48 protein-coding genes (2 of these 48 cut by a window edge) are annotated in these 57,671 nt (G+C 45.6%); 20 read left to right on the top strand and 28 right to left on the bottom strand.

The window, feature by feature from the left end; all coding sequences use genetic code 11:
* The 4 genes from LZZ85_RS09730 to LZZ85_RS09715 form a co-directional block, all read left to right on the top strand.
* A protein-coding gene (locus tag LZZ85_RS09730) for a RecQ family ATP-dependent DNA helicase (protein WP_237871095.1) crosses the window boundary here: on the top strand, positions 1-506 show its final stretch. The gene continues 1,402 nt to the left of window position 1, outside the view; the window shows 506 of its 1,908 coding nt (coding positions 1,403-1,908); its start codon lies off the left edge, out of view; it ends in the stop codon at positions 504-506.
* A 190-nt stretch (positions 507-696) separates the two neighbouring features.
* Entirely contained in the window at positions 697-966 is a 270-nt protein-coding gene (locus LZZ85_RS09725) for a hypothetical protein (protein ID WP_237871093.1), read from the top strand.
* 521 nt (positions 967-1,487) lie between these two features.
* On the top strand, positions 1,488-2,297 hold the full coding sequence (locus LZZ85_RS09720) for a helix-turn-helix domain-containing protein (protein WP_237871091.1): 810 nt from the start codon (positions 1,488-1,490) through the stop codon (positions 2,295-2,297).
* A gap of 260 nt (positions 2,298-2,557) precedes the next feature.
* On the top strand, positions 2,558-4,213 hold the full coding sequence (locus tag LZZ85_RS09715) for a serine hydrolase domain-containing protein (RefSeq protein ID WP_237871089.1): 1,656 nt from the start codon (positions 2,558-2,560) through the stop codon (positions 4,211-4,213).
* 140 nt (positions 4,214-4,353) lie between these two features.
* Here the strand turns inward: LZZ85_RS09715 and LZZ85_RS09710 are convergent, their stop codons facing one another.
* Positions 4,354-5,907, bottom strand: coding sequence for a helicase HerA-like domain-containing protein (locus tag LZZ85_RS09710; RefSeq protein ID WP_237871087.1), 1,554 nt, complete (start codon positions 5,905-5,907; stop codon positions 4,354-4,356).
* A gap of 322 nt (positions 5,908-6,229) precedes the next feature.
* Here LZZ85_RS09710 and LZZ85_RS09705 point away from each other — a divergent pair, with 322 nt between their 5' ends.
* Genes LZZ85_RS09705 through LZZ85_RS09695 form a run of 3 tightly spaced genes read left to right on the top strand, consistent with a single transcriptional unit; the run spans position 6,230 to position 7,147 of the window.
* Positions 6,230-6,526, top strand: a complete 297-nt coding sequence (locus tag LZZ85_RS09705) for a hypothetical protein (RefSeq protein ID WP_237871085.1) — start codon at positions 6,230-6,232, stop codon at positions 6,524-6,526.
* Positions 6,527-6,561: 35 nt separating this feature from the next.
* Complete coding sequence (locus LZZ85_RS09700; protein WP_237871083.1) at positions 6,562-6,909, top strand: DUF2975 domain-containing protein; 348 nt, start codon at positions 6,562-6,564, stop codon at positions 6,907-6,909.
* A gap of 4 nt (positions 6,910-6,913) precedes the next feature.
* Entirely contained in the window at positions 6,914-7,147 is a 234-nt protein-coding gene (locus LZZ85_RS09695; protein WP_237871081.1) for a helix-turn-helix domain-containing protein, read from the top strand.
* A gap of 15 nt (positions 7,148-7,162) precedes the next feature.
* Here LZZ85_RS09695 and LZZ85_RS09690 read toward each other — a convergent pair whose 3' ends face one another.
* The gene (locus LZZ85_RS09690; protein WP_237871079.1) at positions 7,163-7,534 is read right to left on the bottom strand and encodes a co-chaperone GroES; all 372 of its coding nucleotides are present in this window, start codon (positions 7,532-7,534) and stop codon (positions 7,163-7,165) included.
* Positions 7,535-7,798: 264 nt separating this feature from the next.
* On the opposite strand from LZZ85_RS09690, the gene LZZ85_RS09685 reads away from it, so the two are divergent.
* Complete coding sequence (locus LZZ85_RS09685) at positions 7,799-8,494, top strand: response regulator transcription factor (RefSeq protein WP_237871077.1); 696 nt, start codon at positions 7,799-7,801, stop codon at positions 8,492-8,494.
* Between the two features lie 134 nt (positions 8,495-8,628).
* Here the strand turns inward: LZZ85_RS09685 and ruvB are convergent, their stop codons facing one another.
* The 3 genes from ruvB to LZZ85_RS09670 form a co-directional block, all read right to left on the bottom strand.
* Complete coding sequence (ruvB, locus tag LZZ85_RS09680) at positions 8,629-9,663, bottom strand: Holliday junction branch migration DNA helicase RuvB (RefSeq protein WP_237871075.1); 1,035 nt, start codon at positions 9,661-9,663, stop codon at positions 8,629-8,631.
* 206 nt (positions 9,664-9,869) lie between these two features.
* On the bottom strand, positions 9,870-10,568 hold the full coding sequence (locus LZZ85_RS09675; RefSeq protein WP_237871073.1) for a peptidoglycan DD-metalloendopeptidase family protein: 699 nt from the start codon (positions 10,566-10,568) through the stop codon (positions 9,870-9,872).
* Between the two features lie 86 nt (positions 10,569-10,654).
* Complete coding sequence (locus LZZ85_RS09670; RefSeq protein ID WP_237871071.1) at positions 10,655-15,178, bottom strand: GEVED domain-containing protein; 4,524 nt, start codon at positions 15,176-15,178, stop codon at positions 10,655-10,657.
* Between the two features lie 243 nt (positions 15,179-15,421).
* On the opposite strand from LZZ85_RS09670, the gene LZZ85_RS09665 reads away from it, so the two are divergent.
* On the top strand, positions 15,422-16,447 hold the full coding sequence (locus tag LZZ85_RS09665) for a hypothetical protein (RefSeq protein ID WP_237871069.1): 1,026 nt from the start codon (positions 15,422-15,424) through the stop codon (positions 16,445-16,447).
* Positions 16,448-16,605: 158 nt separating this feature from the next.
* On the opposite strand, the gene LZZ85_RS09660 is transcribed toward LZZ85_RS09665, so the two are convergent.
* Both LZZ85_RS09660 and leuS read right to left on the bottom strand, forming a co-directional pair.
* A complete protein-coding gene (locus LZZ85_RS09660) occupies positions 16,606-19,749 on the bottom strand; it encodes a S41 family peptidase (RefSeq protein WP_237871067.1) in 3,144 nt (1,047 codons plus the stop codon).
* A gap of 150 nt (positions 19,750-19,899) precedes the next feature.
* The gene (leuS, locus tag LZZ85_RS09655; protein ID WP_237871065.1) at positions 19,900-22,686 is read right to left on the bottom strand and encodes a leucine--tRNA ligase; all 2,787 of its coding nucleotides are present in this window, start codon (positions 22,684-22,686) and stop codon (positions 19,900-19,902) included.
* Between the two features lie 262 nt (positions 22,687-22,948).
* On the opposite strand from leuS, the gene LZZ85_RS09650 reads away from it, so the two are divergent.
* The 5 genes from LZZ85_RS09650 (at position 22,949) to LZZ85_RS09630 (ending at position 27,437) form a co-directional block, all read left to right on the top strand.
* Entirely contained in the window at positions 22,949-23,821 is an 873-nt protein-coding gene (locus tag LZZ85_RS09650; protein ID WP_237871063.1) for a cell division protein FtsX, read from the top strand.
* Positions 23,822-23,943: 122 nt separating this feature from the next.
* Positions 23,944-24,189, top strand: a complete 246-nt coding sequence (locus LZZ85_RS09645) for a DUF3098 domain-containing protein (RefSeq protein ID WP_237871061.1) — start codon at positions 23,944-23,946, stop codon at positions 24,187-24,189.
* A 163-nt stretch (positions 24,190-24,352) separates the two neighbouring features.
* Positions 24,353-25,150: an undecaprenyl-diphosphate phosphatase gene (locus LZZ85_RS09640; RefSeq protein ID WP_237871059.1), complete on the top strand. Its 798-nt coding sequence runs from the start codon at positions 24,353-24,355 to the stop codon at positions 25,148-25,150.
* A gap of 83 nt (positions 25,151-25,233) precedes the next feature.
* Positions 25,234-26,541 carry an MFS transporter gene (locus tag LZZ85_RS09635; RefSeq protein WP_237871057.1) on the top strand — a complete coding sequence of 436 codons (1,308 nt, stop codon included), beginning with the start codon at positions 25,234-25,236 and terminating at the stop codon, positions 26,539-26,541.
* 8 nt (positions 26,542-26,549) lie between these two features.
* Positions 26,550-27,437: an MBL fold metallo-hydrolase gene (locus LZZ85_RS09630; protein ID WP_237871055.1), complete on the top strand. Its 888-nt coding sequence runs from the start codon at positions 26,550-26,552 to the stop codon at positions 27,435-27,437.
* Positions 27,438-27,510: 73 nt separating this feature from the next.
* On the opposite strand, the gene LZZ85_RS09625 is transcribed toward LZZ85_RS09630, so the two are convergent.
* Positions 27,511-28,320, bottom strand: coding sequence for a DUF3108 domain-containing protein (locus LZZ85_RS09625; RefSeq protein ID WP_237871053.1), 810 nt, complete (start codon positions 28,318-28,320; stop codon positions 27,511-27,513).
* A gap of 78 nt (positions 28,321-28,398) precedes the next feature.
* Positions 28,399-29,430, bottom strand: coding sequence for a lysylphosphatidylglycerol synthase domain-containing protein (locus LZZ85_RS09620; RefSeq protein WP_237871051.1), 1,032 nt, complete (start codon positions 29,428-29,430; stop codon positions 28,399-28,401).
* A 157-nt stretch (positions 29,431-29,587) separates the two neighbouring features.
* On the opposite strand from LZZ85_RS09620, the gene ruvC reads away from it, so the two are divergent.
* The gene (gene ruvC / locus LZZ85_RS09615; protein ID WP_237871049.1) at positions 29,588-30,151 is read left to right on the top strand and encodes a crossover junction endodeoxyribonuclease RuvC; all 564 of its coding nucleotides are present in this window, start codon (positions 29,588-29,590) and stop codon (positions 30,149-30,151) included.
* A gap of 22 nt (positions 30,152-30,173) precedes the next feature.
* Here ruvC and LZZ85_RS09610 read toward each other — a convergent pair whose 3' ends face one another.
* The gene (locus tag LZZ85_RS09610) at positions 30,174-30,563 is read right to left on the bottom strand and encodes an HIT family protein (protein ID WP_237871047.1); all 390 of its coding nucleotides are present in this window, start codon (positions 30,561-30,563) and stop codon (positions 30,174-30,176) included.
* Positions 30,564-30,716: 153 nt separating this feature from the next.
* On the opposite strand from LZZ85_RS09610, the gene LZZ85_RS09605 reads away from it, so the two are divergent.
* Positions 30,717-32,771 carry a TonB-dependent receptor family protein gene (locus tag LZZ85_RS09605; RefSeq protein ID WP_237871045.1) on the top strand — a complete coding sequence of 685 codons (2,055 nt, stop codon included), beginning with the start codon at positions 30,717-30,719 and terminating at the stop codon, positions 32,769-32,771.
* A gap of 705 nt (positions 32,772-33,476) precedes the next feature.
* On the opposite strand, the gene greA is transcribed toward LZZ85_RS09605, so the two are convergent.
* The 3 genes from greA to rsmA form a co-directional block, all read right to left on the bottom strand.
* Positions 33,477-33,950 (bottom strand): transcription elongation factor GreA, encoded by a 474-nt coding sequence (gene greA, locus LZZ85_RS09600; RefSeq protein WP_255724044.1) that lies wholly within the window; start codon positions 33,948-33,950, stop codon positions 33,477-33,479.
* A gap of 110 nt (positions 33,951-34,060) precedes the next feature.
* The gene (locus LZZ85_RS09595; protein ID WP_237871042.1) at positions 34,061-34,984 is read right to left on the bottom strand and encodes an NAD(P)-dependent oxidoreductase; all 924 of its coding nucleotides are present in this window, start codon (positions 34,982-34,984) and stop codon (positions 34,061-34,063) included.
* 17 nt (positions 34,985-35,001) lie between these two features.
* A complete protein-coding gene (gene rsmA, locus LZZ85_RS09590) occupies positions 35,002-35,754 on the bottom strand; it encodes a 16S rRNA (adenine(1518)-N(6)/adenine(1519)-N(6))-dimethyltransferase RsmA (RefSeq protein ID WP_237871040.1) in 753 nt (250 codons plus the stop codon).
* A 182-nt stretch (positions 35,755-35,936) separates the two neighbouring features.
* On the opposite strand from rsmA, the gene LZZ85_RS09585 reads away from it, so the two are divergent.
* Positions 35,937-36,785: a hypothetical protein gene (locus LZZ85_RS09585; RefSeq protein ID WP_237871038.1), complete on the top strand. Its 849-nt coding sequence runs from the start codon at positions 35,937-35,939 to the stop codon at positions 36,783-36,785.
* Positions 36,786-36,842: 57 nt separating this feature from the next.
* Here the strand turns inward: LZZ85_RS09585 and LZZ85_RS09580 are convergent, their stop codons facing one another.
* The gene (locus LZZ85_RS09580; RefSeq protein ID WP_237871036.1) at positions 36,843-39,503 is read right to left on the bottom strand and encodes a PQQ-dependent sugar dehydrogenase; all 2,661 of its coding nucleotides are present in this window, start codon (positions 39,501-39,503) and stop codon (positions 36,843-36,845) included.
* Positions 39,504-39,721: 218 nt separating this feature from the next.
* Between LZZ85_RS09580 and pdxA the strand changes: the two genes are divergently transcribed.
* The 3 genes from pdxA (at position 39,722) to LZZ85_RS28415 (ending at position 41,749) form a co-directional block, all read left to right on the top strand.
* A complete protein-coding gene (pdxA, locus tag LZZ85_RS09575) occupies positions 39,722-40,810 on the top strand; it encodes a 4-hydroxythreonine-4-phosphate dehydrogenase PdxA (RefSeq protein WP_237871034.1) in 1,089 nt (362 codons plus the stop codon).
* Between the two features lie 370 nt (positions 40,811-41,180).
* On the top strand, positions 41,181-41,576 hold the full coding sequence (locus LZZ85_RS09570; RefSeq protein WP_237871032.1) for a hypothetical protein: 396 nt from the start codon (positions 41,181-41,183) through the stop codon (positions 41,574-41,576).
* A gap of 38 nt (positions 41,577-41,614) precedes the next feature.
* Positions 41,615-41,749, top strand: coding sequence for a hypothetical protein (locus tag LZZ85_RS28415; RefSeq protein ID WP_255724042.1), 135 nt, complete (start codon positions 41,615-41,617; stop codon positions 41,747-41,749).
* A gap of 125 nt (positions 41,750-41,874) precedes the next feature.
* On the opposite strand, the gene LZZ85_RS09565 is transcribed toward LZZ85_RS28415, so the two are convergent.
* From LZZ85_RS09565 to LZZ85_RS09500, 14 genes are all read right to left on the bottom strand, one after another.
* On the bottom strand, positions 41,875-42,165 hold the full coding sequence (locus LZZ85_RS09565; RefSeq protein ID WP_237871030.1) for a winged helix-turn-helix domain-containing protein: 291 nt from the start codon (positions 42,163-42,165) through the stop codon (positions 41,875-41,877).
* Positions 42,158-42,838, bottom strand: a complete 681-nt coding sequence (locus LZZ85_RS09560) for a hypothetical protein (RefSeq protein ID WP_237871028.1) — start codon at positions 42,836-42,838, stop codon at positions 42,158-42,160. The genes LZZ85_RS09565 and LZZ85_RS09560 overlap by 8 nt, the downstream gene beginning before the upstream one ends.
* A gap of 2 nt (positions 42,839-42,840) precedes the next feature.
* On the bottom strand, positions 42,841-43,428 hold the full coding sequence (locus LZZ85_RS09555) for a hypothetical protein (protein WP_237871025.1): 588 nt from the start codon (positions 43,426-43,428) through the stop codon (positions 42,841-42,843).
* A gap of 84 nt (positions 43,429-43,512) precedes the next feature.
* Complete coding sequence (locus tag LZZ85_RS09550) at positions 43,513-44,160, bottom strand: hypothetical protein (RefSeq protein ID WP_237871023.1); 648 nt, start codon at positions 44,158-44,160, stop codon at positions 43,513-43,515.
* Between the two features lie 33 nt (positions 44,161-44,193).
* A complete protein-coding gene (locus LZZ85_RS09545; RefSeq protein WP_237871021.1) occupies positions 44,194-46,452 on the bottom strand; it encodes a TonB-dependent receptor in 2,259 nt (752 codons plus the stop codon).
* 261 nt (positions 46,453-46,713) lie between these two features.
* Positions 46,714-48,291 carry a F0F1 ATP synthase subunit alpha gene (gene atpA / locus LZZ85_RS09540; RefSeq protein ID WP_237871019.1) on the bottom strand — a complete coding sequence of 526 codons (1,578 nt, stop codon included), beginning with the start codon at positions 48,289-48,291 and terminating at the stop codon, positions 46,714-46,716.
* A 62-nt stretch (positions 48,292-48,353) separates the two neighbouring features.
* Positions 48,354-48,917, bottom strand: coding sequence for an ATP synthase F1 subunit delta (atpH, locus tag LZZ85_RS09535; RefSeq protein WP_237871017.1), 564 nt, complete (start codon positions 48,915-48,917; stop codon positions 48,354-48,356).
* A 24-nt stretch (positions 48,918-48,941) separates the two neighbouring features.
* A complete protein-coding gene (atpF, locus tag LZZ85_RS09530; protein WP_237871015.1) occupies positions 48,942-49,436 on the bottom strand; it encodes a F0F1 ATP synthase subunit B in 495 nt (164 codons plus the stop codon).
* A 142-nt stretch (positions 49,437-49,578) separates the two neighbouring features.
* Positions 49,579-49,842, bottom strand: a complete 264-nt coding sequence (gene atpE, locus LZZ85_RS09525) for an ATP synthase F0 subunit C (protein WP_237871013.1) — start codon at positions 49,840-49,842, stop codon at positions 49,579-49,581.
* 56 nt (positions 49,843-49,898) lie between these two features.
* Complete coding sequence (gene atpB, locus LZZ85_RS09520; protein ID WP_237871011.1) at positions 49,899-50,969, bottom strand: F0F1 ATP synthase subunit A; 1,071 nt, start codon at positions 50,967-50,969, stop codon at positions 49,899-49,901.
* A 517-nt stretch (positions 50,970-51,486) separates the two neighbouring features.
* Positions 51,487-52,338, bottom strand: a complete 852-nt coding sequence (locus LZZ85_RS09515) for a GLPGLI family protein (protein ID WP_237871009.1) — start codon at positions 52,336-52,338, stop codon at positions 51,487-51,489.
* A gap of 117 nt (positions 52,339-52,455) precedes the next feature.
* A complete protein-coding gene (locus LZZ85_RS09510) occupies positions 52,456-54,243 on the bottom strand; it encodes an ABC transporter ATP-binding protein (RefSeq protein WP_237871007.1) in 1,788 nt (595 codons plus the stop codon).
* 123 nt (positions 54,244-54,366) lie between these two features.
* The gene (locus LZZ85_RS09505; protein ID WP_237871005.1) at positions 54,367-56,520 is read right to left on the bottom strand and encodes a hypothetical protein; all 2,154 of its coding nucleotides are present in this window, start codon (positions 56,518-56,520) and stop codon (positions 54,367-54,369) included.
* 120 nt (positions 56,521-56,640) lie between these two features.
* Positions 56,641-57,671 carry the end of a hypothetical protein gene (locus tag LZZ85_RS09500; RefSeq protein WP_237871003.1) on the bottom strand. The gene runs 1,183 nt beyond the window's last position, so 1,031 of the gene's 2,214 nt are visible here — the last part of the coding sequence; its start codon lies beyond the right edge, outside the window; it ends in the stop codon at positions 56,641-56,643.

Below are 57,671 nucleotides of genomic sequence, written 5' to 3'. Positions count from 1 at the left end.
TGGATCAGGAAGAAGTAAAACGGCAACTGAAACAGCTTGATGCCGCCGGGATTATCATTTACTCCGAAAGAAAAGATACTCCCCAGATCTATTTTCTGCGTAACAGGGTCAGAACAGAAACCGTCACGGTCAATCAACAGCAATACCAGGCGAGAAAAGAAACAATGGAGAAAAGGATCAGGAAGATGATGTCTTATGTGCAGGAAGAAAGTGAATGCAGAAGTAAGCTGATCGGGGTTTATTTTGGTGACAGGGAGATCAAAGAATGCGGCATCTGTGATAATTGTTTAAAGCGGAAAAGAGCCTCCCTTACCAGTGAAGAATTCTCCACCATCCATCAGCGCATTCTGAATTTTATACAGGAAGATCCTGTCGAAGTAAAAGCCCTCCTTGAACATCTGCAGGATTTCAGAAAAGAGAAAGCCTGGAAGGTGATCGAATTTATGCAGGCAGAAGACAAATTACAGATCGGGAAAGATGGCAGGGTCAGACTGTCACGCAGATAAGTTGCTTGCTGGGAGTGTTGGGGGTATAGGTTTCAGAGGTTTCTTAGGATTCTGAAGTTTCAGGGGTTCCAGAGGTTTCAGAGGTTTCAGAGGTTTCAGAGATTCCAGGGGTTCAGAGGTTGATATGCCGCAAAAGGCTTAGTAAGTTCGGGGGTTCAATGCCTTCCCGGGGCGGGTTAATATACCCGTCGTGCGCTACGATCCTTTGGCCGCTGCGCGCGCCAGGACACGTTCACTTCCGCGCGCGCTGATTCATTCATTGCCGCGCGCGCAGGGCACAAATAGGCATACGACAGCAACCGCATTGCTACGTTTGACTGTCGTCGCCCATTTTTCAATTGTATCATTCCACATTTCCTATCTCATTCTTCCTCTTTTTAATCCTATCAACAATAAAAAAAACGCACCGCCCTTTTCAGGACTGCCCTCCTCCACCAGTCCTGAAAATGACGGTGACTAAGAAATTTCTCTGTTGTAAAGATCGCTTTAGGCCAAAGCGAATCCATGGGAAAAAGACAGTGTCTCGCGGGAAAATAACGGAAGTATGGCGGTGAATAGACGACCGCTAACGTAAGCCAAAGAATTCCATCCCCCGACTTTACAGCTGATCCATGAATTGTCCTACACAGATCAACCTCCCAATTGTCTGTGTCCTTATCCCATGTCCCCAAAAACCCGCCGATCCTGCCGGAGCCCCGGAACTGCCTCTTCTGACCACGGCTTTTTCTGTTCTGGAAGCTTATCTGCCCATCCATAAACAAGCTTTTCATTCACCTGGAAAGGACGCCTGATCAGGCAGTAAAAGGCAGTAAAACTATTGATTGACGGATATAAGCATATACACCCCCGGGGTAAGGATCACACCGCCTGGTGATGATAACCGGATAACGACCAACTTCTTCAGGGCAGTTCATATCCTTTAATTTACCGTCCGTAAACAATCTTAGGGAAATCCATCCCTGATCTGCTTTTTTTGTATCAATGGAGCTTCTAAAGACCGGACAATTCTTCGGGCAAACCAATCAGCGAACTCAGTTAAACGGGTTAACGATCACTGATACGGAATACACGCACGATAAAGTTGACTGGCATCATCATGAAAGTCCCTACTTCACTTTTATTCTGCAGGGCGCTGTACTTGAGGGGAATAAAAAAGACACTTACCATTGCGCAGCAGGCTCCCTGTTGTTCCACAATTGGGAGGACGCACATTACAATATCAAACCTCCCGGATTCACACGGGGATTTCATATCGAGATAGATGATCACTGGCTTCGTCAATTTGATATAAACCTCCATAATATCCAGGGCAGCACAGCGATCAAAGATCCGCAGGTGAAACTTTCATTTTATAAGCTGTTTAAAGAAAGTAAAATGAATGACGCAGCGAGTCAGGTGGCAATTCCTTCATTATTGATCAACTGCCTGGAAGAAATGAAGAACACACAGCTATATACTTCTGCAAAAGCTCCCGGATGGATAAAAACACTAAGGGAACTTTTGCATGACCAGCCGTTACAGGTTTCGTCCCTATCCTTTTTATCTGGTGTACTGGGCATTCATCCTGTGCATATATCGCGGTATTTCCCTTTTTATTTTGGCTGCACACTGGGCGAATATTTAAGAAAGATCAAAACCGAACGCTCTTTGGGGATGTTAGGTGACAGGCAAAAATCACTGGTGGAAATTGCGCTGGATTGCGGGTTTTCCGACCAAAGCCATTTCAACAGATGCTTCAAGGAAAATGTAGGGATCACACCAAAAGCCTACAGAGCACTTTTTGTCCGTTGACCAATGACCGTTGTCCGTTGACAGATGGTCGTTGACCGATGGTCGCATTGGGATTGAAGTTGTTGCTACTGGTGGGTATAGGTTATTGCGCCTAATGTTCTTTGTATTTTCGGCCATCGGCCATCGGCCATCGGACAACGGTCAACGGTCAACGATCATCCGTCAACGGACAAAGAATCATAGCGGCAATGGTCTGATGTTAATTTCGTTCTATACCAGCCTCTCTGTGAACAGTACATTTGAGCCTGATTCTAATAAATATGAAAGCATTACTAGCAAGCCTGGCAGGGGTTTTTCTTGTCATTAATTATTCCTGGGCTCAAAATATTGTTTCCCCGGACGAAATCGTCAATCCTCTCCACCGGCAGCACTCTGGTAAAATTGTTTTTCTATCCAGCGCTTTAACCCTGGAAGAGACCAGGCAGTCTCACCTGCTCGATTCATTCGTTCTGAAGGAAGGGAATGACCTGAGCATTCGGTTATTCATGCACAACTCGCTGACCAATTATCTTCATCAACTTGATGGCTCAGCTTCCGCAGAACAACTGCTCAGGCAAGGTAATTTTCAATTTCGCTTTTATGTAAATGAAAAATTGATCTATACAGAGAACCTGAGTACCGGCGCAGGAACTGCACAAGGAAAAAACCAATGGACAACACTTCGTATCCCGCTGATCAGTGCAGCCGGAGAGGACTCATGGGGAAGATATCTCTGGATGCGTTTTTATTATGCCAATGATGGCGCAGACGCTCTTGTGGAAGGTAAGCAAACTCTAAAAATTGAAGTCCGGCCATATCTGAGATCAGGCAGCGATATCAGAACTGGTGAGATCATTGCAAGCGGAGAAATTGACGTTATCACACCGGCAGTATTGTTGACACAGGAAGAAATTGCGCTACAACCTGTTAAAGCTGCCAGTGGCTGGCCTATCTCAAAAGAAAAGATCAACCAGGCCCTTATCCAAAAGCTTAATCAAAAAATCGCTTCGAAACGATTTAACAACATCACCAGCATTATTGTTATAAAAGACGGCAGATTACTGCTGGAAGAATATTTCAATAACGCCATCAGAAATACATTGCATAATACGAGATCAGTCGGAAAGTCTTTCGCATCTACGATGATGGGAATGGCAATAAGCGATGGTCATATCAAAGATGAAAATCAGCAGCTCGGCCGGTTCTACAACCTGAAGGAATTCGCGAACTATACACCTGCAAAGGATAGTGTGCCTCTGAAAAGCCTGCTGACCATGAGCTCAGGATTTGACGGGTCTGATCAGGATGCAAGCTCTCCAGGCAACGAAGAGAATATGTATCCCACGGATAACTGGGTCAAATTCGCACTGGACCTGCCTATGAATAGCAACAAGAGAAATGGCGCACAATGGGATTATTTTACCGCAGGCGTCGTGCTCCTGGGAGACATCCTGGACAAAAATGTTCCCGGCGGCCTGGAGAAGTATGCAGCGGCACGTCTCTTCGAACCATTGGGTATTAAAGATTACAAATGGCAGTACACCCCACAAAAAGTGCCCAATACTGCCGGTGGTCTTGCGCTACGCTCACTCGACCTTGCAAAATATGGTCAACTCTATAAGAACAACGGACAATGGAACGGAAAACAAATTCTCCCAAAAGAATGGATCGGCAAAAGCTTTACAAGTTATTTCCCGGAGGATAAAAACCTGAAGGGCTATGGATATTTATTCTGGAAAGAAACATTTGACCTGAACGGAAAAACGTACGAAGCTTTCGGTTGTAGCGGGAATGGAGGCAATAAAGTGTATGTATTTAAAGAGCTGTCCTTGGTAATTGTAATTACAGCAACCGCTTACAATAAACCCTATGCACATCCGCAGGTGAAAAAGATCATGAATGAGTACCTGCTACCAGCAATCACTGTCAAAGATTAAGTGCGATCATGCAATTATTACTACTATTGCTATAAGCAGCCAGCTTATAAATTCTCACTTACCATCTCAGGGTCTTACCCATAACAATTAAGATGGTAAGTGAGAAAACTGGATTTTGAAATCTGCAGGCTTATCCTTACTTAAAACAAACTTCGCTTTCTGCCCCGTCCGCCCAATCCGAGCGCTCCGAGTAAACCACGGATGATGGTGTTGCCAGCAGTGCGTGTCATGCTCTTCACCGTGGGATCATCGAAGAAACCTTTCTCTTTCTGTGCGGGTTTTTTCTTTTCCTCTTTAGCCTGCTCAGCTTGTTTCTTTGCCTCTTCGGATTTTTCAGCAGCTTCATTGAGTTTATCTGTGAGGATCTCGTAAGCACTATGGCTATCGACCACCTGATTGTATTTTGCAGCTATTTTTGATTTGCTGACGATCGTATCGATCTCCGGATCAGTAAGTATATCCATCCGGCTTCTTGGTGAGGTAAGCATACAATGCACCAGCGGTGTAGGGATCCCTTTTTCATTCAGGATGGTCACCAGGGCTTCACCGATCCCGAGCTGCGTGATAAGGTCTTCGGTTTTATAGAATGCCGTTTCAGGATAGTTTTCCGCAGTCTGTTTGATCACCTTTCTATCCGCCGCAGTAAATGCACGCAATGCATGCTGGATCTTCAGTCCTAATTGTGCGAGTACAGATGGCGGAACATCCATGGGGTTTTGCGTACAGAAGTAAATACCTATTCCTTTGGAACGGATCAGCTTTACGATCGTTTCGATCTGTTGCAAAAGCGCAGCACTTGCTTCCTGGAAGATGAGGTGTGCTTCATCGATGAACAATATTAGTTTTGGCTTATCAAGATCTCCTTCTTCTGGAGAACTGGCGTACAGTTCCGCAAGCAACTGCAACATAAAGGTGGAGAATAGTTTGGGTCTGTCCTGCAGATCAGTCACTTTCACAATAGACACAATGCCCCGCCCATCATCACTGATACGCATGAGATCATCTACTTCAAAACTTCTTTCGCCAAAGAATACATCCGCTCCTTGCTGTTGCAGTTCGATCACTTTGCGCAGGATAGTGCCCGTAGAAGTAGTAGATATCTTGCCATAGATCTTTTCCAGTTCAGCTTTTCCTTCATTACTGACGTATTGAAGCACTTTGGTGAAATCTTTCAGATCGAGCAGTGGCAGCTTACTGTCATCACAGTATTTAAATATCATTGCGACAAGGCCCCCCTGTGTATCATTCAATCCGAGGATCTTGGACAAAAGAACCGGTCCGAACTCGCTGACCGTTGCGCGAAGGCGCACGCCTTTTTGCTGGCTGAGCGTAAGCAGATCGACAGGATAGGCTGATGGCTTATATTCCATGTTCAGCTTCTGATATCGCTCTTTGATCTTATCGTTTGTGGCGCCTTCAGCTGCGATCCCGCTGAGATCGCCTTTTATGTCCATCAGCAAGACGGGAATGCTTGCATCACTAAGGCATTCTGCCAGCACCTGAAGGGTTTTTGTTTTGCCGGTTCCGGTTGCACCGGCGATCAATCCATGCCGGTTGAGAGTGCGGAAGGGAACCATCACGTCAGCACCTTCCACGGCCTGCCCGTCCAACATAGCGACTCCTACTTTAAAACTTTCGCCCTTGAATGTATAACCTGATCTAACGGTATCGAGAAACTGCTTTGCATCAGCCATATAGAAAATTTGAGGGAAAGTTACAGGATTGACCAATGTGACGAGCAGGAAACAAAAGATTAGGGACCTGAAAAATGAAGGAAGAAAAAATTATTGTTCAAAGCTATCATTTATTGTTTATCAATAAATATTATGTATTTACCGACATAGTTTCAGACTTTAACTATTAAAGCGGACATCCGGACAGTTCAGGTCTATCTTATTGCCTTTTTGCTTTCTCATCTACATCACGGATTATCATCCGGGCAGAATGCATTCATACGACCCACCCAGCCCGGATCTTTTGGTGGAAGATTCTACCCTGTTTGTCGAATACCGGACAATGAAAGCAAAAACGGATCGGCAGGATGCCTGGCAGCGTCGCCGGATCAACTTGTTCGGCGGAGGATTCGGAATCGGCCCATTTACATTATGGAAAACAGAAGAATGTGACACTTGTGAAAACTTTCGATCAGATGCTAAAAGCGCCGAAAAATACTACTTCGGGTTGAAAGGTTTTTATCTGAATGATGAAGAGAGTGTCAACCAGTTCTTTGAAAACAAAATTACTATGTTGCCAAACACCAGACCCGCTTCAAATTCGATCCGGATAAACCACAGCAATCCGGAGAGTTATTGACCTCAACAAAAAGCACTCATAAGACACTGACGGTCGTGGGATACATTTTTCTGGGGATCGGCATCATTTTATTCCTCCTCATATTGCGCCCCGTCCATGTGCTGATGAACATCGCGAATGGAAAGGCTTTCGTTGAGGAAAATCACCGGATGCTTCGCTTATCAGGTTCTGTCATCATTGAATTTCTCCCATTTTCATTTCTCGCTGAAGTGAGCATTCTGCAGATATACCGCGGATCTATTCCTTCCGGTCTCGAATACCCGCTCTGGGAAAATCTATATGAAAAAAGAAAGGGTTTTGTAGTTGGTATTGCGCTATTATTGCTGGCGGCCGCGTTTAAGAAAGGCTATGAATTAAAAGAAGAACAAACACTTACTGTCTGACCAGATGCCCATTGTTGTAAACCTCGATATCATGCTTGCCAAACGTAAAATGTCACTTACTGAATTAAGTGAACGTGTTGGCATTACCATTACCAATATGAGCATCCTCAAAAGCGGGAAAGCAAAGGCTATCCGGTTTTCGACACTGGAAGAGATCTGCAAAACACTTGCATGTCAGCCGGGAGACATACTTGAGTATATGAATGAATCGGATTACAAAAAACTGATGCATTTATAAAGTGAATAACACGGATCAGAGCTCCTCTTCCCGCTCCAGCATCAGCACAGCGCCCTGTGGCACGATGAAGTATCGTTCATTCTCATACATGACTTCCGTCGCTCCACTCACCAGGAATATCGCCAGGTCCCCTTCTTTCGCCTGCAAAGGCACATACTTCACTTTTTCTTCTTCGCCTTTCCAGGCCTCTTCTTCCACAGGCCCGGGAATAGCATACCCCGGCCCGGTCTTGATCACATAGCCCTGCTGCACCTTCTCTTTTTCCTGCATACCAGGCGGAAGATACAGACCACTTGCTGTCTGCTCATTTTGCTTTGTCGGCTTAATCAGTAAGCGGTCACCAATGACTATGAGTTTTTTGAGACGGTTATCGGGAGTGATGTGCATGGCCATTTGATTCGAAGTAGAACGCAAATTTAGCAAATCCGAACCTTTTTCCATCTCTCCGATGCGGACGCGGCAACCAAAAATCTCCGGCCTGTCGCAAACGCCCTTTAGCAAAATATTTGCATGTGGCGCAGCCCGGCCATCGGCATCAACCATCAGCTATCGATCTCTATCAATGATTAACAAATAATTATTTACCTTCATCCAGCTTTGGCAAATGATTTACTTTTATTTGTCCTCTTATAAGTATTAAACTAGCATAAAATGGAACCAAAGAAACCGAAAATCTTATTGTGTGAAGATGATCCGAACCTGGGAAGCGTGCTGAAAAATTACCTGGAGCTGAATGATTATGATGTGACGCTGGAAAGAGATGGCCGGCTGGGGCTTGCAGCTTTTCAACGTGAAAAATTTGAACTCTGCCTGCTGGATGTGATGATGCCGAATATGGATGGTTTTACACTGGCTGAGGAAATCAGGGATGTCGACCCCGATATTCCTTTGTTCTTCCTTAGCGCAAAAACCATGAAGGAGGATATTATCCAGGGCTATAAACTTGGCGCAGATGATTATATCACCAAGCCTTTCGACAGCGAAGTATTACTCCTGAAAATAAAAGCGATCCTCAAAAGAAATGATGAGATCAATAAGGAAACAGAAAATAAGGAGTTCGATCTTTCAACTTACCACTTCAATCCGAAGCTTCGTCAGCTCACCCACAAAGGCGTCACTCAAACACTTTCTCCAAAAGAAAATGAGCTGCTGAAAATGCTGGCGGAACACCTGAACGATCTGTTGCCAAGGGACCAGGCGCTGAAAAAGATCTGGGGCAGCGATACGTATTTCAACGGAAGAAGTATGGATGTGTATATCGCGAAACTTCGCAAGTACCTGAAAGATGATCCGAAGATCGAGATCGTGAACATTCACGGAAATGGATTCAGACTGGTTGTGCAATAACAACCGCTATAAAACAGGAAGCCGGCTACACGATGTAAGCCGGCTTCCTGTTTTATAGCAATTTTTATGACAACCTGGATCACCTCAACAGGCACCGATGGTCATTCGGCACTTGTGGTTTATTTCCCCATAGCTCAGGAGAAAAGCAGGTTGGTATTACCGCCCGGATTGAACGTTTTTCCCAAATGCTCGTACGCTTTTCTCGTCACTTCCCTTCCTCGCGGAGTCCGTTGAATAAATCCTTCCTGAATCAGGAAAGGTTCGTATACTTCTTCCAGTGTGCCCGGCTCTTCCCCAACAGCTGTTGCAATGGTCGTGATCCCGACTGGCCCACCTTTGAACTTATCGATGATCGTGCTGAGGATCCGGTTATCCATATCATCAAGACCATGTTCGTCAACATTCAGCGCGCGCAATGCATGTTGTGTAATTCCCAGATCGATCTCGCCATCGTTCAAAACCTGGGCAAAATCCCGCACACGACGGAGCAGCCCATTGGCGATCCTCGGTGTAGCACGGCTGCGTCTGGCAACTTCCGTAACAGCTTCATCGGAGATCTCAACACCAAGTATGCCGGCAGAACGATGAATGATCTTATGTAAGGTGGCTGCTGAATAGTATTCAAGTCGCGATTTAATGGCAAACCTGGAAAGCAATGGCGCAGAAAGCAGTCCACTCCTCGTCGTTGCCCCGATCAGCGTGAAAGGATTAAGACTGAGCTGTATGCTTCGTGCATTAGGGCCTGAATCGATCATGATATCGATCCGGTAATCTTCCATCGCTGCGTACAGATATTCCTCTACGACTGTACTAAGGCGGTGTATCTCATCGATAAAAAGAACATCATGAGGTTCAAGACTGGTAAGTAATCCGGCAAGATCGCCGGCCTTTTCAATGACCGGCCCGGATGTTTCTTTGATATTTACACCCAGCTCATGCGCGACAATGCGTGAAAGGGTTGTTTTTCCCAGCCCGGGAGGGCCGTGGAAAAGCACATGATCAAGAGCCTCTCCTCTTATTTTAGCAGCTTTGATAAAAATGCGGAGATTCTCTATTACCTGCGGTTGTCCGGCAAAGTCATTTAAATGCGAAGGCCTGATGTTATTCTCAAACTCTTTATCAGCTGCACTTAGTCCACCTTTCTCCGGATTTAAATTTGAATTCGCCATGGCGTAAAATTAGGGAAATCTGAGGTGATCGGAAGGCAGGGTTCGATGGTGGTCGATGCCAGTGCGCCAGGGGCTGATGACCGAATGACCTGCTTATAGTTGTTCTCTACCATTTCCGGAACTTAGCGGTGTAATGTTCTATGCAATAACGATTGCGGCACCGGCCGGCGATCGCCCGTTGGCCAACTGCCATTGAACCCCGGATATCAACCCAAAAACTTATTCATCCCCAGGATCCATTCCGGATCCGGAGAATTCTTCAACCATTTCTCCCGCTCAGAAAATTTACAGACCCCGGGATAGTCGCCTTTCCAGTCGCCCATATCCAATATCAGCTGAAAATGCAGGTGCGGTGGCCATTGACCGTTCTCGTGAGGAATGCCAAACGCTGCAAATACTTCGCCGGCTTTGATCAGTTGACCTTCCTGCAGACCTCTCAGTGAAGCGAGGTTCAGGTGCCCATACAAACTATAAAATACAAATCCGTTCAGTTGATGTGAAAGAATGATCGTTGCTCCATAATCGCCAAACTGATCATTGAATGCGAAACTATGCACCACGCCATCAATGGGCGCCATTACGGCTGTATGGGGCTTTCCCCAGATATCGGTACCAAGATGTAAACGGCGGGGTTCTTCAGATGGTATAGCTGCGTCAAATACTTTACTGCGACTGTAAACTGTTCTGTGTTCATTGTATCCGCCGATACCGTAGCGTGCTCCGGCTGCATCCAGTTTATGTGAAATATAGTTTGAGAACACTGGTGTGTCTGCCAGTATTTCTGCGGTCAGATCTTTATTGGCATCAGTAAAATCCAATTGCAGCAGGCTGTCTGAAGACGGATCAAACGGGATGACCTGTTCAAATGAATTTGCATGAATATGCATTACTTCTTCAAAGCTCATTTGATAAAGCTAAGAGGAAAGGATCAAAGAAAATAAAAAAGCATCCGCCTGGGCGGATGCTTCGAAAGTATGGATTAAGACATCAGTTATTTCGTAATAATAACCGGGAAAGTTTTATCGGACGTTCTTACACCACCGTCATAATAGAATTGAACCATGTATGAACCTGCAGGCAACATCGTAAGATCAACTGGAACAACCCTTCCGAATGAGAGGTTGGTCAGCGTGCGGTTATGAACCAGCAGGCCAGAAGTTGTATACACACGCATGTTAAGGTTGTTATACAAGACACTATTGATCCGGATATTTAATTGACCACGGGTCGGGTTCGGGTACAGGATCACCGCATCGTCACGCAGTAGGCGGACTCTTTCAGGGCAATCTTCCACTTTCGCCACAACTCTGGTAGTGGAAACACAACCAGCCGCATTTGTATAGCGATAGGTCAGCGGATAAGATCCAACCGCTGTTGCTGCTGGAATGAATACGTTGCCGGACACGCCGGTTCCACTCCATGTTCCGCCTGAAGGCGTTGCAGACAGCTGTACCTGCTCATCGCTAAGGCAGATCTTAGCAGGCCAGTTTGCCAGTACATTCAATGGTTTAACGGTAACAGTGCTGCTGCTTGAGCAACCAGCCGCGGATGAGGTAACCGTATAGGTAACTTCTGTTGCAGGATTTGCGTACAATGCATACGCATTGGTGCCTGCCACGTACGGAACCGTTCCCGCAGCGTCTGTGAACAGTCCCGTTGCCGGAGACCAGGTCACAGTAGGATGAGGGAATCCATAAGTTACAATGATCGACCAGGATACAAGCGTACCGGCATCCCCTGATACCCTGTCTCTCAGACCGAGTGTCCATGTTCCATTTCCAACATTGAACAGATCACTGAAGGCTGCTGCATTGGAGAGCATGCCAGTCGGACCAACGTTCGCGATTGCATCCGGTCTGTATGTGTTGGTATAAGGTGCCCCGGAAGCAGGAATAGGTGTTGTAGATGCAGAGCTGATCGTGGTATTAACAAAGTTAACACCGCCTCCGCCTTTTGCATTGATCAGGTTAAGCACCCTTCCATTTGGAGCTCTGAGATTAATGGTCAAATCGCTTATCCATGTATGATTCACGTTCAATACAACTCTTACACCGGTTACCTGTGCGCCAGCCGGAATACCGGTAACATTAAGCGAGTTGGTAACGCCCGTTGCCAGGTTATCAGGAACTGCCACCGTAATGGCACCTGTGGTAACGGCAGGCATTTCAACAGAAGCCGGAGGAGCCGCCGCGAACTGCGTAGTGATCTGCGCACAATTCTGCGGAGCCGCTGGTGTAAATATCGCCGCTACCGGCGTCGGATTCACATATATAGATGTGGCATAAGAATCATTCGCGTTTTCGGAATCATTCGGGTTGGTCACTTTGAATAATATATTGTGCAGACCCGCAGCAAAATTAAATGCCGGCAGCGGCACCTGCAGCGTATCACCAGGAGCGATCGTTCCTGTGTTAACAGTTGCGGTAAGGGTATTAGTCGCCGCACCCGTGATCTCTGCCGTTACCGTGATCGGGTAAGTAGCCAGGTTCAACGGTGTGAGGTTATAGTTCACGACTTTGGCCGTCATCACAAAATTGTTTGCAGGACATGTCGGCAACGTTTCTTTAATCGAAGGAATACCGGCATCCACAACAGGAGACAGGCGAACACTTATATCATCCAGATACAGGAATCCCTGGTCTTCCGCAGATTTTGCATGGAAGCCGAAGTAGTAAACGCCGGTGGCAGCAGGCGTGATGTCAATACGTGCCGAATCCCATGGGGTGGCAACGGCAGTATTGATATTATTATTCTGCCAAACCGCTTGCGTCATCGCAGATGGATGCGCAGAAGTTCCATATTTCACTTCCAGTTGTTCGATAAATACAGGACCATTGGACGCCTTATAATAGAACTTCAGACGATACTTGGTACCACCGGTAAGTTGCAGACCTTGCAGGAAGAACCAGTCATCCGCACCACGTGCAGTGTTGGCCGCATCATATATATAACGGAGCGTTCTTGTCGGAGACACGTATGTGTCTGGTGAAGTTCCTGCCGCAATGATATATTGCCCGCCCGTTGTATTAGGAACCGGACCACTGCTTCCATTCGCATCAAAGATGCTGGTGCAGGATGGATAGCCAACTGGCGCTGTTGCATTTTCGAAGTTGACCAGGTATGGAACAACAGTTGGTGAGCACAATGTCCGGACAGTAGTCACTGCATTCATACTGAATTCAGCGCCACCACCGCAGTTTTGTCTTACATAGATCTCATAGTTGGTATCAGGTGTTAACCCTGTAATGACCACGGGTGAGCTGGTAACACCAGGAACGATCGTACCTCCGCCAGCTGTTGCTCCTGTTCCCGGAGCGAAACCCGCAGGCCCGTATTCGACCACAAAACTGTTTCCTGAAGAAACGAAAGACACCTCAGCTGTTGTGGACGTTGCACTGAAAGCCTTCAGCTCCAGAGGTGTTGCACAGGATTCTACCGTGATATCATCTACATAGATAAAGGCCTGGTCAGCGTCAGAAAAAGCATGGAATCCTAAGTAATAAACACCGTCAGCTGTTGGGGTGAATGTAACCGTTGCTGTCGCGAAAGGCGACGTAAAGGAGCTGGCGATACCAACTTCCCTGAACAGTGTTCCCAGGGTCATACCGGCAGCGTTAGGAGCGGTACCATACTTCACTTCAAGATTTTCCAAATAATCCGGGCCGTCTGATGCTTTATACTTAAACGATAATGTATAAGTTTTACCACCCGTCAGCGTCAATCCCTGTAAGAAGAACCAATCATCCGCAGGTGTGGATGCATCCCATTCATAACGGATGCTCACTGGTTGTGAAAATGCTGCGTCGCCTCCATCGAAATAAGATTTCCAGCCAGTAGCACCGTTAACATCCTGGATGATCACACATTCAGGCTGATCGGGCTCCAGCGTCGCATCAAAATTCTGAACAAATGGAACGGTCGCAGGATCACAGACAGTTGTAAACAGTATCGGACCTTCCCACATACTCAGATCGCCACTGCCGCAGTCAGATCTTACCCACAGGAAATAAGTTGCACCGCCGCTAAGACCGGTTACTGTTGCGCTTGTTACACCTGCAGCCGTTGTTCCTGCAACAACAAGACCACTGCTTCCGCTTCCACCGGCTCCAAATTGTCTTACTTCCCAGATATATCCATTCGCCGGGTTGGTTGCAGATGCTGCCCAGCTGATCAATTCATCAGTTGGTGATACAGGAAGGGCTATTACATTATGTACAGGAATACATGATGGCGGAACGGTGATCAACAGGCCGTAATCTTCCACTTCACCAAATGAATAACTTTCCTGGCAGGGATTATTCTGGTTAACGGTAAAGAGCGGGAATGTGTCTCCGAACTTGATACGGAGTCTTGTATTCCCGAGTGTGGCAGTCGCAGGTACAGTGAATGTGATCACGTAAGGCGAAGTGTTCCCGCTTTTTGATCCTACATATTCTCCCGGATCAGTGAAATCACCGTCCTGGTTGAAGTCAGCATACACATATGCCACATCACTTGTTTCCCAGGGAGACACACCGGCCTCAATTGTTACTTTGATCGTCTGTCCCTGGAATACTGTCGCTATGTGTGTGGTAGAATAATTACTGTAAGTAGTTGCATCGGTCATATTGCTTACACCTCCGGTGATCGTCACATTACCGATATATTCATAATCCGAATTTCCGGCCTCAGATGTACAATAACAGTCTGCTACTGGTTTTACGCCAACAGAAATTGATGTAGATGGCTCTGATTGCCCATTGCAGGTAATGATGCGGCGATAATGCGTTAGCAGAGTTTGGGCCGCGGTATAATTTGCAGTATTCGCTCCGGCAATATCTGTCCAGGTCGATCCATCAGGCGAGGATTGCCATTGATACGTTATCCCCGTGCCGAATGAAGCTCCGGTGACCGACAGCACAAATGGTATATTAGCGCAAACAGGCCCCGATGGTCCTGCTATGATGCCCCCACCGGGAGGAGTCAGACAGGCGGGTGCTGTTGTAACAGTGATCGTATAGTCTTCAACCTGGCCATAACCAGTGGTAGTAGTAACACAAGGGCCGGCTGAGGCATTGTAATTTTTTACGACCCGCATGCGCGTTGCGCCGCCTGCCGCACCTGCGGGGACAAGGATATCTCCTGTAGCTGCTTTCCCATCAGATCCTGTAGAGTTCGTAATAGTACCGATCAGGTAATGCTCACCGGCATCAGTGAACAGGTTGTTCTTATTCCAGTCGATGTAAACATCTATATACGTAACAAAGTTCCCATTCGTATTACCTTCAACCGTCATAGGGTAGGTCTGCTCCGTTAATACTGTTGTAGTATGCGTGGTACTTGCGCTGAAATCCTCGTAAGCAGGTTGTGAAAGCGGCACACCGGGTGTGCGATTCTGAATAGTGTTTAACTTTACAAAAGTGATCGGCTCCACGTTGGCCGCCGGATAACTTACAGTGCAATACTGTCCGTAAGAAACAATTGTAGTGCCGGCAATAAACAATAATGTAAGGAGAAAAAGGTAAAGCTTTCTCATACGCAGTTTTTGGTAATTGGTTGGGGTATAGATGCAGGGAATCTCCGTCGGACTCCTGTCTGAAGATATTTAATTTTTCGATCACTTCAATTTTTAACCTTTTTTTATTTAGCTGTTTATCCTGCAAAAAGCCGCAGTAAATGCCTGTGTAGTAATGGTTTTTATTTACTCGCTGACCCGCAGTGTGTATGCTGATATACTAGCTTTCCCAAAGTGCCGTTTAGGTAGTATTCCCCGGAAACTATGCAAACACAACGCGTTATCTTCTTTTGCCTGATCTCCCTTCTATACATGGCTACACACCATGCGCAGGCGCAAATGATCACTGGTGTATGGACAGGTAAGATCAACCGCCAGAAAGTGGAAGTCAAGATCATTCAGCGTGGCGACAGCCTGACAGGCACCTCCTATTATGGAACCGCATCGCAGTACAGTCGTTACCGGATCAAAGGATATTTCGATGCCGCCTCAAATGAGGTAGTATGGTGGGATGATCAGCTTCTTGAACAAAAACCAGCTTCTTCAAAAGGGCAGATGGGCCTGCTCTCCCGCGCTGATTTCAACTGCCCCGGTGACGGCAGGATGATGCTTGATGGAAAGACCGGTCCAACAGATAACGATCCCTCTGGTGATGTACATCTCAATAAGACCGATAACACAACCTTTAATGATGAATGGGATTTTGTCATCGATAATTATATGACCGGAGGCAATGACCCCGATGTTATCGACAGTATCGAAGCGCTTACACCAACCCTTACGGCAACGCCGCCATCACTGCCAAAAGAAAAACCCGTGATCGCCAAACCACCAGTCAAAACAGAGATGGTTATGATCCCGTCCCGTCCCGCGGTAGTTCCCGCGTTGAAAACACCATCACCGCCAACACCACAAACTATCGAAGACAAGTTCAGCATCCGGAAAAAAACACTGGTGACTGAAATCCCCGTTACCGGCGATTCCATCGAATTGCGTTTCTATGATAATGCAGAGATAGATGGCGATTCAATCTCCTTGTTCCTCGACGGCAGATTGCTTTACAGAAATATCCGTCTCACCGGCAATGCTTATTCAATAAAACTTGCGGTAAATTCCCTAGATGAAAACAGCGAACTTGTAATGGTGGCGGAAAACCTGGGTTCCATCCCACCGAATACTTCGCTGATGATCGCGGTGGTTGGAGATAACCGCTACGAAGCCAGACTTGAAAGTACAGAAGGAAGCAGTGCAATGGTCAGGTTCAAGAAACCACCTGCATCTGCGAAGTGAGAATGACCTAAGCCACCGGCTTGATAGGTTAAGAGTTCAAAAGTTTAATGTTTAAAGGTTTTAAAGCTGGATAGACTTACCTGTTCAGATACAGGACTAAATCCATTCAACTTTAAAACCTTTAAACATTAAACTTTTGAACTCTTATCTTTTAAACCCTATTTGATCTGCTTCAGGATCTCTTCAATTGCCCTGTCTAATTGCGGATCACGGCCATTAAGCCTGTCATCAAAACTGTTCAGCACTTTAATATCAGGATCAACACCGCTCATTTCAAGGTCTTTTCCATCAAGTGAATAGCAACCCCATCCCGGCATGCGAACGGAAGAGTTGTCGACGAGGCTGACCCCGCTGGTGAAAATGATCCAGCGGTAAGTGCCATTGCCAATGATCTTTCCAAGCTTCAATGCTTTGAATCCCTGTGCGGTCATTTCCGCATCGCTCAATGATTGCTCATTGATCAGCAGGATGATCGGTTTGTCGGAGGGAGCAAAGTTTGACTGTGGAGAAAGCCCACCTTCCCTGTACTTCCATGCGAGATAAGAACGCTGGGAGAGGAAACGCAGCACTTCATCATGCACGTTACCTCCCGTATTATAACGAAGATCAAAGATCAGCGCATCTTTTTTATTGAGCTCCTTCGTCATGTCGATAATGAACTGCTCCAGCTCCGGCTGACCCATGTTCTTCATATAACCATAAGCAACACGGCCTTTACTCTTCTCATCTACCCGTTTCTGATTGTTGTCGATCCACTCATCATACAGGTTATTGAACAAGCTTTGCTGCGGATGTATTTTTACGGATACGGGTTGTCCGTTACGGGTAAATTCGAGGCTGATCTCCCTGTCCAGAGAAGGACGCGTAAAATAGAAACTGCGGTCTTTACCAGCCTGAACAGGTTCTCCATTCACTTTGGTCAACACATCCCCCGCGCGCACATCAATACCTTTCTTATCGGCCGCTGAGTTTTTAACAACATATTTTACCGTATACGGAGATGCGTCTTCAAAGATGATCCCAGTCTCCATGGTTGAGTTGGACAGCGCGATCGATTCATCAACACCAAATGTGCCAAAGCCCTGGTGTGAAGAGTTCAGCTCTCCCAACATATCATTCAGCAGGATACGGAGATCCGCCCTGTTGTTGAGATACGGAATGAATTGCTTATAGTATTGCTTTGTCTTCTTCCAGTCAAGCCCGTGGAATTTCTCATCATAATAGTTCTCTTCCATTTGTGCCCACGCTTCTTCAAACATCTGGCCGAACTCTTCTGAAAGATTACGACGGAAAGTAAAACTGATATTGATCGGATCAAGCCGGTTCATGTCAAGACTAAGCTTGTTAATGCCCGCGTTATTCAATGCATACAACTTGTCATTGGCGTCAACCAGGCCAAATATTGCCCCGTCTGTGACTTTCTCTGTTTTATCTACCTCAAATGGTTCTTTTGTCGTTTTATATAATGCAGTGCGCCCTTCGTGATCACTGTGATAAAGAACAATTGTTTTCTCACCTTTCTGCAATACATCAACAAGTCCCTGGGAACCGGAAAAAGGTCCAACGCGCTCGATCCGTTCCATAAGATCTACCGCATCGATCGTGATAGATTTAATCGGTGGTGTAGCCGCGGCGGTTGCAGCCGGTTTTTTGGTGGTATCTTTTTTTGCGGCGGTATCTTTCTTTTCTTCTTTGAATAATTCATCAAACTTGTCAGTACGGAATGGTTCATCCAGCTTTTCCAGTGCGATCCTGTACACCTTCGCATTGGGCATACCAAAAGGGTAGGCAGGCTTCAGGCGCTGTGAGGTGAAGTAGATATACTTTCCATCAGGAGACCATACAGGGTCCGCTTCCGTAATGTCTGTATTCGTAAGATTGATTGTTTTATTTTCCTTGATATTATGAACATAGATCTCCCGTTCAAAGTTTTTATAAACGCAGAAGATCACATATTCATCATTTGGTGAGAATCCCGGATCGCTGTTCTGGAAGCCCCAGATCTCCTGTTTTGCAACGGTCTTGCTTTCGCCGGTTTTTACATCAAGCAAACGGATCTCATCACGGCCGCTCAGGTACACGCCTTTATCGCGCTTCTTATTCATCACTATCTGGCGATTGTTACGTGTATCCTTTGTAAGCTGTTTCAGTGCTCCTTTGCCATCCGCACTGACCGAATACCAATTAGCATAACCATCGAATGTCTGATTGAACAAGAGCGTTTTGTTATCACTTGCCCATTTCACTTCGCGTACACGCTCTGCCGATCCTCGCTTAACCTGCTGAACAAATTTGCCATCAATATCGCTGACAAATAATTCACCGCGGGAAACAAAAGCCAGTTTTTTATTATCAGGAGAAACATCGAAGCCGGTGATATTTCCTTTCACATCGAAGTCTTTTTCTTTCGGCAGGATATTATTCCGGATAATGGAGATACCCAGCTTACTTTCATTACCACTCTTCACATCGTATTTCCAAAGCTGATAGTCTCTTTCAAAAACGACCGTTCCACCCTGCGCATTTACGACAGGTGTTTTGATGGAAGAATTGAACCTGGTCAGCGCTTTCTTTTTACCGTTCTCAATAGTATAAAGGTTATACTGCCCGTTTGCTTCATCAGAAATGAAATAAATATTTCCGCTTTTGTCGATGGTTGCAGCAAAGTCCTTCCCTTCCCAATCAGTATACTTCTTATGTTGTTTTGTCTGCGGATTGTACGATTGAATATCCGGGTTGAAAGGTCCCTTATACCGCTTGCGTTGAGCCTGGTTGGAACTCTCCCAGGTATCATTGAAGAAGATCTCACCGGAAGCAGGATGCTCTACGAGATTGTGATCATACTGGAAAAAGTTGCTGCCGAACACACGACGGGGAGTGCCGCCTGCTGCCGCAACTTTGAAGCCAGCCACCTGACCAAGTCTTCCGCTGTTAAAGTAAATGGATTTTGAGTCCCAGCTCCAGCCCGTGACTTCGTCATTGGAGCTGTGGTAAGTTACCTGTGTTACTTCACCACCTGCAACTGGCATAATGAAAATATCTCCATTACCATACTGGCGGCCTGTGAAGGCGATCCATTTGCCGTCCGGGGAAACCCGTGGACTGGTTTCATATCCCTGCATGGCTGTAAGACGAGTGGCCTGGCCATCTTTAATCCCGGCCCGCCACAGATCCCCTTCGTAGCTGAAGATCACCGTTTGTCCATCAGGTGTAAGACATGGATTGGAAAGAAAATAAGTTGCATCCTGTGCAAAGAGCCGTGCCGAGCAGCACAACACGGCAAGAGAAAGGAATTTCTTCATGAAAAAGCATTTTGGTCGCTGAATGTACGATCAAAAGCAATGCGTGGCTAACCGGCCATAGAAATTCTAATTAAAAATTCAAAAGTAAAAAGTTAAAAAAGACCGCTGTTCACAGAAGCCCTTTTTTACTTTTTACTTTTGAATTTTGACCTATATCACCACGTTGACCATCTTTCCTTTCACGAAGATGATCCGCTTTGGAGCTTTTCCTTCGAGCCATTTCTGGACGATCTCGTTTGCGAGAGCCATTTTCTCCACCTCTTCGGAGGTTGCATCGAGGGAAATATTCATAGTAGTGCGAAGTTTGCCGTTGATTGATACGGGGTATTCTTTACTGCTTTCTTTTACATATTTCTCTTCGAATACAGGATACGGTGCATTAAGGATGCTGCCTTCGTTTCCGAGCAATTGCCAGAGTTCTTCGGCCACGTGAGGGGCATAAGGAGTAAGCAGGACCAGCAATGGCTGCAGCACTTCTTTTTTTGTACATTTCAGGTCATTCAGTTCGTTTACGGCGATCATAAATCCGCTGACACCGGTGTTGAAGCTGAAACGTTCCGTTGCTTCTTCGATCTGTTTAATGGCCTTGTGCAGCACTTTTAATTCATCGTCGGTTGCCTGTTCATCAGTCCAAACTTTCCCTTTCAGTTCATCATAGAATAAACGCCAGAGCTTTTTGAGGAAGCGGTGTACACCTTCGATACCTTTTGTATCCCAGGGTTTGCTCATCTCCACAGGGCCGAGGAACATTTCATACATGCGGAAGGTATCAGCTCCGTATTTCTGTACAAGATCGTCCGGATTGACAGTATTGTATTTTGACTTGGACATTTTTTCTACTTCTGCTCCGCAGATATACTTACCATCTTCCAACTCAAATTCTGCATCCCGATAATCGTCCCGCCACTCCCTGAACGCCTCTGTGTCAAGTTCGAGACCATCGACGATATTGACATCAGCGTGAATCACATCGATCTTATCCTTATTCTTGCCATAGCTGCCGTCTTCATTGAGCAGGCCTTTCGAGACAAATTTGTTGGTGCCGTTTATCCTATACACAAACCGGCTGCTCCCCTGGATCATCCCCTGGTTGATCAGCCTTTTGAACGGCTCATCATGCCCGATATAACCCAGATCGTACATCGCCTTCGTCCACATACGGCTGTATAACAGGTGACCCACCGCATGCTCGGTTCCGCCAATATAGATATCTACCTGTCCCCAGTAGTCAGATGCTTTGCGGCTGCAGAATTCAGTTGTGTTCGCCGGATCCATATAGCGCAGAAAGTACCAGCTGCTGCCTGCATAGCCGGGCATCGTGTTCGTTTCGAGATGTTGGGAAGTCCAGGCAGGGATATTTGCCAGCGGACCTTCGCCTTCCGGACCGGGTTTATAGGAGTCAACGTGAGGCAACTCCAGCGGCAGTTCTTTTTCACTCAGCGGATACGCAACACCATCGATCCATTTGACCGGGAATGGCTCACCCCAATAGCGTTGGCGGCTGAACGCCGCATCGCGCATTTTGAAGTTGGTCTTCCGGATCCCTATCCCCTTGCTTTCGATTTCTTTGATGGCCACTTCGATCGCGTCTTTCATCACCAGGCCATTCAGGAAATCAGAATTTTCCAGGATCGCCTCTTTTGTAGGATTGGCTTCCTCGCCTTTATAATGATCACCGATGATATTGGTGACCGGGATATTAAAATGCTTCGCGAATTTATGGTCGCGTTCATCCCCGCAAGGCACGGCCATGATGGCGCCGGTGCCATAGCCCGCGAGTACATATTCGGAGATCCAAACCGGGATCTTCTTTCCGTCAAAAGGATTGATCGCAAAAGCGCCGGTGAAGACACCACTGATCTTTTTCTCAGCCATCCGCTCACGCTCGCTACGGCTTTTTACATACGTGATGTACTCTTCTACAGCGCTTAACTGCTCCTGCGTGGTGATCTGGTCAACCAGTTCATGCTCAGGAGCGATGACCATGAAGTCGACACCGAAGATGGTGTCAGGCCTCGTCGTGTATACCCTCAATTTGCTGGCTGTCTTCTTTTCATTTACCTCCAATTCAAAATCAATCTCCGCGCCACTTGACTTACCGATCCAGTTCGTCTGCATCTCTTTCATCGCATCGCTGAAATCGACCGTTTCAAGTCCCTGGAGAAGACGGTCGGCATATTCAGTAATACGCAGATACCACTGGCGTAATTTCTTTTTTACTACGGGATAACCGCCGCGTTCGCTCACGCCGTTGACCACTTCGTCATTAGCCAGTACAGTGCCCAGCGCTTCACACCAGTTCACTTCACCATACCCGCAATAAGAAAGGCGATAGCCCATCAGCACATTCATTTTCTGTGCTTCATCAAAGTTCTCCCACTGATCCGCGGTGAAACGAAGTGTCGTTTCTCCCGGGCTTGGGTATGATTTATTTCCTTCTTTCTCAAATGCGGCAACCAGTGCGGAGATGCGTTCTGCGCGGCCGGTAAGACGGTTGAAGAAAGAGTCGAACAACTGGAGGAAGATCCATTGTGTCCATTTGTAATAGTTGGCTTCGCTGGTGTTCACCTCTCTTTCCCAATCATAGCAAAACCCGATATTATTCAGCTGGGATTTGAATGTCGCAATATTGTTGCGCGTGGTCACAGCAGGGTGCTGTCCCGTATCCAGTGCATATTGCTCTGCAGGCAGGCCAAATGCATCAAACCCCATCGGGTGAAGCACGTTGAAGCCTTTCAATCTTTTATAACGGCTGTAGATATCAGAGGCGATGTATCCGAGAGGATGGCCCACATGAAGACCAGCACCACTGGGATAAGGAAACATGTCCAACACATAATACTTCGGCTTGCTGCTTTCATTAAGGACCCTGTAAGCATGAGAGTCTTTCCATTGCTGCTGCCATTTCTTTTCAATATCCCTGAAATTGTATTCCATCCGTGTTTTTTTACTTGTCTTAACAAATATCTTCTTTCAAATGGCAATATAGCCTGTATTCGACCGTTAGAAAAGGGTTGCAAAAATACTGATATAGCTCTTAAATTCAATGTTACGTCGTTGACAGATCACGGGTATATTCCGAATGATGGGTCATTATCAGCAACATTGAGCTTAAATTGGTTATTTTTGCAATACCTGCTTCCATGATCGGGGTTCCCCGGGAGCAGGAATTAACCCATTTATTTCAAAATTCTGTGTTATGGCCAAATCCGGCAAAGCTTCTATCAAGAGAGCTAAACCCTCTTATTTCATGTCGATTCTCGGTGTTACGCTGGTGCTCTTCCTTCTTGGTATTATCGGCTGGTTTGTGATCAACGCCAATAAGCTTGGCAACTATTTCAAAGAAAATATCGAAGTGATGGCCTCGCTGCGCGGAGATCTTAACCCGAGCGACAGCACGGCACTCTGGCAGTATATCTCGGGTCAGCCTTATGTAAAATCGATCAAATTTGTTACGAAAGAAGCTGCCAAAGCTCAATATCAGGCCGATGGGAATGAGAGCTGGGACAATATCCTGGATGCCAACCCTCTGCCTAACAGCATCAATTTTTTTGTAAAAAGGGACTATGTAACGGTCGATTCGCTGGCGGCGATCAAGGCGGATCTGGCGAAACAGACCTATGTGGCGGATGTAACTTACCCGGAAGGCCTGGTTGACAAGGTAAACAAAAACGTCCGTCAGATCGGGATCGCCCTTCTCGTGGGTGCGATCATCATATCCCTGGTCGTGATCCTGCTGATCGACAACACGATCAGACTGGCCATGTTCAGCAACCGTTTCCTGATCAAAACCATGCAGATGGTGGGAGCGACCCGCTGGTTCATTGCCAAGCCGATGAATATCCGCGCGATCATCAACGGCGCCATCAGCGGCATCATTGCTGTGGCGGCGGTCGGACTGCTGGTATATATCGCAGAAACCCAGATCCCCGGAATGAAAGCGATCCACGATACTACAACACTCGCATTGTTATTCGGGGGCCTCTTCCTCCTGGGTATCTTTATTACGCTGTTCAGTACCCACAGAAGCGTGTTGAAGTATTTGAAAATGAAGCTGGATGACCTGTATTGAGATCGTTGGCCATTGACCGCAGAAATTAGATCGCGGTGAACGGTAAACGGTCAGCGATGCTTTATTTCGCATTTCACGGAAAACCATCATTTTCCTTATATTGCACACCCAAATTCAACACAATGACTGAAAATAAGACCAGCACAGCTCCTACCATGTTTTCAAAGGATAACTATATGTGGATGCTGATCGGTGCGGTAGTAATCGCAATTGGGATGTTCCTGATGGCTGGAGGAAAAAGTGATAACCCGACCGTGTTTGATCCGAACGCTGTGTACAGCACAACACGGATCACAGTGGCACCACTGCTGATCCTCGCAGGTTTGGTGATCGAGATCTATGCGATCTTCAAGAAAGCGAAAGCCTAATACGTTAAAATGAATTGATGGGTCTATAAGTTTAGAAGGTGATGCAGCAGTGTGTCACCTTTCTTTTTGGGGCCAGGGAGAAGCAAGAGTGAAAGAGATCATGAATTGGTTATGTTCGCGATGGAATTGATTTGATACATATTTTTGGATTTTAGATTTTTTTATGGAGACAATTGATGCTATTATTATCGCGATCGTGGAAGGGTTGACGGAGTTTTTACCTATCTCTTCTACGGCGCACATGAAGTTCACCAATCCGTTACTGGGAGTTGAACAAACTCCTTTTGGAGAAATGTTTGAGGTCGTTATTCAATTGGCCGCTATACTGGCGGTAGTGGTTTTGTACTGGAAGAAGTTCTTCGATTTTAAGCGGATCAATTTTTATATCAAACTGATCATTGCCGTGATCCCGGCACTCGCATTTGGATATATGCTGAAAAGCCATATTGATGCGGCATTGGGCAACCTGACTTTTATCGCCTGGGTAATGATCTTGGGAGGCGTTGTATTACTTTTTGTGGATCGCTGGTTCAATAAGCCGGAGATCTTTTCAGAAGAAAATATCAGCCCGAAGACTTCATTCATCGTGGGCTGCTTCCAGGTATTGTCGATCATATTCCCGGGGCTGAGCCGTAGCGCAGCTACCATCATCGGCGGAATGACACAAAAGCTGAGCAGAAGCGCTGCCGCAGAATTCTCTTTTTTCCTTGCTGTGCCTACCATGCTCGCGGCTTCGGCAAAAAGCTTTTGGGACACGTACCAGGATCACCCGGAGGTGATCGCGCGGGACAATATGATGACACTCCTGATCGGAAGTCTGGTAGCCTTCGTCGTCGCATTACTGGCCATCAAGTTCTTTATTGGCTTTCTGAAAAAATATGGCTTTCGTGTCTGGGGGATCTACCGGATCATTGTCGGTCTTATCATGCTGTTACTGATCTGGCGGGGAATAATTTCATAATACGCTAAATGAATATAAAAGGGCGCTGATCAGCGCCCTTTTATATTCCGGATTCTTTTATTTTTACTGATAAACTACGGCGCATGCAAACTGCATCAAAGAAAGTTGTGAATGGTTGGGCAATGTATGACTGGGCAAATTCTGTATACAATCTCGTGATCACAACGTCCTTCTTCCCGATCTATTTCCTGGCGGTGACCGGTAAAGGAGGAGATCATCAGGTAAACTTTCTTGGACGCAAGTTCGTAAACTCTTCTCTCTACGATTATATACTGGCAACATCCTATTTGCTTGTAGCGTTGCTATATCCTATCCTCACGTCTATCGCAGATACGCGTGGAAACAAGAAGAACTTCATGCGATTCTTCTGCTATATGGGAGCGATCGGGTGTAGTTCGCTCTTTTTCTTCAAAGAGCATACACTTACCATCGGCATTATATCATTTATGCTTGCCGCCATGGGCTACGCAGGCAGCCTCGTTTTTTATAATGCTTATCTACCCGAAATAGCAGCGCCTGCAGATCAGGATAGGATCAGCGCGCGCGGGTTTTCCTTCGGGTATATCGGCAGTGTGATCATGCAGTTTATTGGATTCGGTCTCGTGACAGTCATGGGCGATACTCCGGAAGAATCTTTGCAGGCGATCCGGATAACGTTCCTGCTGGTGGGGATTTGGTGGTTTGGCTTTGCGCAGATCACATTCCGACGCTTACCCAATGCAACAGTCAGGAAAGAACAAAAGGGGCATATACTTAAAGACGGGTTTATTGAAATGAAGAAAGTGTATGCCCAGGTAAAACAACTTCCTGTATTAAAAAGATATCTCCGTGGATTTTTCTTTTACAGCATGGGTGTGCAAACGGTGATGCTTGCGGCAACCCTGTTTGGCAGCAAAGTATTGAAGCTCCCGGATACGAACCTAATTGTTACCGTTGTGCTCATACAGCTGGTAGCCATACTCGGCGCATGGAGTATGTCAAGGTTATCAACCCAATTTGGAAATCTCCGGGTGTTAATGGGAGTGATCCTGTTCTGGATTGTGATCTGCCTCGCTGCATATTATACGGCCTCACTTGCAGAACACGGAGTGAACACCGAATATTATTTTTACGGACTTGCTGTTGGTGTTGGTCTTGTTATGGGAGGAATTCAGTCACTTAGCCGGTCCACCTATTCCAAACTAATGCCTGAAACAAAGGATACAGCTTCTTTCTTCAGCTATTACGACCTTACAGAAAAACTGGCGATCGTGATTGGCATTTTCAGTTTTGGTTTTATTGAAGAAGTAACGGGCAGTATGAAGAACTCCATCTTATCGTTGATCTTTTTCTTTACGATCGGACTGGTCTGGTTGATCGCGGCTTTGAAAAAACAAAAACAACAGGCTTAACCTATAGCATGAAACTATACAGTGTCAATAACGGCTATTTCAAACTGGATGGTGGTGCCATGTTTGGCGTCGTTCCTAAAAGTATCTGGAATAAACTGAATCCCGCGGATGAAAACAATATGTGCAGCTGGGCCCTTCGCTCTTTACTGATCGAAGAGGATGGACGACTGATACTGGTTGACACCGGGATGGGTGACAAACAGGATGCGAAATTCTTTGGTCACTATTATCTGCACGGGGATGATTCTCTTGATAAATCACTCGCGAAACATGGCTTTCACCGCGATGATATCACGGATGTTTTTCTGACGCATCTCCATTTTGATCATTGCGGCGGAGCGATCAAAAAAGAAGGCGATACGTTCGTTCCGGCATTCAAAAATGCAGTCTTCTGGAGCAACAAGGAGCACTGGAAATGGGCAACAGAACCAAATGACCGCGAAAAAGCCTCATTCCTGAAAGAGAATATCCTGCCGATCCAGGAAAGCGGGAAACTCCAGTTCATCGAACAACTGCAGAAACCTGTAACAAAGCCAGGATGGCACACGATAATCGGCAAATTAACAGAACTTGATTTCACTCCTGACATCTCCGTTCTGTTAACATACGGCCATACCAGCAGCATGATGCTGCCAAAGATCCAATACAAAGGGAGAACGATCGTATTTATGGCAGACCTTCTTCCTTCTGCAGCTCATATCCCGATGCCATATGTGATGGCTTATGATACAACGCCACTGATGACATTGGGAGAGAAAAGACTTTTCTATGAAGAAGCGATCGCGGGAGACTATATCCTGTTCTTCGAACATGATCCGGTAAATGAATGCTGCACGTTACAACAAACAGAAAAGGGTGTTAGAGTGAAAGAGTTCTTTAAACTGGAAGATATATAAGCATCTTTATAAAAAGGATCGCGGCCCGGGATGTATGTCCCGGGCCGCGATCCTTTTTATAGAGATGCTATTCTTATCTTCTTCTGATCAGCGAGGTCAAAGGGTATCTCAGGTTTTCATGCCCCATCATATCGATCTTTACTTTGCCGACAACGATCGGACTTTCTATCCGTATCGGAACATGGTTCTCATCATCTGTTACCCAAACTGTCATATTCTCTCCGCCCTCAAAAATACTTCCTTTAATGAGCAGCGGCTTGAACTTGATCGCATCAAATTTTCCGTACTTGGTTTTAATGGTTTCCTTACCAAGATAACGGATGTACATATTGTAGATCTCATTATCCAGGAACATGGAAAAAGAGATCTTGTCATTGGGCTGGAGTACATTGAAGTCGATATTTCTTGCATAAAACACCGAGCTCACTACATCCTGGACACAGGCCGGAACATTAAATACGCCATCATTTGTCACAGCGGTATTGGCTGTTTTATTGAATGAAACGTTCTGGTATTTTTTATACCCTCCTTCATTCACATTGCGCACAAATTTCAGTGCCTGAAGAGTGGCTGTATCAATATAAGACTCGTATTTATCTCGCACCTTATACAGGATATCGTAGGAAGAATTTGTATGTCCTTCACCAACGATATGATAGACCGGCCGGTTATTCAAAACTTCCAGCGTATTCGTGAACGTGGCGGTGCCTGCATCCACATAAATACCGGCCACAGCGTAATAAACCTTATAGGTTACTTTTTCACCAGCTTTAAACGCAGTGTTCTTGATCCCACACGAATCAGCAAATGGTATTTCCTTTCTGGTAGTAAAAGCCAGCAGAATGACCGCAGGCAGGAAGAGTAGTTTAAATATGACTTTCATCAATCGCTTTATTTAAATTTTCATAACGGGACAGGACCGGGGGCTGGTCAAACTATTGCCGTCTTAAAGAACAACAAATCAACCAGGGTCTTCCCCTACCTTCTGATCCGATTTATTTCTAAAGATCTTTCTAATGCTTAATATAAGCAAACTTCCTACCACAGCCGGGACGATCAGGTTAATAAACCATATACTCAGTGCCGTCAGGCTGATCCCCAGTTGGTTGCTGCTGAACAGCCCGAGCAACTGTAAACTCACTTTCCCCCTCAGCCCCAGATCAGTGAATAGTGCAATGGTCGGAATGACCGCCATTACCAGAAACGACAGGCTTACGGCCCACCAACCCTGCCACCACGTTACATCTACTTCGAATAAACGAAAAAGCAGGAAATATTGTATGATGAACACCGCAAATCTGACTGCTGATAAAGACAGTAATTGCAATAATACCGTTGCATTAAAATTCTCCAGGGTATCAAGCAACCAGCTGTATTTCCGCATCACCGGTAATCGATCGATCCATTTTACAAGCACCGCCAGCCTGAAATAAAATAGTGTTAAAATCACCAATGCGATCAGTACTCCATAAATGATGATCCTGAACCACAAAGAGGTGATCATTCCGCTGGCAATCACACTTTCCCCCATCACCAGCAGCGAGATAAATCCCATAAGCAGGGTAATGATCAACTGACTGATGCTTCCGGTGATCGTAAGCGAGATCGCCTTCAGCCTTTTCCCTTCCTCCATATACAAAACCCTACCAAGGTATTCTCCCACACGATTTGGCGTTAATACCGAAAAGGAAACACCGGACATCACCGCTTTTAACGCGGTCACAAAATCGATCCGCTGCACCCGCTGAACAGCCAGTTTCCACTTGACGGTCTCTATCGACCAGTTTACCAGCATCAGCAGCATCACCGCCAGCAACAACCACACCCTATGACTATCAAATGCTACCTTTATATGCTGCCAGGATTCTTCAAGGCCCGGCTGATTGGCTATTTGGCGGAAAATGGAATAGGATAGCCATATAAACAATAGCGGGCCAAGAAAATAATTGATAAAATAGCGAAACCGTTTGTTATATATGATCTTTCCAGGCATGCGGACAATACAAATATTTAGAAGGAAAATTCAAAAGGGTACTCCAAATGCATCGAACAGTAAAAAACAACGGATGTATTGTTCTTTTGAATTTTGCAGTTTTACTTTTTACTTTTGAGTTTGAGCAATCCCTAATAACGTAAAAATACAGTGCGGTTTGGAAAAGTCAGCTAAAATAATCCTTGGGATCGATCCAGGCACCCTCCTGATGGGATATGGCGTTATAAGGGTACAACAGGGAAAAATTTCCCTGCAGGAGATGCATGCACTCAAACTTTCGGGAAAGAAGGATAATCATGAGCGATTGCACATGATCCATCAGAAAGTGACAGAGTTGATCAGGACTTATAAACCTCATGAATTCGCGATCGAAGCCCCATTCTTCGGGAAAAACGTACAGAGTATGCTTAAGCTCGGCCGGGCCCAGGGTGTGGCTATTGCCGCCGCAATGAGCGCTGGAATACCCGTTACAGAGTACTCTCCGAGAAAAGTCAAACAGTCTGTAACGGGAAATGGAAATGCGGATAAGGAACAGGTCTGGAAAATGCTGCAACAACTTCTGAATATCGCTGAAGCTCCGCAATATTTTGATGCAACAGATGCCGTTGCAATCGCGGTTTGTCATCATTACCAGATCGGAGGTAATTTACCCCTCAAAGCAAAGGGCGTGAGTGGATGGGATGATTTTTTGAAGAAAAATCCCCACCGGCTGGTAAAGTAAATACTGGCTTAACAGCATTATATCAAAGATTGCTTACGATAAGCTCCTGTATTTCTTTCAATCTCTCAGCACTCAGCTTCAGCTTTGGCTGAACAAAATTCAGATCATTCGATTCATTGATCGGGATCAGATGCAGGTGAGCGTGTGGCACTTCAAGACCGATCACTTCAAGCCCCACCCTGTCACAAGCGAAACTCTTTTCTATAGCTTTCGCGATCGGTTGAGCAAATACAAGCATTCCCCCAAGATACTCGGCCGGCAGGTCGAAGAACTTGTCTGTTTCGATCTTCGGAATGACCAGCACATGTCCTTCACGCAATGGGAATATATCCAGAAAGGCAAAAAACAGCTCGTTTTCGGCAATCTTATAACTTGGTATTTCACCTGCAATGATCTTAGAAAAAATAGTCATGTTTCCCTGATTTTTAGGTACCCAAAATGTCACGGCAAATAGTCCGTTGAAATTAAACATCCCGGTGAGGCAACTTTCAAACTTCAAAGTCCGTATTCACCCGGTGTTGCCAAAGTTAAGATTACCTTAGTATTCAGAAACCAATACCGCTCGATGAAAAAAAGAACAATTCTGCTTGTGTTGAAAGTACTGATATCCGCCGCTGCATTTTCGCAGGAAGGAGCTGATACCGCCCGTTTACTGGAGGAAGTAACAGTGAGAACGTTTGGACAATACAGAAAGCTTTCCGAAGCGGGTGTTCCCGTAAGGATCATTGATGTGAACAATGGCGACCTGTACAATAGATCCTCTCTCGTTAATAGTTTCAATACCATCGCCGGAGTACGTATGGAAGAACGTTCACCCGGCAGTTACCGGATCAACATCAGGGGAAGTTCACTGCGTTCTCCATTTGGCGTCAGGAACGTGAAGGTTTACTGGAATGATATCCCTGTCACCGATCCCGGGGGGAATACTTATTTTAACCAGTTTGCATGGAATAACTTTTCAAGCCTCGAAGTTTTTAAAGGCCCTGCCTCCAGCCTGTATGGAGCAGGCACCGGCGGTCTTGTGCTGATCAACAATCTTGACCAATGGCAGCCCGGCATTTCTGTTGACTACATAACAGGTAGCTATAACCTGCAGAATATTTTTGCTTCAGCCCGTTTCGGCAAGGACGAAAACAAAAATCAATTCACCTATGCACATAACCAAAGCGATGGATTTCGTGATCAAAGTGCGATGCGACGCGATAACTTCTCCTGGTTATCACAACTTAAATTATCAGATAAGCATGAGCTCAGTGCAACCGTTCTTTTTACAGATATGCAATATCAAACACCGGGTGCATTAACACTTGCTGAATATAACACGGATCCCCTGGCAGCGCGACCAGCGGCGGGTGGGTTCCCGGGTGCTGAACAGGCGCGGGCAACCATTTATCAGAAAAATATTCTCGCCGGCTTTACCAGTAAATACCAGATCAGTTCATCGCTGCGAAATGCTACAACGCTGTATGGCGCCTTCTCTCAAATAAAAAACCCTACCATAAGGAATTACGAGAGAAGAAATGAACCCTCCTACGGAGGCCGAACAACTTTCACCTGGAAAAATGCGCAATGGGCCATAAACGGCGGAGCGGAATTTCAGCAGGGATATTTCAATACGCAGGTCGCGAGGAGCAGAAATGGAAACCCTGATACACTGCAAACAAATGACGATATCAATTACCAGAACCTGAGCGTCTTCCTACAGGGAGATTGGTCGATGGAAGGGAAATGGTTCATTCAGGCAGGTTTAAGCCTGAACAGAACGAATGTTACATTTTCCCGGCTTAGCAGCTATCCGGTAGTTCAACAGTCGCGATCTTATAAGAATGAACTGGCTCCACGAATTAGCATAATGAGAAAGGTCGGCGCCCGTCTTTCTTTTTTTGGAACAGTTTCCCGAGGCTTCTCTCCGCCTACTGTTGCGGAACTACTCCCTTCAACCGGCGTGATCAGTACAGATCTTGAAGCTGAAGAAGGATGGAACTATGAGATGACTGCAAGATATCTTTTGCTGCAAAACAAATTAAGGATCGAGGCTACAGCATTCTATTTCCGCCTGAACAATGCATTGGTGCAAAGACGCGATGCCGCCGGAGCAGATTTCTTTGTCAATGCAGGAGATGTAAAGCAAAAGGGTATTGAATCGCATGTTGACTATACCTTTCAGCCTTTGCATAGCAAACTCATCAGCTATATCACCATCAATGCTGACTATACCTACAATCATTTCAGGTATGGCAGCTTCATAAAAGGAACGGACAACTTCAGCGGCAGGCAGGTTCCGAGCGTGCCCAAAGGGACGTTTGCCGCTATGACCGACCTGCGCCTGAAGAGTGGCTTCTTCATCAACGTAAACTTCTATGCATCATCCAGCATTTTCCTGAATGATGCGAACACGGCTACAGCACAATCTTACCAACTGCTGGGAAGCCGGATCGGATGGAAAGCGCCCGGCAGAAAAAAGATTGGTTACAGTATACATACTGGCGTGGATAATCTCCTTGATCAGCAATACAGTCTTGGTAATGATATTAACGCTGCCGCAGGCCGCTATTATAATGTTGCTGCAGGGCGGAATTTTTATGCCGGCGTAAGTTTCCAGTTAAATACAAAACAATAGAAGATCAGTTCGTTTAGAGAGATCTTCAGTTGCAAGCGGGTGGTCGGGTAGCGGGGGGAAAGGCTGAAAGGCTGAAAGTTTAAAAGTTTGATAGGTTGCAAAAGTTTCAAGGTTTTCATAGGTTTTCATAGGTTGATGCCGCAAAAGGTTTAAGTAAGTACCGGGGTCTTTTTGCCTTCCCGGGGCGCTGATTAATATTCCCGTCGCGCGGTACGTTTCATCGACCGCCGCGCGCTGATTCATTGATCGCCGCGCGCGCTGGCCAGAAATGGGCATACGACAGCAATCGCATTGCTGCGTTTGACTGTCGTCGCCCACTTTTCATCTGTATAATTCCACAACTCCTATCTCACTATCCCTTTTTTTGATCATACGAATAAATGAAAAAAAACGCACCGCCCTTTTCAGGACTGCCCTCCTCCACCAGTCCTGAAAAGACGGTGACTAAGAAATTTCTCTGTTGTAAAGATCGCTGTACGCAAAAGGGAATCCATGGGAAAAACACAACATCTTCGGGGAAAATAACGGACGTGTGGCGGTGAATAGACGACCGCTAACATAGGCTGTAGAATTCATCCGCAACCTTTGCACCGGATGCCTCATCGGCTTTTTTGACAAAAGAAGAGAGGTTTAATAAGTGCAATGCTGCCACTTTATTAAACCTCTCTTTTTGTAGAAAACATCAAAACTTCGCGCGAAGCGAAATTATACCGAGATATCTTCGATCTTGAATTTGATTACTCCTGCAGGTGCCTGCACTTCGGCTATATCACCTACAACTTTTCCAAGCACACCTTTGCCGATCGGTGATGAAATAGAGATTTTACTGGCTTTGAGGTCAGCCTCTTTTTCACTTACGATCTGATAGGTAACGCGCTTTTTCGTGGCGAGATTGGTAAGAGTTACTTTGGTGAGGATGGATACTTTGCTGGTATCGATGTTTGATTCATCCAATACACGCACATTTGCCATAGAACCTTCCATAACGGCGATCTTGGCTTCCAACAACCCCTGGGCTTCTTTAGCAGCATCGTATTCGGCATTCTCTTTCAAATCACCCTTCTCCCTGGCTTCAGCGATAGCACGGCTTGCAGCGGGACGGTCAACAGACTTCATCTTCTGCAATTCCACTTTCATCTGTTCCAGAGTTTCCTTTGTCACATACTGAATGTTACTCATAATTACCTCCTTAGGTATAAACAAAAAAAATAACAACGCCTCAGGGTTTTACCTGAAGCGTTGCGGTATTAATGTTGCAAAAATAAGAAAGTATTAGAAAAAAAACGCTATCAAAGTCCTAATTTTTCAAGCGTTACCTCCGCCATCCGCAAAAAAGCTTCATGGCTGTACCCGGCGATATGGGGGGTTATAATTACATTAGACTGGGACAATAACCAGTTAAGTTTCTCTTTTTCCACTTCTGTATAAGTATCCAGCCGTTCGTTTTCCAGTACATCCAGCGCAGCTGCTTTTATCTTATTGTTTTTCAAAGCCTCAATGATGGCGGTCGTATCAACCGTTTTCCCCCTGCAGGTATTAAGAAAATAGGGTTGCCGCTCCAGCGAATCAAAGAATGACGCATTAGCCATATGGAATGTTTCATCGGTCAATGGCACGTGCAGGCTGATCACATCCGAATACCGGCAGACCTGCTCCAGGCTGGCCTCCCTGACAATGCCTTCTGCAAAGCCGAATTTGTACTTATCATACGCCAAAATGGTCACATCGAATGATTTCAGCAATTTGGCAAATGCCGCCCCTGTATTACCGAACCCGATGATCCCAACCGTGCGTCCTGTAAGTTCGGTACCCCTGTTCTCATCTCTTTTCCAAAGCCATTTTTTTACTTCCTCAAGAGACGAAGGTATCTTGTTCATCAAACCAAGCAGTAAACCCAGGGCATGTTCGGCCACAGCATTGCGGTTGCCCTCCGGGCTGCTGACACAAAGAATGCCTTTGCTTTCCGCATAAGGAACGTCGATAAGTTCCATTCCACTGCCAAGTCTGCCGATCCATTTGAGCGAGCCGGCCTTATCCAGTAAAGGTCTGTCAACCTTGATACGGGTCGTCAGTATCAACCCTTCAACATCATGTATCATGTTCGATAATTCCTCATAACTGATCTGAGGATTATAGTCAACTGTGTATCCTTTTTGTTCCAATACTTCACGGAGATGATCGTGCGCCTTTCCAGTGATGATAGCTTTCTTCATGTTATAAATTCCAGCGGTTATTTCATTTTAAAACTCAATTCTGCAAACTGTGCAACATTGAGTTGCTCTGCCCGTTTATTAAACAATTCATCTTCCAGTACGGCCGTATCAAACAGCCCGCGAACAGCATTCCTCAGCGTCTTTCTTCTTTGATTAAAGGCTGTTTTAACAAGGAGGAAGAACGCCTTTTCAGATTTCATATCCGGAACATTTTTTCGGGGCAGCAGCCTGATAACACCACTCTTGACCTTTGGAGGAGGATTGAAACTTTGTTCAGATACATCGAACAGGTACTCAACATCGAAGAATGCCTGAACAAGTACACTTAACACTCCATATACTTTGTTGCCTTCAGGTGCAGCCGCACGTTGTGCTACTTCCTTCTGGAACATTCCTACCATGCATTCTACATCATCTTTCCATTCAAGTATTTTGAAAAGGATCTGCGTCGAAATGTTATAGGGAAAATTGCCGACGATGGTGAACTGGCCGGTAAAAGGTTTCTCTATGTCCAGAAAGCTTTGATGAATGATCTTATCTTTTATGACAGGATACGTTGCTGTCAGGTAACCGACTTTCTCTTCGTCAAGTTCGACAGCCTTGAAGTCGATCTTTTCCAATTGAAGCAAATACTTGGTCAGCGCGCCGCCTCCCGGGCCAACTTCCAGGAGCTGGGTGAAGGGTCGCTCCTGCAACGAGGATATGATCTTGCGGCAGATGTTCTCATCTTTCAGGAAATGCTGACCCAGTGACTTTTTGAGCGTGTACATAATGCAAAAGTACGGAATCGGAAGACGGTAAAAATGCAGCAATTGAGGTAATATATTTAGCTGTGTTAGGTGTAAACTCTTGAAAAAAATAGCTCCAAAAAATACTTCCGGTTAGCCATATCAAACCGGCAATGTTTATTAACCTTTATACCTAAACCGATCGTTTTTTAAAATTAAATACGATGAAAAAACAAGCTCTTCCTTTTCTTTTTCTCTCATTCTTTACCAACGCTCTGAACGCACAGAATATCTTCCCTACACCAAGTGGCAATGTTGGTATCGGCACAACAACGCCAGAATATATTCTCGACGTCAGAGACGCATCAAGAATCGCCGGACACCTTTTTCTCGAACAATCCGGACCACGGGGCATACTCCGGATGAAACCGGTGTCTGGTACTAACACTTCAAGAGTATTTGACTTTTTTGAAGATGCCGATATTGGAAATTCGGCTTATGGCCTCATAGGGATCACGAACGAGCCCTGGGGGGCGCCGCTGCCTTCATTTACTATCCTGTCAGGTAAAAACGGCACCGGAGGACCTGCAAAAGATATCGTGATCTGGGCCCATGATAACCCTGGCACGACCAACGCAACGATGACCATACAGGCTAATACCGGCCGTGTTGGCATAGGCACCACCACGCCACAGGCCGAGCTTGCGGTCAACGGTAACATCTTTTCCAAAAAGGTGAAAGTCACTCAATCTGGCTGGCCTGATTATGTATTTGCAGCTGATTATAAACTTCCTTCATTACAGGAGATAGAAGCATTCATAAAACTGAGAAAACATCTTCCTGGTATTCCATCCGCGGAAGATGTTGACAAAAACGGTCTCGACCTTGGAGATAACCAGGCTCAGCTTTTGAAAAAGATCGAAGAGCTTACCCTCTATGCTATCGAACAGGAGAAAGATGCTAAAAAGAGAGATGAAGTAATTGATCAGTTAACAAAAAAAATGGAAGAGCTGGAACAGAAACTGGCTATGATCGCCGAAAAGATCCAGCAAGCACCGCCAGCAAAAAAATAAGACTGCCACTAAAAAAGCAAAACGGTCTTCTGCCAAAGGAAGACCGTTTTGCTTTGGCTACAGCCGTTGAACTTTTAATCTGGACTCAATACCCGGTCCATTTACTGTTAGATAATACAATCCCGCAGGCAGATCATGGAGATTGATTGAAGCATTGTTATTCCCTTTGAACAATTTCAACACTCCCTGCTTCAGTATACGTCCTGTATTGTCATGCAGTTTCCACTGGGCATTTCCCGATTGCTTTGCATTAATAGTGAGGTTGGTTACGCTTGTTGCAGGGTTGGGAGAAACACGCACGTCATTCGCAGATGACAGCAGGGAAAGCGCAACGGTGTTTGAATAAGATGCGGTTTCTTTATTGCTGCTACTTACCTTCAGCCTGTAATAGACAACTCTTGCACTGACGGTCTGAAGATCATGATCCGTAAAAGAATAGCTATTACCGGAAACTTCATCTGCAGACACTTTTCCAACGGCTGTAAAGCTCTTGCCATCTGGGCTTCTTTCTACAATAAAAGAGGTATTGTTTATCTTTTCACCCGTTTCCCATTGCAGCAAACCCGCACCATTATCGGTCAGTGTCGCCTTGAATGAAAGCAAATGAGCTGGCAGCACAATTCCGGCAGCACCAAAATAAAACGATGAAAATCCTGTAAGACCATTATACTGCAGAACGTATCCATCTGAACCATGGGCTTCCCAATGGGTTGGAGTAAGGATAGCGGTAGTGGATAGAATAGAAGGGCCGCAGTCATCAGCATTCTTCAGGATCCGAAGATCCGTCAAACTGCTGACTCCGCTTGCGCCATCCGCATCGAGTTCGTCAAACTCAGCTTTCGATATATACAAACGTATCCTCACAGGCTGCCCCGCCTCGGGCTGATTCTCCGGAGTGATAGTGATACTGCGATGCAGATACTTTTTCCCGCCTGCCATCCGGATAGCTCCACTATGAATATAAAAAGATGATCGCACTATACCCAGGTTATTTCCATTGGCATACACTTCTGCCATCACATTACCATCCGGACCTGTGAACGGAACCCATAAGTTTGAATTTTGATTTGCGCTGCTAATCCTGACCGAGCTTCCGCTTACACATGCTCCAGGGGCAGCACTGGTAATATCGATCGCCTCGGGTATGGAGCTTTTATTTGATGCATCATTCAGATAACCAAGAAATGTATATTTCTGAACACATCCTGCACAGGCAGGAACGATCGGATTGTTTGCACTGGGCCCCGAACTGCTTGAAGAGCGATCCATCACAACATATATTGAACGACCTCCCGGATCTATTGCAACGTCCCGGAACCTGTTTCTGCTACCGAAATATCCAATCGTGTCCGCCCCATCGACCGGCACAGTTGCCGCGCCATCGTTGCTCAGTTTCAACCTCAACACTCTTCCCCATTTCAGGGATTCTATTAACAATGAATTCTTCCAGCCGGGAATAAAACTCTTTGTATATACACCCAATCCTGAATATCCCTCGGAGTGCCAGTACTGGTTCGCATTTTGTGCCTGCAGATTGTTAGAGCCATCCCAATAAAGGCGATTATTATAAATATACTGGATCGACCAGGGAGTGGAATTGTTGCCCGCAACTGCGGGATAGTTTGAATAAATGGGATCCATATAACTTGTACCGATCGTTGCCGCATTGACCGCTTCACTGACGATCAGCGGAAGAGAGCTTCCCGACGGACCCGCTTTTGCATTGTTATAATTACCATCATCCTTGTATCCGATGACCAATGGATGACCATAATTCTTTCCCGGCTCAAGCAGGTTCACTTCATCATCGCTGAAAGGACCATGGGATGTGCCAAAAAAGCGAGGTATCCCATTGATCGTATCATAAGCAAAGCCCTGGTTATTCCGCATGCCTTTACTCCAGACAGCACTTTGAACACCAAGGGAAACATTATATGGATTATCATTCGGGATCCAACGATCATAATTCATGGTAGTCGGTTCCTGCACTGGATCACCATCTTCTTCAAGATTAAAACGAAGGATCTTCCCTTCATAAGAAGCCGCTACCTGTGATTTGATGGTACGACTGATATTATCAAACTGACCAGCTCCCATATCACCAACGGCATAATAGAGATAGTTGGTGCCGCCTTCGGGCTTGATGATCAAACGACCTGAGTTATGATCATTACTACCCCGAATGGTGTCACAGATCTTCTCCGGAGAGCCCAGCATCCCCGAAAGAGGATTGAATGTAAAGCGGACCACCCACGTAATAAACAGATGCCCCTGTACAGACTCGCTGTTATATGTCTGATTATGTCCGACATAATTTCTTACATACGCGATATATACAAACCGCTTCGCAGGGTCCGTCATGAAATCAGGATGTATTGCAAGGCCCATCATTCCACCCTGCGGCCACGGATTTTGCCCCGATCCAAATGTGCGACGATAAGAACCCGGACTGAAACTGCTGCCATTACTCAGGTCAAGTATAGTGCGCCACCCGCCGTTGACAGGGTGTACTTTATTTACCTTATATCCTTTGGCTTCCGTAACCCAAAGCGAATCATCAGGCCCGTAAGTCACCTCCCAGGGATCCTGAAAATTGTCCGCGGCATTAACAAGATCTGTTTTTAAGAATACCTCTTTCATCCGGCTGGATACAACCTGCCCCAGGGAGGGAATACAGAACAGCAGTCCCAGCAACAGGAAGAGTGGAGGCTTTTTCATCGATAGCGGATTTGACCTGAAAAATAGAAAGTTCGGTCTATAAAGTGATGAGTAGTTTTCGTGAATTTGCCTCAGGTAGAAACACTATGGCTTATTGATCTGCGACCTGGTACGGGGCAAAGTAGCAGACCCCGCATCGGTGATTTCGGGCAACGGTGAACGGTCAACGGACAACGATACAGAACTTTCCCTAACTTTACCTACAAATCTGTAAAACAATGTCTAATACTCCCCAAAAGCCCGTAATTGGTATTTCTTGTGGTGACCTGAACGGGATCGGGTTAGAGCTTATCATTAAGACTTTCTCAGATAGCCGTTTGCTTGAACTTTGCACCCCGGTGATCTTTGCGTCCAATAAGGTGGTGAACTTTTACCGCAAGTCAATTACCGAAATAAATTTCAACTATCAGAGCACGAAAGAATATAACCGCCTTAATAACAAGCAGGTGAATGTATTTAATTGCTGGGAAGAAGAAGTAGCTGTCAATCCCGGTCAACTGGAAGATGCCGCCGGCAAGTATGCGGTCCTGTCTCTGCAAACCGCTGTTGCTGCATTGAAACAGCAGCAGATCGATGGCCTGGTGACCGCTCCTATCCATAAGAAAAATATCCAGTCGCCCGACTTCAATTTTCCTGGTCATACTCCTTACCTGAAAAGTTTTTTTGAAGCAAAGGATGTAGTGATGATGATGTGCGCCGGCAGCTTTCGCGTGGCACTGGTCACCGAGCATGTTCCTGTAAAAGATATTGCGAAGTATATCACGAAAGAAAATATCGTAAGTAAGCTTCACATCGTACATAAAAGTCTGCAGCGTGACTTCGGCATTGACAAGCCACGCATTGCCGTACTCGGATTAAATCCACATGCGGGCGATGAAGGACTGATCGGCAATGAAGAAGAAACCATCATCAAACCAGCGATCAAAGAAGCAAAGAACAGCAATATGCTTGTAGTTGGTCCTTTCAGCGCTGACGCGTTCTTCGCAAGAAAACATTACGATAAGTTTGATGCTGTCCTGGCAATGTACCATGATCAGGGACTCATTCCTTTCAAAGCACTTGCTTCAGGCGATGGTGTTAACTATACCGCCGGACTTCCCGTGGTGAGAACATCTCCCGATCATGGCGTAGCTTTTGACATTGCAGGAAAAGATAAAGCAGATGCATCATCATTCCTGACCGCAATTTATGAATGCATAGACATCATTCAACAACGCGCAGATTATGATCTTAACAGAAGCAATCCTTTGAAGAAGATCAATCCGGAAGTGTTTGCGAGAATGGAAGACGAAGACATACGCGAGTAGTGCGCGAATGGCCGCGAATATTGAACTATTGGGTTGAGCAACCCTGAAACTGAATAGGAAATTTACTAGCCCCGGGAGCATTTTCGGGGCTTTTTTTATGCCTTATTTTCTGATGTAAAGTATTCAATCATAATCTATTCGTGCTTATTCGCGACCATTTGTGCTTATTCAAGTCAGAAAAATATTAGCGTAATTGCTTGCAAATGCTAGAGCGAGTTACTACGTTTGTTTCCGGTTACGGAAAACCACATTCTACTACGTAAAAACACGAATAGAGTTGGTTCAGGGACTTCCACCACCCTAATCCGTTTTTTGATTCGCTTATCCGATATTCCTGTGGGCCTGTTGAGAAATAATCAAACCCAAGGAAATGAAAACGAACTTTTACGGCTTTATTATCGCCCTTTTACTGAACGCCACCATTGCAATGGCATATCCTGGCGTTAACCCTTTTACAAGCAGAGACTCCACCACGTCTGCCACAGCTCCTAAAGCTTCTGTTGAAGCACTGCAATGTACATCTACGGATAAGCGGACTCAACTGACCTGGTCGGTCAATAATAATGAGGTGGCCGACCAGCTTGAACTTGAAAGAAGTATCAATGGTTCTTCGTTCAAAACTGTTGCCATCATTTTCACTACTGAAGATAAAGGCACAGCTGAGTACGCGTTCCGCGATTCAAATGTTGCTGCCAATAGTTCTTACCGTGTTAAGATCATCGATAAGAAAGGTAGCACCACTTATTCAACTGTTGTATCCAGATAAGAAGGTCACACATCCGTACACAACCTAAAACCTCGTCCATGTCAGTAGAAAAGATCAACAAAAGAAAAGAGCTGGCGAAGAAATTAAGAAAAGCAATAGACCGTCTTCTGGCTCCGAAAGAACATACACCCGCTTTAGTGCTGGTGCCTGTAAAACAACCACGAAGATTTTAACCTGATTTAATTTTTCTTTAGTATACACTTAGAGTTTCCAATAGAAGCGGCCCTTTGTCTAAAGGGCTGCATTTATTTTAGCCAAGAGATAGAAGGAGGAAAGGAAGATTGAGAAAAATTATGCCTTACTTGCTTTGTCCGAGATAGGCTTGCAGATTTTTTACGTATTCCTCAAAAGCCGAGATCCCCTGCGGCGTGATCTTGCAGATGGTCTGAGGATAGTTATTCTTGAATTGCTTTACTACATCTATATAACCGGCATCTTTGAGTTTCTGTATCTGCACGCTGAGGTTACCCGCTGTAGAATTTGTTTTCTCTTTCAGGAACGTGAATTCAGCCTCCTTCACACCAATGAGAAGTGATACTACAGCAAGCCGTAATTGAGAATGCAATATGGGGTCAAGATCTTTAAACATGAGCCGATTTTACTTTCCGGTACCTGCTGTTCAGAATCAAACCCGGAATAAGCCAGTTGCCAATACCCGCAAACCCGCTTAATAACATATCATATTTAAAAGGAGTAAAGAGAGACATCACGAAAAAAGCATAGCATATTATAGAACCGATCGTCATCGGTTTGAAACCAGTGATCCAACCCGTTGCAAGTGTTGGAAACGCATAGATGATCAGGAAAATAGAACTGAGGCTAAGCGCGGATGGACGGTAATTTTTGATCTCACCAGTAAGTGTGTTGCGTTGCAACAATTCAATATTATCGGAAGAAAATAAATGTTGGCTGGCCGAAGGAACAATATTGCCGTATAAAACAAGGCATACAATGCTGATACCGAAAACATTCCATACTACATCAGTTGCCGACTGTGCGTAGGTTTTTACGCTTCTCCTTTTCGACGCCCGTATATTTATCCAGATGCCGGGTAGAATGGCCACAAGTGTCAATATCCAGATATCGAATCCAATCGAAAACCGGAACTCTTCCTGAAAATAACTAACGAGGCCGCAAGTGCCGATCACCGAGCCCCAAAGAATAGAACTGCCTCCACTTTCATGAAAATGACTTTTTGCCTTACCGATCATCTCCTGGATCAGTAGCAGACTTTCCTGTTCAGATATTTTTTTATCTTCCATAGTTAAGCCAATTGCTTTCTTTTTTTTGCACGCATAACATAGCCGGGAACAATAAACGCTGTTACAGCAGAGGCAGCCATTAACAATAGCTGAACATCATAACCTACATAGATCGATATTATCGCTATCGCCCAGCAAATAACGGCGGCCCATCTCAAAAGCTGTAATCGCAGGATGGCTCCGCTTACAAAGGAGCAAAGTCCATAAAGCGCAAGATAAACAGGAAATGCAAAATGCCACGCATTGCTATAGGAAAATACAAGCGACAGGATACTGAAGGAGACACCACATGCGATTCCGAAAAAACTCATGGCCTCGTTCATATACGTCTTTACTTTCGTTCTCCTGCCAAACTTATATCCATAAATTATACTGATAATACCCCCCGGGATCATGAGTAGCCACACCAGATAATGATGAGGATAATGAATGATCTCCCGCAAAATATACTGCCCCAGGGCTGCAAAGAAGACCAGCCATCCCCATAGCAGAGAAAAGAAAGCATTGTCAGCAAAATCTTCTTTCGCTTTATCAATCATCGACTGAATAACCCGGAAGCTATCCTGGACAGAAAAGTTATCATCATTCATAACAACTGGTTTCGGCTGTATATAGAATAGACATCGCAGCTCCGGGTACATTCCGGAACTGCGATACCTTGGAAACAATACAAATTACTTGATCTGTGAGATAAAGTAAGTCGCCTGATCTTTTCCCCAATGCGGAGCAAGATTGTCAGCCGGCTTGAAGGCTTCAAATTTTTTCAATGCCTCTTCAAATTTCTTTTTTGCTTCATTTTTATCGCCACCGAATTGCTCGGGTGTAAAGAACAGGTCCTGGCCTTCCAGTAAAGGCACGCGCGGATTTTCAGGGTTCAGCTTTTTAGCGGTTGCCAGTGCTTCCGCAGCAACGGGAGACAATTCCATATACCTGTTCATCGGATCAGCCATCATTTTGGCTGTATTATACATCTTTTTCAGAATGAAGATCTCTGAATTGTCTTTTTGTAACTCTTCAGCCTTTGCGATCAGTGGTGCCGCTTTATCAACGATCGGATCGATCTTATCTGTCTGGCCTGTCACAAACATATTGTTCGCAGCACTTACGCTTGCCAGTGCGGCATAGTAATAGGGCAACCATTGAGTTTTCTCAGCTTCGGCAACACGCTGAAATGAATTACCCAACTCTGTATAGCCATCAACAGTTTTTGTTGTATCCAATGTGGCGATCAATTTCTCCATGGCGGATTTGTAACGGTCACTTTGTGCATTCGCCGCAATAAAAGAAAGTGCAAGAGCAGCTGATAAAAATATACGTTTCATGTTTTGAGTTTTTATGGTTAATGAAGATTAAGATCAAAGATTACTGTTGATTACATTTTCTGTATTGTCTACGCCAAAGCTCATAAACAAACCAATGAATACAAACGAACGGGATGGCGGAACGATGGCCTCTTTCCTGATGGAATTGTAAGAGTATTTATACCCATAAGTCTGTTTGATACCGAAGATATTATTTACTGACAATACCAGCACGGTGAATTTGTTTGCTCCTTTACTGAACAGCTTTGGCAGATAATTCAGACTAAAGCTCACGTTATGAAAATCATCTGTTTCTCCGCGATCGGCAAACTTGTTGATGCCATTATCATTGTAAATATTGTAGTAGGGACGGCCGCTTGAATAGGTATAAGTCATATTGAAACCGGTTTTCCAGGCTGTCACGAATTTCTTCATCACTAATGATCCTGTATGTTTAGCAGCAAAACTTGGCTGCATTGCAGTTGGAAAATTCAGGAAGTCCCGCTTTGTATCCAGGTAAGAATAGGAAACCCAGTAATCCAGGTTCTTGATCGTTTTTTTATCTCTCCAGAAAACTTCAATTCCTTTTGCATCACCAAACCCATTGTTGTTGGCGGCAACCTGGTCGTTATTGTATTGTGTACCCGTTTTTACAAGATTGTCATATTTTTTATAGAACACTTCGAAGCGCGCAGTGATATTCTTATTTGTTTTCAGGTACTGGGCAACGTAGTGAGTTGCTTTTGCAAAATCGAGATTGCCAACAGAACGGAGATATCTCGTCTCCGGGTTTTGATAGAACATTCCATACGCAAGTGAAGCCTGGCTTTCTTTGCCTAATTTATAAGCCAGTGACGCGCGTGGTGCAATATTCGAGCGATCAAATAATGCAGAGTGTTCAAAGCGACCGCCAACCTTTGCAGCCAGCGCATTGGTCAGATAAATATCAGTCTCAGCAAATACCGACTTCAAATGCTCCTGTATAGTGAAATCATAGTGCTGGTTGGTATAGTCGGTATAATTTGGATTGTCATTGCTGTTGTTGTATTCCACTCCAAATCTTGCTGCGCTGAGGCCGACAATTCTCTTCTCAAAAACAGCTTTTGCATTGAAGTATTTTCCTTTGGATTGCAACCCGAAATCTTTCCACTCAAGACCTTGCAAGACCACATCCTGGTTACTGCTGTTCTGCATTCCCCCGTCTATATCATCCTGGTTGTAGGCATACGACACGCCCAGATTCATTTTCCAGCCATTGCCCAAACCTTCTCTCCAGGAAAGGTTATGGTACATATTGAAGTTCTTCAAACCGAAGCGGTCCTTGTAGCCGGTAGAGTCAATACTATTCTCACGAAATCCAAGTTTGTTACGGCTGAAATAACCGTAATATTTCACCATCCCTGTAGCAGATGTTTTGAAACGGAAGTTTGCATCGCCAGTGTGATATTCCGGCTCTTTAATATAATCCTGCCTTTGCTTGAGCACTTTGAATACAGCCCACAAATTGGTATAGTCATAGTTGAATCCCCAGGAGAACTTCTTATTCTTCGCCAGTTTCTGCAGACCACCACTGATCCCAAGTGGCGAGAATCCAAGACTACCAGCACTTTGTTCAGGCAGATCTATTGTTTCAAGGACAAGAGCGGAAGACAGCGCCTGACCATACAACGCGGAGTATCCGCCCGTGCTAAAAACTGTTCCTTTGAAAATGAACGGAGAAAAACGGCTTCGCGTGGAAATATTGGGAATGCTGCTATAAAAGAAGTTGTTGACCAGCGTTCCATCAATAAAGGTTTTTGTTTCCGCAGCTGTTCCACCACGAACGAAAAGACCTTCACTCTCTCCCACTTGCTGTGTTCCGGGCAATGTTTTCAATGCGGCTGTCACATCTGCATTTGCGCCGGCAGTTGTTGCCACATCAATAGGCGTCAGAACAGCCGTGCGTTTCTTATCGCTGGCTTCAAATGTTCCGGCGGTTACAACCACAGCACTCAGCTCAGTGATCTCTTCTTTGAGTTGGATGGCGAAATTGTAAGAAGAGTCTTTGGTGAGTTTTAAGACCTGTTCAAAAGGTTTCAGACCAGTGGAGCTCGCCACCAGGGTCAGTTCGCCTTTCTCAGTTGTCGAAAAGGAGAAGCGGCCGAGGCTATCGGTAGTTGCTCCGTCGTAGGTGTCTTTCAGTGTAATGTTGATGCCGGGTAGAGGCTTCGATTTGTTGTTGGTGACCGTTCCTTTCAAAACAGACTGAGAATTAGCCAGTTGAGAGCTAATTACTGCAGCGAGTGACAAGGCGGTTGTAAGCAGGAGTTTCATTTTTCAGTTGATTGCGACACAAACGTAAACCAGTTTATGATATAAACCAAATAAGGGCGGGGAAATATTTTCGACTTGATCTGCGTAGAAGGAACGCGGCAACGCAACGATACGCGACGGACGCAGCGAAAAGAGCCAGGAATAAATTGTATTTCCCGGCTCGCCGCGTTTCGTTCGCCGCGTTCCTCCTACGCCAGACGCAATAAAAAAGCGATCCCGGAAATCCGGGACCGCCTATAGATAGATAAACTTGAGATCGGCTTATTTGTACTGAGGGATCAGGCTCTTCGCCAGTTCCACCATTTTCTTCACTCCGTCTTCAGGAAGATTTCCTTTTTTGAACTGAGCGAGTACATCAGGAAGTTTGTTTTCCATTTCCAGCAGGAAATGTTCTTCAAACTCTTTTACCCTTTTAACAGGCACGTCTTTGATCAGACCGTTCGTACCGAGATAGATGATCGCAACTTGCTTCTCCACAGAGAATGGAGAGTACTGGGGTTGTTTCAGGATCTCCACGTTACGGGCACCTTTGTCGATCACGTTCTTCGTAGCCGCATCAAGGTCACCACCGAATTTAGAGAACGCTTCCAGCTCACGATACAGTGCCTGGTCGAGTTTCAGTGTACCTGCAACTTTCTTCATCGATTTGATCTGTGCGTTACCACCCACACGGCTTACAGAGATACCTACGTTGATCGCCGGACGGATACCAGAGAGGAACAGGTTTGACTCAAGGAAGATCTGACCATCAGTGATCGAGATCACGTTGGTAGGGATATAAGCTGATACGTCACCAGCCTGTGTTTCGATGATCGGAAGAGCGGTCAGAGAACCACCACCTTTCACCAGGTGCTTGATTGAATCAGGAAGATCGTTCATGTTCTTAACGATCTGATCGTTATTGATCACTTTCGCAGCACGCTCCAGGAGACGGCTGTGGAGATAGAAAACGTCACCAGGATACGCTTCACGACCTGGAGGACGACGCAGCAGGAGGGAAACCTCACGGTAAGCCACCGCTTGTTTTGAAAGATCATCATAAATGATCAGTGCAGGACGTCCGGTATCACGGAAGAACTCACCGATTGCAGCACCAGCAAATGGCGCATAGAACTGCAGTGGAGCAGGATCAGAAGCAGACGCCGCAACGATCGTAGTGTATTCCATCGCGCCAGCATCCTGCAAAGTCTTCATCACACCAGCGATGGTGGATGCTTTCTGACCAATTGCCACATATATACAATAAACAGGCTCACCTGCTTTAAAGAATTCTTTCTGGTTGATGATCGTGTCGATCGCGATCGCTGTTTTACCAGTCTGACGGTCACCGATGATCAACTCACGTTGTCCACGGCCGATCGGGATCATCGCGTCGATCGCTTTGATACCAGTCTGCAGTGGCTCTTTTACCGGCTCACGGAAGATTACGCCCGGAGCTTTTCTTTCCAGCGGCATTTCATAACGCTCGCCGGAGATGGGGCCTTTACCATCGATCGGCTCACCAAGTGTGTTCACCACACGGCCAACCATGCCTTCACCAACTTTGATAGAAGCGATCTGACCAGTACGGCGAACTTTACCACCTTCCTGGATATTACCCGTTTCACCCATCAATACCACACCCACGTTATCTTCTTCAAGGTTCAATGCAATTGCACGAACACCATTTTCAAATTCTACCAGCTCACCATAACGGACATTGCCCAGTCCATAAACGCGGGCAATACCGTCGCCCACCTGTAATACGGTGCCTACTTCTTCCAGGTCGGCGCTGGCGTTGAAGTTGCTCAACTGCTGACGCAGTATCGCACTTATTTCATCTGGTTTAATCTCTGCCATATATGTTTTTGTTTATCTAATTTTTGAGTTACTCTGCCAGCCGAAGCTTTAGCGCAGGCTGGTTATCGTACTTTGTAAATAAAGTCGTTGTTCTCGAATTGTTTTGCAATTGCTTTCAGATCGTATGCAACACTTGCATCAACCAGTTGGTCGCCCGCCTGCAATACGAATCCACCGATCAAAGAGGGATCTACCTTCTCTTCCAGCTCGATGTTTTCGAATCCCGCAGATTTTTTCACCTGTGCAACAATAGCATTCTTCAATGCCTCGCTAACCGGCTCTGCTGTGGTCAGCTGAACAACCTGGATATTCTTGTGCTTTTTATACTGGTCGATGAACGCATTCACGATCTCAGGAAGAGTTCCTTCACGGCCTTTAGTGATCAGCAGTGTATTGAATCCATTGGTGACCACGCTGAGCTTTCCTGCTGTAACCGCTTCAACGATCTTCTTCTTAACGTCAGCCTTGATGATCGGGCTGCGAAGAAGATTCACGAAATCGCGGTTGCTTTTAATTACGGCCTGCAGCCATTGCATATCTGCAAATACCTGCTCCAGCTCGCCTCTCTCAATGGACAGATCGATCAGGGATTTGGCATAACGCGTGGCTAAACGGGGATTAGGCATATATCTGTTTGGGAATATCTTTTATCAATTCAGTTTAATTTCATCTACCAGACCTTTGATCTGAGCTTCCTGTGCTTCTTTGCCAGCGAGCTCTTTTCTAAGGATCTTCTCTGCCACTTCGATCACCAGTTTACCAACCTGGTTTTTCACGTCGATCACTGCTGCCATTTTCTGTGCGTTGATAGCAGCCTGAGCATCAAGGATGATCTTGTTTGCTTCAGCTTTTGCCTCGTCTTTCGCCTGCGCGATCATCTTATCCTTCATCTCGCGTGCTTCTTTCAGCAACTGTCCTCTTTCTTCACGTGCTTTTGCCAGCAATGCTTCGTTCTCACTTTGCATCTGGGCCATTTCAGCTTTCACTCTTTCAGCAGATGCGATAGAATCAGCGATATTCTTTTCCCTTTCATTAAGTGATTTCAGGATCGGTTTCCATGCAAATTTTTTCAATAGCAGGAACACTACGATAAACGCAATGAGCGTCCAGAAAAAGAAACCAAGGCCGGGAGTCAGTAAACTCATATTTGTTAAAGATTAAAAGTCGATTTAATTAAAAAGTCACCCCGCTTAACAGTTCAATACGCTCTCATTTGAGAGCGGGGTTAATTAAGCTGTACCCTCCGCCCTGTGCTTCAGGTACAGCACTAATTTGGGTGAAGTATGATTACTTCAGAACCGCCAGCAGACCAGCGATTACTGCGAACAGCGCAACACCTTCTACGAAGGCAGCTGTCAGGATCATAGCACCACGGATGTCGTTAGCAGCTTCAGGCTGGCGAGCGATTGAATCAGTCGCGCCTTTACCGATCTGGCCAATGCCAAGACCTGCACCGATTGCAGCTAAACCTGCACCGATTGCACCACCGAAGTTCGCCAAACTGTTGTTAACCGCTGGCTCCACCTGGAGCAGAATGTTCATTAAATCCATGATTCTGTTTTTATATAAATTACAAATAGAGACTTAGTTGATCCGCCAATTCGCGTTTAGTGGTTCGCTTCTTCATAATGGTGATCACCAATTGCCTGGCCGATGAATACAGCAGTCAGGTTGGTGAAAATGAAAGCCTGGATAAATGCAACCAGGATCTCGATCACATATATGAATACAGCAAATGCAACGGATACCGGAGTGAAAGCGATTCCCGCCACTTTCGTCATCTCAGTAAAGATGAAGATCAGGCTCACAAAGCTCAGGATGATGATGTGACCCGCCGTCATGTTCGCGAACAGACGCACGATCAATGCGAATGGCTTGGAGAATACGCCAAGCAATTCCACTGGCAGCATCATCAGCTTCACCGGCACTGGCACACCCGGGAACCAGAATACGTGACCCCAGAAATGTTTATTAGTACTGAGCAAAATTGCGATCAGGGAGATAATACCCAATACCGCCGTAAAAGCAATATTACCTGTTACGTTGGCACTGCCTGGCAACAATCCAAAGATGTTGTTGATCAGGATAAAGAAGAACAGCGTTAACAGGTATGGAAGATATTTTTTGTATTTGTGGCTCAGGTTTGGCTTCGCGATATCATCACGGACAAACATCACTACCGACTCAACCGCATTCTGCATGCCTTTTGGCGCAGAAGTACGTCCCTGGCCTGCGATATACTTTTTAGCTGCGCTGGTGAGAATCAGGACCAGGACGATCAGCGCAAGGAACATCTGCACAACATTCTTGGTAAGAGAGAAATCATACACCTTCACATTCTCATCAATCTCCATCGTACCCTCTTTCACAGGAATGATATGATGATCAACCAGTTTATATCCTTTGTAAGACTCATGACCATGCTGGAAATTGGATGACATGAAAACATCCAGGCCACGCTCCGGTGAATACAGTATTACGGGGAGGGGGAGGGTCACGTGTGTATCATGACCGTTTTCACCTTTCAACGTGAAGAAGTGGAATTCGTGTGCGTCCGCAACGTGATCCAGCATTTCTTTACCGGGATTGAATTTTGCCTCTTCTTTAACATCATGACCACCTGGAGCCGGTTCATGACCTTCGCCATGTTGAGCAAACAGAGTTGATGAAAAAAACAAGGATAAGAGGCCGAAAGCCAATACTGGCAAGCATTTGAGACGTCCTAAACGCATACAGTTCCTGAAATTTGGCGCAAAGATACGTCTCGGTAACTTAAAAAGAAACCTCAATCAGGAAAATGATGGAGTTTCAGGAGGTTTTTTTCTGTTCCGAATCCTGCCGGATTTTGCGGATTTTTTCAAGTTGGGCGAGATCAATCTGATCCTTTGGACAAAAAACAGCTTTTTTATTGGAAATCAGGGTACTAAACGGTAAAACCTTTGAATCAGGGCGATCTTGTCGCCTCCACATTACCCGCATTCTTGCATGGCGCGGGAGTATGGTGAAGAGCCAGAACCCCAAGGAAGCAAAGAATTCCCAACCCTGGTTAGTCCTTTGCGTCCTTAGCGCGCCCTTCGCATCCTCTGCGATACTCCTACTCCTTTCGAATTGGATATCAGACTTCAGCAAACCAGAACCGGGGTCGCTCACTCAAATCCGTTGCGACCGCCTCTCTACTGCATATAAGTCAATACTTTACAACTCGATTGGATTATTATTCTTCGCTACCGACTTCTTTATTTTCTCCACCTGTAACTGCAGCAACTCCTCCGGCACCTGCATATAAGGTTGCTCATACATTTTTGCCGGATCAGCTTTCATTTCTTTTCCATAGGCAATAAATTCTTCTTTCGTAGCAAATAGATGGAACAGCGGTCCGCTTCTTTTATGCAACTGCGCTGATTTGCTTTTCTTTTCAACATTTATAGCCGTAAACATATGATGGCCAGCTGTATCACTCAGTGAAAGTATCAATCCAGGCAAGCCGGTGAATTTGTGCGGTCCATCACTGATCGGGATCTCCGTCGTATACCAGGCAGTATACTTCCGGCCCGAAAATGAAGTGGTCGCTTTTTTACAGGTAAATCCGGCAATTTGTTTCTCCTCTTGCACCAACTGCCAGTTCAGCTGATCAATAGGGCTGACATGTTCCGCATGATGAAGACCGAAAGCGGCGGACATTGTATATTGCCCAACAGAAAATTCTTTAAAGATCTTATACGCTATTTTAGCACGCTGCCGGTCAGAAGCAGATCCCTGTGGACGCGGTGGCCGCCTTGGCATTGATTGCGTGCGTTCCGCCTCTTCTCTTAATGCAGCGAGGATAGAATCATCCCGGAAAAGATCCTCCGAAATAAACTGGGAAAAATCTTTTCCGATCAGCAATAGCATCGTTTCTTTTAGCCTGAATCCCGGGTCGGTACTATCAGGCTGGAATTCATACGAATAACTAACTACATAATTGAAATCTACCTTTTTTTCATACTGTGCACTGGAATGCATGCAAATAAGCAGGCAGCAGCATAAAGCGCTGATAATATGTTTCATACGCAAAGTTTTGGTGGATAATACTATATAACTAAAGGTATAGTTATTAAACCAAAACCTCATGTTAATTAAGGTTAATGCCCGGAAGGAAGATGGAATGCGATACTTGGCCAACTGTCATTGGCCATCGCCTGTTACAGTCTGACGCTTTTCAAACTGCATACTATGCAGCTGCGCATAAAAGCCGCCCTTCGAGATCAGCTCATCATGAGACCCGATCTCTTTCAGTTCGCCTTTATCCAGCACAATGATCTTGTCTGCCTTACGGATGGTTGAAAGTCTGTGTGCGATCACGATGGCCGTACGGCCTTTGATCAGTGTATCGATCGCATGCTGGATGAGCAATTCGCTTTCTGTATCCACTGAGGAAGTGGCTTCATCCAGTACAAGGATGGAGGGGTCGTATAATAATGCCCTGATAAATGATAGTAATTGTCTTTGTCCCAGCGAAAGCGTTGCTCCTCTTTCCATCACGTTATAATCATACCCTCCCGGCAAACGCATGATAAAATCATGCATATCGATCAACTTCGCAGCTTCCTCTACTTTTTCCCGGGGAATATCTTCATTCCGCAGGGTGATATTGTCCAGCACTGAACCTGAGAACAGGAATACATCCTGGAGTACCACACCAATATGACGGCGGAGAAAGTCCGGTTCGTAAGAATCAATACGCCTTCCATCGATCAGTATTTCTCCTTTCTGGACCTGGTACAAACGGTTCAGCAAACTGATAATGGTTGTTTTTCCGCTGCCTGTATGTCCGACGATAGCGACAGTTTCTCCGGGCTTGATATCGAAGCTTATATCTTTCAGAACATATTTGTCATCCGTATAAGCAAATGAAACATGATCGAATGTAACACCGCCAACGATCTTTTCCGGCGCGGCCTGATATCCACCGGCCGGCGGCTTTGTTATATCATCGTTATCCAGTACGCGGAATACACGCTCGCTCGCGATCACTCCCATTTGCAATACGTTGAACTTATCTGCCAGTACGCGTAAAGGCCGGAACAGCAGGTTCAGACACAGTATGAATGAGATAACCACACCCTGTTTGCTTTCCTGCAAGGCCAGCGAATCTTTGGCGGCCCACCAGACAACGAGGCCGATAGACAGGGCCAGCACGATCTCAACTATCGGGAAAAAAACTGAATATGCAAAAATGGCTTTGATATTCGCATCCCGGTGCTCTTTATTGATCTTCTGAAATTTATTGAACTCTCTCCCCTCCGCAGCAAAGGCCTGCACCACCGGCATACCCGTTAAATGTTCCTGTACAAAAGCATTCAGATTGGTAACGGCATTTCTTACCCTGAAGAACGATTTATTGATACTCTCTTTAAAGTAATATGTAGCAATAATGATTATGGGAAAAGGGATCAGCGCGATCAACGTAAGCCGGGCATCCACGGAAAACATATAGGCAAGCACGCATACAATAGAAAGCAGATCGGCAATGATAGGTACCAGCCCTTCCGCAAATATTTCATTGATTGATTCGATATCGTTTATTGAACGTGTAGTGAGTGTTCCGATCGGCGTTTTATCAAACTGGGAAAGATTCAGGCTGAGGATCTTTTTATAAACCGCGATCCGCATGTCTTTTACGACTGACTGCCCGAGAAATGATGTCATAAAAGTAAACGCGAAACGCATTGCCGTTTCCACAAGGATCAAACCGATCTGGATGATCGTAATAAAGATCACCTCTTCGACCAGTGATTTCGCGATCGAGTTGTCGACCGTATATTGTATCAGCCACGGACGTACCGGGGTGATCACTGCAAGTAAAATTGCCAGAATAATGGATAAGTAAAACTTTCTTTTATACGGAGCCGCATAACCGAAAACCCTACGGAGAACTGCAATATCAAATTTTTTTGGAGCCGACTCAGCCAAGTGAAATAGATTAAAGAGCCTGCAAGTTAGGTAATCGGGAGGAAACTAGTTCTGTCGTACTTTATTCAGTAAGCCTGGCGGAAAAGCGACGAGACGGCGCAGCAATGCGCCCTTCTGATCAAATCAGGATCTGTTGGAAGATGCCGTTTCCATCGACCTGTTATACGCTTTAATAAATATCACGCCCAGGTTCTTATGCGGAGGAATATAGTCATCAAACCCATCCACATTCGCATTCTTCCGGAACTCCTTCCAGAAAGGGATCCAGTCGATATCCTGGCCCAGCCGGAGCTTTTCGGTTAATAGTTGTATAAAAGGTTTGTTGATATCCCTCTTTCCGATCTGTTTCGATGCCACGATATGTGCATCTCCCGACTTCTTCAGGATCGCATTGATCAGATTAAAGCCGCCACAGGAACCCATGAACACAAGTCTTGAGGTTGGCGCCATATAGGCGATCGTCGTATTTGCATGATAGCTATGCCCCCGGTTGATCGTAACAGTAGGCAGCAGGTTCTTCTCCTGCAAATAATCGCGCAATGCCGACTGCGCCCTGTCATCCTCTCCTGTTTCTTCATCAAATGGAACATTTGCATAGATGACAACCGGCTTTTCCTTGACGGATCTTATTATCATCCATTGTTTATTACTCCGGTCGATCGACCAGTTTGTTTTAGGGAACATCGATTGAAATATGCGGAAATCTGTTTTCCCATCCTCATCGCCAAAAAAGAACACCTGCACGATCACTTCTCCTTTGTCATTGGTCAGCGCGGAAAACGGTACCTTATACACCGGAGGAATATTCAATTCTTTTGTAAGGTCAATATTACTTGTAGAGTCGGCCGAGCGGAATAATTTATCCAGTATCGTATAGATCGCCACACCTCTTCTATCACCCGAGGCTTCAGTTCTTTCCAGGTTTGCCTGCACATTCTTCAGCATTTCCTTAGCCCTTTCCGGCAAAGACTCCGCTATGCTGGCATAAGAATCGGCAACATCAACGCCGTCTTCGAGTCCGCTTGATTCCTCCAGCCTGGTAACAAATCTTTTCATCAACTCATCCGCAGCCGCTCCGTCAGGATAACTTCCCAGGAAATTGCGGAGCGTATTATAGGCTGCAGCCTGGCTGATGAATTTTCTGTAGTGATCGTATTTTACCAGCTGCAATAACGAATCTCCCCGATTGTTGATCTTTTTCATCATCAGCGGGTATACCCCGTTCGTATAGCTCGAAGTGTATATCAATCCGTCTGTTGAAACAGCGAGGTAATATAATTCCTGCGGTGTCAGCGACTGCAATATTTTGAACCTTACGGCATCAGGGCGTTCGTGTAAGCCGTTTATCGTTGTGACGAACACATCACTTGCCTTTTGGATAAGTTTTGTTTCCAGCTCAGCGTATGCGATCGCTGTATCCTTATCCCGTGCGCGTTGCACATAATCAATTCTCGTGTTGACAAGCAAACGGAAATATTTAACAGAATCCTTCTCTGCGGCGTCAAGCTCGGCAAGTGTTGTTTTGCCTTTAACAACATTATCAAGGAAAGGAAAATACATCTGCCCGCTTTTGCTCCGGGACATCTGCACCACCGTTTTTATAAAAGGGTCCGTAACTATATTCCTGATGCGGTATCCCAATTTATTATTAGCCTGGGCATACGTATATAATTGAGAAGGATAGGTACGGGCGACTGCTTTTATCAGACTGTCAGCAAATGGCACATCCGGGTTTGCTTTCAGCGTCTGAAATGTCTGATCCGGATAGAGTGAACAATATTTCAATACGAGATGATCACTGCTTTTTTTAAAGCCGCTGTTTTTTTCGAGCGCGATCCTTGCACCACGTGTCACCAGGCTGCCTGCTTCATAAGATCCGGCATTGATGAACGTCTCTATTGTCCGTTTTCTTGCATCTGCTCTGACCGAGGATGAATAGATCGCGATACTTTCCTTCAGTACGGCATCTGCTGATCTGAAAGTTCTTTTATCCGAAACGTATAGCCCGAGGAGCCCTTGAATACCCCGTAAATAACGGACTTTATCCTGCCCGGAAATAAGCGTATCCCTTTCTATCTCACATTGAAGATTATCGACCGCTGATTGTACTTCCGCAGAACCGGCAGCGCTTTTCTGTGCAGCGTCGACTTCGTCATGAAAGATCTGACGGTTGAGAGGCACTTTACATACGACAGTGTCTGAAGCAGCTTTTCCCTGCGCAACAGTAATTATGGATATAAAGGCAAGAAGTAAAGTGTGGATGGTCTTCAGGTTCATATTACTTAGTAGCCAAAAAAGATACCAAATAAATGGGAAAGATCATAGCTGTCTGACATTGCATAAAACACTACGGCCCCGGATGTAGTATCCGGGGCCGTAGCAAATATTTGAAAATCTCTATCCATCGGTTTCTTCTTCACCCATAGATTTCCTGTAAGCTTTAATAAAGATCGCTCCAAGGTTTTTATAAGGGGGAATGTAATCCTCAAATCCTTCCACACTCGCTTTGGATTTGAACTCTTTCCAGAAAGGAATCCAGTCGATGCCGTTACCATTCCTCAGCTTTTCAGTCAGCAATTGAAAGAAAGGCTTATTGATCGCTGTTTTACCAATCTGCTTGGATGCAATGATATGCGCGTCCTCTGATTTGTGAAGAATGGAGTCGATCAAATGGAAACCTCCGCAGGAGCCCATAAAAACGATCCTCGAGGAGGGAGCCATATACGAAATAGTTGAATTCGCAAAATAGCTGTGGCCGCGGTGAATGGTCACTGTTGGCTGAAGGCTGTTCTTTTGCAGGTATTCATCCAGTGCCTGCTGCGCTTTATCATCTTCCCCGGTTTCCTCCGGCAGAGGTTTATTGGCGTAGATGACAACCGGGCTACCCTTTACAGATTTGATCGTGATCCATTGAGGATTGCTGCGGTCAATGCTCCAGTTACCACCGCCAAACATATTCTGAAATCCCGTGAAAATTCCCTGTCCATCCTTGTCTCCATAGAAAAACACCTGTGCGATCACTTCACCTTTTGCATTTGTCAGTGAAGAGAAGGGGACATTATATACAGGAGGAATGCCAAGTTCTTTGGTAAGATCGATATTCCTTGATGAATCTGCGGAAAGGAACAGCTTATTCAGGATATTATAAATTACGATCCCTTTCTTGTTATTGTTATCCAGATTACGCTGATAGTTTTCCTGTACAAGCGAAAGCACGTCTCCCGCCAGCTTTTTGTTTGTTTCGATGATGCTGGCATAAGAGTCTGCCACGTCCACACCATCTTCAAGCCCGCTCGACTTCTCCAATCCTCCAACAAAGGCTTTCATCAGATCAGATGCGTCATCATGACGGGGAAATGTTGACAGAAAGTTTCCAAGCGTATTGTATGCTGCCGCCTGGCTGATAAATTTCCTGTAGTGATCAAAAT

Origin of the sequence: Terrimonas ginsenosidimutans (genome assembly GCF_022012415.1) — a bacterium.
In the GTDB taxonomy this organism is placed as follows: Bacteria; Bacteroidota; Bacteroidia; order Chitinophagales; family Chitinophagaceae; genus Terrimonas_A; species Terrimonas_A ginsenosidimutans.
The sequence above is the reverse complement of the archived record's forward strand: the minus strand, read 5'-3'. Positions and strand labels throughout refer to the sequence as shown.

What these genes read in the sequence shown, in the direction of transcription:
- atpH (WP_237871017.1), bottom strand. Translation starts at nt 48,917, where the DNA reads ATGCCTAATCCCCGTTTAGCCACGCGTTATGCCAAATCCCTGATCGAT.
- LZZ85_RS09585 (WP_237871038.1), top strand. Translation starts at nt 35,937, where the DNA reads ATGAAAAAACAAGCTCTTCCTTTTCTTTTTCTCTCATTCTTTACCAAC.
- atpE (WP_237871013.1), bottom strand. Translation starts at nt 49,842, where the DNA reads ATGGATTTAATGAACATTCTGCTCCAGGTGGAGCCAGCGGTTAACAAC.
- LZZ85_RS09550 (WP_237871023.1), bottom strand. Translation starts at nt 44,160, where the DNA reads ATGAAACGTATATTTTTATCAGCTGCTCTTGCACTTTCTTTTATTGCG.
- LZZ85_RS09505 (WP_237871005.1), bottom strand. Translation starts at nt 56,520, where the DNA reads ATGAACCTGAAGACCATCCACACTTTACTTCTTGCCTTTATATCCATA.
- LZZ85_RS09720 (WP_237871091.1), top strand. Translation starts at nt 1,488, where the DNA reads ATGGAGCTTCTAAAGACCGGACAATTCTTCGGGCAAACCAATCAGCGA.
- LZZ85_RS09705 (WP_237871085.1), top strand. Translation starts at nt 6,230, where the DNA reads ATGAAAGCAAAAACGGATCGGCAGGATGCCTGGCAGCGTCGCCGGATC.
- LZZ85_RS09565 (WP_237871030.1), bottom strand. Translation starts at nt 42,165, where the DNA reads ATGTTTAAAGATCTTGACCCCATATTGCATTCTCAATTACGGCTTGCT.
- atpF (WP_237871015.1), bottom strand. Translation starts at nt 49,436, where the DNA reads ATGAGTTTACTGACTCCCGGCCTTGGTTTCTTTTTCTGGACGCTCATT.
- leuS (WP_237871065.1), bottom strand. Translation starts at nt 22,686, where the DNA reads ATGGAATACAATTTCAGGGATATTGAAAAGAAATGGCAGCAGCAATGG.
- LZZ85_RS09595 (WP_237871042.1), bottom strand. Translation starts at nt 34,984, where the DNA reads ATGAAGAAAGCTATCATCACTGGAAAGGCGCACGATCATCTCCGTGAA.
- LZZ85_RS09640 (WP_237871059.1), top strand. Translation starts at nt 24,353, where the DNA reads ATGGAGACAATTGATGCTATTATTATCGCGATCGTGGAAGGGTTGACG.
- LZZ85_RS09545 (WP_237871021.1), bottom strand. Translation starts at nt 46,452, where the DNA reads ATGAAACTCCTGCTTACAACCGCCTTGTCACTCGCTGCAGTAATTAGC.
- LZZ85_RS09635 (WP_237871057.1), top strand. Translation starts at nt 25,234, where the DNA reads ATGCAAACTGCATCAAAGAAAGTTGTGAATGGTTGGGCAATGTATGAC.
- LZZ85_RS09685 (WP_237871077.1), top strand. Translation starts at nt 7,799, where the DNA reads ATGGAACCAAAGAAACCGAAAATCTTATTGTGTGAAGATGATCCGAAC.
- LZZ85_RS09515 (WP_237871009.1), bottom strand. Translation starts at nt 52,338, where the DNA reads ATGAAACATATTATCAGCGCTTTATGCTGCTGCCTGCTTATTTGCATG.
- atpA (WP_237871019.1), bottom strand. Translation starts at nt 48,291, where the DNA reads ATGGCAGAGATTAAACCAGATGAAATAAGTGCGATACTGCGTCAGCAG.
- LZZ85_RS09710 (WP_237871087.1), bottom strand. Translation starts at nt 5,907, where the DNA reads ATGGCTGATGCAAAGCAGTTTCTCGATACCGTTAGATCAGGTTATACA.
- LZZ85_RS09555 (WP_237871025.1), bottom strand. Translation starts at nt 43,428, where the DNA reads ATGAATGATGATAACTTTTCTGTCCAGGATAGCTTCCGGGTTATTCAG.
- LZZ85_RS09675 (WP_237871073.1), bottom strand. Translation starts at nt 10,568, where the DNA reads ATGAGCTTTGAAGAAGTAATGCATATTCATGCAAATTCATTTGAACAG.
- LZZ85_RS09650 (WP_237871063.1), top strand. Translation starts at nt 22,949, where the DNA reads ATGGCCAAATCCGGCAAAGCTTCTATCAAGAGAGCTAAACCCTCTTAT.
- LZZ85_RS09570 (WP_237871032.1), top strand. Translation starts at nt 41,181, where the DNA reads ATGAAAACGAACTTTTACGGCTTTATTATCGCCCTTTTACTGAACGCC.
- pdxA (WP_237871034.1), top strand. Translation starts at nt 39,722, where the DNA reads ATGTCTAATACTCCCCAAAAGCCCGTAATTGGTATTTCTTGTGGTGAC.
- LZZ85_RS09630 (WP_237871055.1), top strand. Translation starts at nt 26,550, where the DNA reads ATGAAACTATACAGTGTCAATAACGGCTATTTCAAACTGGATGGTGGT.
- greA (WP_255724044.1), bottom strand. Translation starts at nt 33,950, where the DNA reads ATGAGTAACATTCAGTATGTGACAAAGGAAACTCTGGAACAGATGAAA.
- LZZ85_RS09670 (WP_237871071.1), bottom strand. Translation starts at nt 15,178, where the DNA reads ATGAGAAAGCTTTACCTTTTTCTCCTTACATTATTGTTTATTGCCGGC.
- LZZ85_RS09580 (WP_237871036.1), bottom strand. Translation starts at nt 39,503, where the DNA reads ATGAAAAAGCCTCCACTCTTCCTGTTGCTGGGACTGCTGTTCTGTATT.
- LZZ85_RS09625 (WP_237871053.1), bottom strand. Translation starts at nt 28,320, where the DNA reads ATGAAAGTCATATTTAAACTACTCTTCCTGCCTGCGGTCATTCTGCTG.
- LZZ85_RS09605 (WP_237871045.1), top strand. Translation starts at nt 30,717, where the DNA reads ATGAAAAAAAGAACAATTCTGCTTGTGTTGAAAGTACTGATATCCGCC.
- LZZ85_RS09695 (WP_237871081.1), top strand. Translation starts at nt 6,914, where the DNA reads ATGCCCATTGTTGTAAACCTCGATATCATGCTTGCCAAACGTAAAATG.
- LZZ85_RS09660 (WP_237871067.1), bottom strand. Translation starts at nt 19,749, where the DNA reads ATGAAGAAATTCCTTTCTCTTGCCGTGTTGTGCTGCTCGGCACGGCTC.
- ruvB (WP_237871075.1), bottom strand. Translation starts at nt 9,663, where the DNA reads ATGGCGAATTCAAATTTAAATCCGGAGAAAGGTGGACTAAGTGCAGCT.
- LZZ85_RS28415 (WP_255724042.1), top strand. Translation starts at nt 41,615, where the DNA reads ATGTCAGTAGAAAAGATCAACAAAAGAAAAGAGCTGGCGAAGAAATTA.
- LZZ85_RS09665 (WP_237871069.1), top strand. Translation starts at nt 15,422, where the DNA reads ATGCAAACACAACGCGTTATCTTCTTTTGCCTGATCTCCCTTCTATAC.
- LZZ85_RS09690 (WP_237871079.1), bottom strand. Translation starts at nt 7,534, where the DNA reads ATGCACATCACTCCCGATAACCGTCTCAAAAAACTCATAGTCATTGGT.
- LZZ85_RS09645 (WP_237871061.1), top strand. Translation starts at nt 23,944, where the DNA reads ATGACTGAAAATAAGACCAGCACAGCTCCTACCATGTTTTCAAAGGAT.
- LZZ85_RS09715 (WP_237871089.1), top strand. Translation starts at nt 2,558, where the DNA reads ATGAAAGCATTACTAGCAAGCCTGGCAGGGGTTTTTCTTGTCATTAAT.
- LZZ85_RS09610 (WP_237871047.1), bottom strand. Translation starts at nt 30,563, where the DNA reads ATGACTATTTTTTCTAAGATCATTGCAGGTGAAATACCAAGTTATAAG.
- rsmA (WP_237871040.1), bottom strand. Translation starts at nt 35,754, where the DNA reads ATGTACACGCTCAAAAAGTCACTGGGTCAGCATTTCCTGAAAGATGAG.
- LZZ85_RS09560 (WP_237871028.1), bottom strand. Translation starts at nt 42,838, where the DNA reads ATGGAAGATAAAAAAATATCTGAACAGGAAAGTCTGCTACTGATCCAG.
- LZZ85_RS09620 (WP_237871051.1), bottom strand. Translation starts at nt 29,430, where the DNA reads ATGCCTGGAAAGATCATATATAACAAACGGTTTCGCTATTTTATCAAT.